We start from the raw sequence: 56,600 nt of genomic DNA, 5'->3' as shown, positions 1-56,600 counted from the left end.
CGCCGTCACCGTAAGAGTCGCGCTCCCACTCGTGACAGAGCTCACGATATTCGTCACCACCACGGAGTAAGTTCCAGCACTGGCCGTAGTCGCATTTGTGATCGTGTAGCTGCTGTTGGTCGCGTTGTTGATCACCGATGAACCTTTCTTCCACTGATAGCTGAGTGGCGACGTGCCGCTTGCTGTGACCGTAAACGTGGCATTGTTCCCCTCGCTGATCGTCAACGATTGCGGATCTTGCGTGATGCTGGGAGCCGTGTTCACGGAAAGAACGGCATTACCGCTCGTCACAGACACAGCTCCCTTTGTGACTACCACTTTGTAAGTGCCCGCATTTGCTGATGTCACACCATTGATCGTATAGCTGCTGCTCGTCGCAGTCGGAATGGAATCGACGCCCTTATACCAGAGGTAAGTGAACGGCCCCGTGCCGCTCACCGTCACCGAGAAGGTCACATTCGCATTCGGGTTCACCGTCTGGGATTGCGGGTCTGCCGAGATGGAGAATGCGCCGATGGTATAGCTCTCCGTATCCGTCTGCGTGCTCGTGAAGGTTCCCGTCGTGGCGCTGTCATAAGAAGCAAGGGCGGTGCGTGTCACCCGTGCATAACCCGTTCCCGTCGTGCCGGTATAGCTGCTCTGCGTCGACGTGCCGCCCGAGGAAACACTCGCGGATTGCGTCGTCCATGTGGATTGATTGGGCGAAGATTCCACCTGGTAAGTACCGCCTTCGACTGAGCTCCAAGTCAACGTCACCAAACTGGTGTCGTCATTGACCGAAGGTGTGTTCAGCACAAGGGCAGTATTCGGGCCACCGACAAACTGCGTGGTCACCGATTCTGAAATGTTTGCCACCGACGCTCCCGTGGCATCACCGTAGAATTCGAACGCGAGCAGATAAGGATACGAGGAATTGCTGCTGGAATCGATCGCGGTGAAGTAAGCATACGTTCCGTTTGGATACTCCGGCGTATAGCACAGACGGCCGTTATATTCATCCAGATCGAAATCCACACCCTTTGTCTTGCCCAAGTCACCCAAGTAAGCCCAGTCCTGGGCAAATGTTCCCACCGGATAAGTGGAAGTGTCCGAGGGCCGTGAAGCACCTGCCGCCGTGGAATAACCGCCACCAAAGTGTGCCTGCCGATAACGCGCATACCACGCGGGGATCACCGAGCGGTTACTGGTCACCGCATCCGAGCCATTACTGCCATCCCGCTTCACATATCCCGGCACCATGCGCCGGATGCCGCCTGCGGAATTCGAAGCGCTGCTGTAACCATAAGGGCCATAGATCGGATACCCATCATGCGCCCAACCGATGATTGGTGAGTGTTTCGTCATCGCCGTGACACTCTCCGTGTAATCCTTCGTGCTGGAGCTATAATCCACGTGATCCCCGAGCTGATAACGCAACGCCAAAGGATTTTGGTGCGTGTGATATACAGCGGAAGGGGGTTGATGGCCCAAGGCCGCATCAAAGTTGAACGCCTCGGCCACCGGCGCATTGCGATGCCAGTAGTAGGTGGATTGCGTGTGCGGCGCCTGGCCTTGAATCTGACTGCCATCCCAAGCCTGGCCATCCAGGGAGTTGAAGATCGCCACACCATTCACGAACAAGCCGGAATAACCGCCGGAGGTGGAATCCTTCGTGCCGGATTGCACCACCGGATTTCGCGGAAAGCGGCGGATGCCATGCTGGTTCGTAGGCCAGAATTGAAACTGGCCGCCTTGCGGATTCAACCACGGGCCCATCATGTGACTGGAGAGACCGCTGTATTGCACATACACCCAGTTGGCGGAGTATTGAACCACCTGGATATCCGAGTAAACGGGAGAGTCCTGCCCCGTCCACGTGGTGCTCTTTGTTCCGTTGCTTTCTGCGGTGGTTGTCTTGTAGACCCGCGCATAAGCACCTGAATTGGTCGTCATCCAATTCGTGAGCATCTGGCTGTCCGCCGCCAGCACGTTCGAGAGCGAAGCACCCAGCAGCGTCGCCACCGACAAAATCATCTTGGTTACCAGTTTCATTACGTCTGCCCTTTCTTGTTGGGCCATAGTCAACAAAACCGGCGTTAAGCAATTGTGAGTCGCTTAAACCATTAGTGTTAAGGAAGTGTAAAACTCAGCAAATCCACTGATATTCAAGGTTTTCGGCCAAATCCGGCAATTCATGAGTTTTATTGTTAAGCGGGAGTAAAAGCCCTGTCCGCACACCCTGAATCCTGCTTTACCGGTATCGTGCTTCCAAATCCGGACAATTATGCCATGCTTGCCGACGAGACACTCATGGCTATGCCTACGACGAATCAAAGCGCGGATAAGGCCAGCGGAACGATCCGCCTGCTCATCATCGACGACGACAAGAAGCTCGCCCGCCTGATCGGCGATTATCTCACCCCGCTCGGCTACGAAGTGGAAGCCGTACACACCGGACCGGAAGGCGTGGAGAAAGCCACCAGCGCCAAGTGGAATGCAGTCCTGCTCGATGTGATGCTCCCCGGAATGGATGGTTTCGAAGTTCTCAAACGCATCCGCGCCAAATCCACTGTGCCCATCCTCATGCTCACGGCCCGTGGTGAGGAAGCCGATCGCATCGTGGGCCTCGAGATCGGTGCGGACGATTATCTGCCCAAGACTTTTTCCACCCGCGAACTGCTCGCCCGCATCCGTGCGGTGATGCGTCGCTCCCAAGTGACGAGTGAATCGCACACCGAGATCGAACCCGAAGCCGTCGTAGGTCCTCTGCGCGTGAACCCGAACAGCCGTCATGCCGCGATGGGGGATCAACCGCTCGTGCTTACTCCTGTGGAGTTCGATCTGCTCTACTGCCTCGCCCGCGCAAAGGGCCGTGTGAAAACCCGCGAGGCATTGCTCGATGAGATCCGCGATCGCAACTACGAAGTCTTCGACCGCTCCATCGATGTGCACATCTCCGCCCTGCGCCGCAAACTCGGTGATGATGCGAAAGAGCCGCGCTACATCCGCACCGTACGCGCGGCAGGTTACATGATGATGAGCCCTGAAGAACAATGACGAATGCCCAAATCCGAATGACGAAGGAACTCCACAATTTCAAAGCCCAAATTCCGGCGAACAATCTAATCACTGGGATTTCGCTCATTCCTTCGTCATTCGTGCTTCGTCATTAGACATTTCCCATGAAGCCCCGCTTCCCACTTTACGCCAAGATCCTCACCTGGTTCTTCCTGAACATCATTGTTCTGGTCGTGATCGGCTCGATTATCTTGCGTGCACAAGTGCGGAGCGGTTTGGACTCTTTCATCTCCGGCTATGTCACCCAGCGCGCCGAACCTTTGGCACGTGAAGTCATCAGCGAATTGACCGAGGCCACCAAAAACGAATGGAGCGAGATCCTCGAAAAACGCAGTGAAAAGCACGGTGTCGTGTTTTGTGTGGTATTGGAGGGATCGCAGGAGCCTTACGGTCCGGTAAACGACCTGCCCGATGAACTGCGCCGTCGCCTGCCGAAAGGGCCAGGCCGCGGCATGCGCGGTCCAGGTGGTGGCGGCGGCCCACCACGCCGTCAGTTCAATGAAGACAGCCAGGACAACTCCGGCGGACAGGATGGCCCGCCACAAGGAGGCCCCATGCGTGATATGCGTCCAGGTCCACCGAGCGGCCCCTACCCCATTCATCAGCGCTTCATGATGCGCACTACCGGACCTGAATTTTACTGGGTGGGATTGCAAACGCGTTTTGTGAGCACCGACAATGACGGCGGTGCACCCGGCGTCATTTTCATGCGCTCAGAAACCTTCAGCGCTGGCGGTATCTTCTTTGATTATAAACCGTGGATCTTTGGCGCGAGCAGCATCGTGTTCGTCTCTGCTCTATTCTGGTTGCCTCTTGTGCGCAGCATGACCGGCTCCGTCTCGCGCGTGACCAAAGCCGCCGAGCAGATCGCCGAAGGTCAGTTCGAAGTGCAGGTGGATACGAAACGCCGCGATGAGATCGGTCGCCTCAGCGATGCCATTAACCGTATGTCCGGCCGCCTTGCTGGATTCGTCCACGGCCAGAAACGCTTTCTCGGTGATACCGCGCACGAACTCTGCGCTCCTATCGCCCGCATGCAGCTCGCCCTGGGCATCCTCGAACAGCGTGCGGATGAGAAACAGAAACCTTATGTGGAGGATGTGCGTGAGGAATTGCAGCACATGTCTGCCCTGGTGAACGAGCTGCTCTCCTTTTCCAAAGCAGGATTGCGCCCAGCCGCACTCAAACTCAAACCGGTATCCGTGCTGGATATAGCACAAAAGGTCGTCGCCCGGGAAGCTAAGGACATGGCCGAAGTAGAGATCAATGTTCCTGAGAACATGCAAGTGATGGGTGAGAAGGACTTGCTCATCCGTGCTATCGGCAACGTCGTACGCAACGCCATCCGCTACGCATCGAAAGGCGGTCCCATCCAGATCGCTGCACGCACTGTGGATTCCGAGGTGGAGATCATCGTCTCTGATCACGGTCCCGGTGTCCCCGCAGAAGATGTGACCAAACTTTTCGACCCCTTCTTCCGTGTAGATGTTTCCCGCAATCGCGAAACTGGGGGTGTAGGCCTAGGCCTCACCATCGTGAAGACCTGCATCGAATCGTGCGGTGGTTCCGTCTCTGCACGCAATCGCAAGAGTGGCGGCCTCCGTGTCATCATGAGACTGAAACGCCCGTTAGATATGGATACGGAGTGAGAATCAAAGACTCGCGCTCCAAGATTGACGCCCTTCCCCTTCTGCCCTGAAATCCGCGCATGAATCGCGTGGATAGATTGCTGGGCATGATCCTCTTCCTCCAAGGACGCCGTGTCGTCCGTGCGGAGGATATGGCCGCGCATTTCGAGATCAGCGTGCGCACCGTTTATCGCGATTTGGCTGCCTTGAGTGAAGTCGGGGTTCCCATCATGGCGGAGGCAGGCGTCGGTTACAGCCTCGTGCGCGGTTATCATCTGCCGCCCGTCATGTTCACCGCACAAGAAGCCGGTGCCATCGCCACCGGCAGCGTGCTCGTGAATCAACTTACTGATGCCTCTCTACGGGCCCCCATGCAATCCGCTCTGATGAAAATCCGCGCGGTCTTGCCATCCGAGCAGCAACGGCATCTGGAGAACGTCGAGCGCAGCATCTCCTTCCCGCGCAGTAAGGCACCAGATGACGCGAACCTCATCGAACTCCAACAGGCACTCGCACAACGCCGCGTGATCCAGATCGCCTACAAAGGCGTCAAGGATGAGCAAGCCAAGAAGCGCGATATCGAACCAGTCTTCCTGCTGTATTATCTCGACCGCTGGCATCTCATCGCCTGGTGCCGCTTGCGTAATGAAGCCCGCGATTTCCGCACGGACCGCATCCAAAGTTTCACCGTTTTGAAAGAGACGTTTCCTCCGCGCGAAGATGTCACTTACGAGAAGCTTCACGAATTATGGCAGAAGGAAACAACGAGCATTACCGTGACTGTTCATTTCCAACCGCTCTCTGCGGAACGCGCGCGTCGCGAATGGTCTTGGGGCGTGAAGAGCGAGAAACCCGTGAAAGATGGTGTCATCCTCGCGCTATCCACCGGCTCACTTGATTGGATGGGTGGCTGGTTGCTTTCCTTCGGTACGAATGCCCGCATCATCGACCCGCCGGAGATGCAGCAGAAGCTGGTTACATTGGCGGAGCAGACTCTGGCGCATCATCGAAAACCATCCTGACATAAGGTTGTCAGTCTCCTCTGCCATAGTGTCTGCATGATAACGGACACTATTCACACCGCCCCCGCTGAGCAACGAGATATACGCTCGCAGCACGATCCTCTGCCGGATACCACGCGCCCATTGAAAGGCCATATCGCCATCGTGACCGGTGCCAGCCGCGGTGCCGGGAAAGGTATCGCGTTAACCCTCGGCTCTGCGGGTGCAACGGTTTACGTTCTCGCCCGCACAAGTCGTCATCATCCACGCCAAGATGATATTCCCGGCACCATCGAAGACACTGCCGAAGCCGTGACCGCGCGTGGTGGTAAAGGCATTGCACTTAAGTGCGATTGCTCCGATCAATGGCAGCTCGAAGCCGCCATCAACCGCATCGGCGCCGAGGGCGGCCACATCGATCTGCTGGTGAATTGCGCTTGGGCAGGCAATGAACTCCCCATTGATCTCAAGCCGTTTTGGGAGCAATCCAAGGAACACTGGAAGAACATGTTCGAACTAGGGGTGAAGACTTACTTGCTCGCGAGCGCCGCTGTCGTGCCTTGGATGTTGCCGCATCAAAATGGATTGATCGTGAACATCTCCTTCTGGGACCGCGATAAATACACCGGACAATTTTTCTACGATCTCGCCAAGAGCGCAATGAACCGCATGGCCTTCTCCATGGCCACGGAACTAAAACCACACAGCATCACAGCCATAGCCTTATCACCGGGATTCATGCGCACGGAACGCGTCCTAAAAGTTTTCGCAGAGGACCCAAGTCATGCAGAACTCGCGGGGTTTCCGACTGAGACAACGGAATACGTGGGACGCGCTGTGACCGCACTCGCCGCCGATCGCAATGTATTACGCCACACTGGCAAAGCGCTCTGCGTCGGCGATCTCGCAAAGGAATACGGCTTCACCGACGTGGATGGCACACAGCCGTTGCCATTCCGCATGCCGGACTGATGCGCCTTATTTCTTCCGCAAAGACTTCCACGGCTCTTCGCCACTCACATCCACTGCAAAGGGTCCTTTCGCCGCTGCTGGCGAAAGGATCGCGAGAAAGGTCACATCCTTCTTCGTCGGATTGAACGAAGCATGCACCACACCCGCCGGGATCACCGCCAACTCACCAGGGTTGAGCACTTTCATCTCTTTCTCCACCCACTGCTCTAACTGTCCTTCCAACACATAGAGCACTTCCTCCAGTTCCGGATGCGTATGAAAATCATGTCCCTCACCCGGTGGCAACGTCGCGCGGCAGATCTGCAGGTCCTTGCAGTTCGCGATCTCAGGGCGGCACAGCCAATGATTCGTGCGCCCCTTGAACTCTTCTGTCATCGCCTGCGCCGCACTGATGAAAACATGCTTTTGCATAATATTAATTAACCACGGAGACACTGAGAACACAGAGTCAAAGCACCCGACGCACTATGCCATCTCTTAATAGCGGGACGTTAAAATTAATCAACAGCCCCACTTTGTATCCACCCAACTTCATGTAAGTCAGCAATTGCGCTTCATGAACTGGCTCCAGTTTTTCGACGGCCTTTATCTCAACCACCACAGATCCGGCAACCACCATATCGAGCCGATAACCACAATCCAGTTTGATGCTTTTGTAAGCAACCGGCAGCGCAACTTGAGTCTGAAAAGCCAGCCGTCTCAAACTCAATTCATGACAAAGACTGGCTTCATAGGCCGACTCTAAAAGCCCCGGCCCTAGCGCCCGATGCACTTCGATTGCGGCACCGATCACTTGCTCCGTAATCTCTTTGGAAACCAGTTCCATGTCTCCAAACTCCGCGCTCTCCGTGCCTCCGTGGTGAAAAGAAGCTACTTCTTCTTCCCAAACTTCTTCGCTGCCGGAGCTTTCAACGCCTTAAATTCCTTCGTCAAATTCGTCAATGAAGCCTCCACGCCCATGCGCTCCAGCGAGCTTGCACCCACGAAACCCACGGCATCCGTGTTCTTCATCACGCGATCCGCATCTTGCGGCGTGTTGATTGGTCCGCCATGGCACAGGAAGAAGATGTCCTTCCGCACACGGCTCGCGGCATCAATGATCTCTTGCGTGCGCTTGATCGTGAAATCCCATGACACCACGGACTTAGTCACACCGATCGAACCACCCACCGTCGTGCCTACATGCGCGATGATCGCATCCGCACCCGCCTTTGCCATCTCGACAGCCTCTTCCGGAGAACCCACGTAAACCACCGAGAACAAATCCATACGGCGAGCCAGCGCGACCATCTCATACTCCTTCTTCACACTCATGCCTGTTTCTTCCAGCACGCCGCGGAAATGACCGTCCACGATCGTGTGCGTCGGGAAATTGTTTACCCCGCTGAAGCCCATTTCCTTGATGCGCCCCAACCAGTGCCACATGCGGCGGCGCGGATCCGTCGCGTGCACACCGCAGATCACCGGCACCTCTTCCACCACCGGCAGCACTTCGTATTCGCCGATCTCCATCGCGATCGCGTTTGCGTCGCCATACGCCATCATGCCGCACGTCGAACCATGGCCCATCATGCGGAAACGGCCGGAGTTATAGATGATCACGAGGTCCGCGCCACCCTTCTCGATGAACTTCGCGCTGATGCCCGTACCCGCACCCGCTGCGATGATGGCGTCACCCTTCTTCACCACGGCCCGCAGGCGTTCCACCACTTCTTTGCGCGTGTAAGGATTTCCTTTTCCAGTCCATGGATTCGGCATAAAGCAAAAGTCAGATGTTGTTTAATCGTGCAATCCGGTTCAGTGACTGTAGTATAGGCACACACTAAGCACCAGCCATGAGTGGGAAGCACGAAAAGCTATCGGAAACGCACATCATCGGCGACGACACACATCAATGCGTCGTCCGCGCTGACACTCACGACCCCCGCCAGTGGCTGCAAGAAGCTCGCGTCTGCAACACCCTCGGCCTGCACCAGATCGCTCACGTCGGCATCGCGAATGCGAAGGTCCCTTACCGCGTCGTGCGTAAGGATCAGAGCGGCACCTATCTCCTCGCCTGCTTCGGTGGACGCGGCAAAGTCCTCATCGATGGCCACTGGCAAGTCTGCGCTCCCGGCACCGCCTGTCTCTTGCCGCCGCACACCATGAACGCCTTCTACGCCACCTCCGAATGTCGTTGGCAATTCTGCTGGGTGCGCTACGCCGAACCGCCGGAAAAGAAACCCATCATCTCCGCCACCTCCCCAGTGATCGCGAAGTTCGACAGCTTGCCACTACGTCACGCCGTCGAAGGTCTCTATCACGAATGCGGTGCGGGCAACTCACCAAGCGCGCTCCATCATTGGGTGGAACTCATCCAATCTTACGTCCTGCAATTCGCGCAACCCTGGCAGGGCGATGACCGCCTCTGGCGCCTCTGGCATCAAGTCATCAACGAACTCGATCAAGAGTGGACCCTCGACCGCCTCGCCTCCATCAGCCACGTCAGCAGCGAACACCTGCGCCGCCTCTGCCGCCGCCAACTCGGCCGCAGCCCCATGCAGCAAGTGACCTTCCTGCGCATGCAACGCGCCGCCGAACTCCTCAGCGTGAACAACGACAAAATCGAAGTCATCGCTGCGTCCGTCGGTTACCAGAACCCCTTCGTCTTCTCCACCACGTTCAAGAAGTGGATCGGCTGGCGCCCCAGCGAATTCCGCGCGAAGCAGAACGCCTCCGCGAAACGCCACTAAGCAACGTAGCCGCCGAAGTGATGAGGCGGAACTGACCTTCTCCTAATCTGTAGCCGTCCCGCATGCGGGATGAGACGGCGCTAACTAAACAAGGTAAGGACCGGTTCCACCCGGTCCCTAACTTTCCCTTGAGGCTCTCGCCCACCAAGAGCAAGAACCTGGAAACACGAACGACTCGTAAATCGTCCTTCCCAAATCGTAAATTAATTCATTCCCCCGAAGTCGCCTTCCCATCTCGTCCGTTCAGTGTATCACTCACACGATTGCATCCTGTTCATGCGGCACTTTAGCAACCAGTCTACACCTCTCGAATCCGACCCTCGCCAGCCACTCCAAAAGAAACGCAGCAACCCAATCATGGTAGGGCATTGCTGCCGCGATGCCCTGACTCTTTTCGCCAAAGCACCGCGATAACTACGACCCACCATCGCCGAAGCACAACGCTCCCATCCCCCTCTCCTCCAACGATAGTTGGAGGAGAGGGCCGGGGAGAGGAGGCACTTAACCTCCCCATTCTTCCTTCCCCTAATAAAGGGAAGCCGACCTTCGGCCTGCATTTCCTTAAAAGGAAACTATGTCAAAGAGCAATGAAACCATCCGACCCCTGTTGATGTATCTCGCCTATGGCTCCTCCTAATAGGGAGGCCAGACTCTAATGCTGTTCCTGACCCGGCTGGTTCCGCAATGGCTACTGAGGATTCCCCGAGCGGACATAAAATCCTACGCCGCCCGACGTCCCGTTCCCCCTCCAGCTTACGCGCCCTGATCCAGCGCCCGATACACCCACAGATCCTGACATGGTAGGGCGAGGCTCCCGACGAGCCCTGACTCTTTTCGCCAAGGCACTCACGTAAACCCAACCCCACCACCGCCGAAGCACTTCTCCCCTATTGGGAAGCCGAACTTCGGCTGATTCCATAAGGCTGTCACCTCCCCACCAACGCAGGACACACCAATGCAATAAAATCACATCGCTATGCTTGATGACTTTGGGATTCTCCAGAAGCTGCCTACCGCTCCGATTCGAGCGCCAACCTCCAGTCTCACCCGCCTTTACCGACAACGAGTTGTCAGCACTGAAAACATTATCAAAAACCCTCAAGAAAACCACCTCTTTTCGCTAAAATTTGCAGCTAAAACGCAACCTTTTCTCTCTCAAGAACATCCAAAAATCCCAATCTGTGTAACTCGCATTCCGTTTCCCCTCGTCAGCCCCCTGCCCCTCTATTATCTTTCTCCCATCACCTGAACTCAATGCGCCTAGGAGCCCATGACCACTGAACGAAAAGTCGCCCTCATCACCATTGCGTTCCTGATCGTCATCGCCGTTGTCTCTCGCTACTGGTCCCCTTTCGACAAATCAGAAGAATTCACCATCGAGCGCGATGTCATCACCGAGGAAACCTCGCGTCCACCGCTATTGGTCGATGATAAACTCAGCGACAAGAAACCCGTCTTCGATCCCGCCCTCGTTGATTCTCGCTCTCTCCAGACCGAGCAAACCTTTTGGGTCATCAACAGCAGCGATGCCATCATCAACCTGGACATCGGCAACACTCTAAAGACTGAGGAACCGCTCAATCGCCTCTACCCTCACTACCGCGCCGCTGCCGAGGCACTCCAAGATCAAAGCCGTATCACGCCTCTCCTGCCCTCCGTCAATCTCCTCTCTGCCAAGGCCAAGCAGTTCGATGACGGCCTCATGGCCGCTCTCATGGTTGCTTTAAATTCCGCCACCGCACCTCCACCTGATTCCCCACTTGCCGTGCTGCTTGTTCTTCACCAGACCTTGCCCCAAGGCTCCGAGGCTCACGCGTGGGTTTCAGCCGCCTTACACCTCGCGGAAACACCCAAAATCACCCTGAACCCTATCGCACAAAAACTCCGCGACAACTTCCTCGCCTCTCCAGAAGCCGAACCGCTGAGCTTCTACGCGTGGTCAAAAGATCTCCAACGCATCTGGCGCGCCACCCGCTTCATCCAGCAACGGCTATCCTCCACGGTCATTACCGACCTTCGCAAAAACCTCGCAGCATCACCTTCCCTCCTCGCCAGCTATCAGCGCATGCTGTCCGCTCAAGCCGGGCTTAATAATCCTGCATGGCTCGACACCTTGGATAAACCTGACGGCCGCTACTTCCTTAGCCCCATGCAAGCCAAGGAAACCGTGCTCTTCACCAAACTCTTCGGAACCTCGGGATTGCCCGCCGGTGTCGATCTAATGGAAGAATTCATCAAAGCCATCCGCAGCGGTCGCGTCGATCTCGCCCCTCGCGCCGATAGCGGTTGGTATGATTATCAAGTATTCGCTCTCGAGACCTTCCTTCTCCCCGAGCGCGGCCCGGAAAATCAAAAACTGCTCCTCACCCGCAAATACAAAGAACGCCTCGTCGAAGCCTTCCGCGCCATCCTCACCAAACAACGTGAAACACATGAAGTAAACATGCCCGTTGCTGCAACCGCATTAGAAGTTTACGAGATCCCCCGCATATCTCCCCGCCTTCGTCTCGAGCCAAATCCCACCAGCTACCTGCGCTTGGCTCGCAGCTACGCCTTCCTCGAAAATCTCCTGCCCACTCTGCTGCCGGAAGCCCAGCTCAAATCTTTAAAAGGCCTCAAGGAAAACGGCCCCCGCGCGCTACCGCTCATGGAAGAACTCGCCACCATGAAAAACCTTTTCTACGGCTTCCACCTCCTCGCCTGCGAAGACATCGGCCTAAAACCCTCGCTCCTTCCCGGTGAAGCTGCAGACCCGCGCACCCTGATGGACCTCGCCAGCAATTATCTGACAAGCTGGCAAAAAGACTCCGACCTCGCCGTGGATACCCGCATCGCCACCCCCGTCTTTGAGGGAGAAAAACACTACCGTCATTGGTGCGTGCTCGGCGTGCGTCCCGTGAAACTGGAAGCCCGCTACGCCACCAATCCAAAAGGCCAACCCTCCAATGAGGCTGGCCCCGACAAACCTTGGATCACACTGGCGTATGGCAGCACCGTCACCTACCTCCTGCTCGTCGATGAATTCAGTGAAGCCAACTCCCCCACTACCCTGACCCGCGCCACCCTCCGCAAAATCTGCGATCAACACAAAGACAAAGCCGCCATTCTAAAAGGCCTCGCCAAAGCAAAATGAAACATCACTCAGCCCGCTCCCGAAGCGCCAACGGCGCGATGTCATACCAGCCCAGGCCAACGGCCTGGGCAAGCATCCGCCAAGAAGATCAAGGGCTGAAAGCCCGCTTCATTTTCATCATTGAATCACCTTAGCTACATCACTAAACAACATCTCCACCGAATTCAAAGAAACTCATATGAGCTTTGATGTCTTCACCCAGGCATTTCGTAATGGAGATAGCGCCCCAGCTAACGCCGAAGCGGCTCGCGCCATCTTGTCTCAGGTCCGCCATATCCATGAGCCTGAGCATGATTTCTACGGAGTGGAATTCCCAGACGGCTCCCACTTGGAGATATATGCTGCTGGACTTGATGGCCGGGAATCATTCACCGGTGTGATGTTCGCTCTCAGAGGCACCAGCGAGCCCATCGGCAACTTCATCTTTGAATTCACCCGCGCAAGCGGCTGCGTCTTATTACCCGCCATGGACCCACCCTGCATCCTGCTTACCGATGAAGCTCAGGAACGGCACTTGCCCCCAAATCTGCTGGAAAACTTCCAAATCATCCCCATCTCCAACGGCTCGGAACTCTTGGCCGCACTGGAAGGCGGCCTCGATACCTGGCGCGCCTACCGTGACCGTGTCATCGGCGGATCAAGCGACACCTCATCAGACATCACCTGATCCATGCAGCCCATTCGCTTGACCCCATTCGGTTGATAACTGCCCCGTTTTCGCGTATTTCGCGTCGTTCGCGGTAAAAACAAAATGGACGAATCCTCTTCCATGTTGGAACTTTGCCTCATGAGCGAAATGTTCGACTCCTCCGGACTTGAATTCGTCCACCTCGAGCATGTCTCTTTCACCCCTGAATTCCTTAATCGAATCCCCGCCCGTATAGCCCACCAATTTCAAATCCTCCCCATCGACATCTACCCTCGCGGACTCAAAATCGTCATCAGCGCCCCCTGCACTCACGACACACTCGACACCCTCTGTTCCGAACTCTGCAACGAGATGCCCCGCGAACTCCAGATCTGCATAGCCGATGCCACCCAACTCCGCCAATTCATCAACAAACTTTACCCCCTCTGAAAACCGATCACAGCCTTATCCCCCGTTCGCGTAGCGAACACCCGATGGTAGCCGTGGGTGAAACCCACGGTATCAACCAAAAGAAAACCCTCGTCACGTAGTGACGACTGAAATCCCCCCTCACGCCCTACCCGCGCGAATGGAATTCGTCCCGATCACCGTGATCGGCTTACCTTGCCTCCCGGAGTCGGGATGAAGCCTGTCGCCTCACCCGTCGGGTGAATATGTATTGCGCTCTCCATACTATTTAAAAGGCAAAGACGTCTGCTGTGGCGTTTCCAAGTTACGTTTGACAACCTCTTCTATGCGTGAATAAAGCCGATCGGCATCGGGAACGACATGTGTTCGGTTGATAATTTCGTCAAACCCATCACGGGTTACCACGAAAATGCCGAGTTTATAGGCTTGATCCAACTCTGCCTTAACCTCTTCGCGTGTCTTGGTTGTAATCAGAATAGGACAAACTTTTAGATGTTGATTCCCGGATGCAGATAAGCTTCGCCTGACTTTCTCCGTTCTCTCTATCAGGTGCGGCAGTTTGTTATTCTCCTTCAGAATTCCAGTCGTACATTCAACGACCAAGAAATTTCCTGCTGGGGTCGCGGCTATCAAATCTGGTCCATCTGATGTCCTAGGTGTCCCCCCTATGTGAGTTGCGCTGAACCCTAGAAGCCACAAAAGCCAAGCAACCGCCAACTCCAAATCTCTTGCATTGGCACCTTTGCTCTCAGCCTTCGCGATTAGTTCCTGTAGAATATCGAGCTTACTATCAAAAGCTTGATGAACCGCTCGAAAAGGATTCTGTGCGTTGTCCAAATCAGCTACCCAGTAATGACTTTGAGCCATCCCATTATAGCAAGACACACAATTCAACACCGCGCCCACTGGAACCTCCAGCTTGCCGATGCCTTGTTGAAACTTTTCCGTGGTGCTCCATTCCATTGAACTGCCAGATATGGTCGCCCGTTTTACGACGTTTTTCCCTAGAAAAAGTCGGTATCCTATCGACGCTTTCGCAGGTTCTAAGCCGTGGGCCAAATTCAAGATGAGATGCGCTTGAGATCCGTTGATTCTGCTTTGCGTATCAATTCCCGCCACGTTGTAAGCTATAATTTCGACGCTGATTATATCCCCATTCAGAGCACCAAGGCCAAACTCACCACACAGTTCCTGCACGGTATCGTAAGGCGTATTCGAAGCTCTCAATTCCCAATCGAATTTTGGAGGCCATACTGTTTCACGACGGCCTCCATAAACATTAAGTTGGATTTGACGGTGCTGAAGCACTGTTCCGCCAGAGAAAAAGGGACTGAAATAGACTGAATGAGGTCGCGACTCCTCCGGTGGAAAGCTCAAATCCCCAGACGGCAGCTTCAGTTCACCAGTTAGCAGGGCATCAATTATTGATGTAGGAGTCTGCCCAATCTCATCAAGTCGGTAAAGGCCTGCTTCAATATTCTCTGATCTGAAGTGTTTTGATGGAACACCCAGAGAAACTCCCTGCAACTGCAATATACCTTTGGCGAGTTCGAAATGTTGCCCTTTTTTAAAGGCCACATAGCTGAAAACTGCGTGATTGTATCCCGATGCAATCGATTTGATTGCCTCAAAGAACTCGCTAATTGGTTTTCGATCAACATCGTTCATATTGTGACACCCTCTTCATTGGCTCCTAAATTGAAAGACGTAAGCACCTATCACATCTTCATTCTTTAAACGTTTTGGCTTCAGCCCTGAATGCTAAAACGTGCAAAAGCCTTTGTATAGCACTTCTGCCCTCATCCCCTCCGGCAACGCCGAAACCCCGCCATCACCCGTCTCGATCACAATCCAGCTTCCATCCATCTGCCGCGCCACATCCAACGTGATGAAGCGATTACTGAACCGCCGCGCCAGTTTCGTCCACCGCGCTAACTCCACTAACGGCCCTTCATCCGTCGCCGCCAACAACTCGCCATCCCAAAAGAACAGCCGCACCTCCTCATGCTTCGGCCGACCGCAGGAGTGCGCGCCTGTCGTGACCAGCGAGTGCGCCCGCCGGAACACGAACCCTTTCTCGAATGCATCCCCGCGCACATACAAGAACGTCAGCAAGATGTCCTTGAACCGTGCGTAAGGCGTCTGTGCCGGAATGAAACACGCATCCTGCCACCGATGCTTCGCGGACTTCACAAAGTCCTTCACGATCACATCGGCCGCCGCCAATTCTTCATACACCGACCACGCCGCCCGCACATCGTTCCCCGCCAGCCACCGGCTCTCCGGCGTATGCCCCGCCAGCAGCGGATACGCATTCGGCAGATAATGCGCCTCCGCATACTCCTGCGGCGACACCACCGGCCGATACCCCAACCCAATTAACTCCCGATGCAGCGAGCCATACGCCCAACACCGCAACATCCACCCGCGATGCAATATCGCCTCACCCGCTGACGTGGCCGGTGCGCAACACTTCAACGCCTCCGGCGCATTCCCTTCCCGCAACCGGTCCACGTCATACAACTCACACGCGAACCCCGCCGCTCTCGCCGCCCGCCACTCCCCCGCATACTCCGGATCCGCCTGCCGCCTATGTAAAGGATGACTCGGAAACAATATTCTCACAGATAAACCTTTCTATGCTTTCGCTCATTTCACTCATGTTCATACGACTTAAAAATTGGTAGGGCGCGGTGTCCTCACCGCGCCGCCGCCGAAACACACAACCGTCCAAATTACCAACCGCGTCCGCACACCGTAAGCGCCCGCCATCACCCTCTCCCCTTATAGGGAGGCCGAACTTCGGCGGAGAGGGCGGGGGTGAGGGGTGAGCGCGCCTAACGCTTCACCCCCCTCTTCACTCACTCATTCAAAAACAGCTTCCACTCCGGGATGCTGTGCGAATTTCGGATCAACGCCGTGACCAACTGCTCCTTCGGCGCCCGCGGCACGCTGAGCAACTTCAACCCCGCTTCGTGCGGCAGACGGTTACCCTTCCGGGTATTCACGTCCTTATCCGCCCACACCAGGTTCTCCCACGTATCCTGCCCGCCGCGCGACCGCGGCAGCACGTGGTCCAGGCTGCCCTCGTCCGGACGCAGCACACGCCCCGTGTATTGGCAGCGATTCCCATCGCGCTCGCGGATCGTCTTGGAGCACAGCTTCGGGCGCTTCTTCGGCACCCTGTCAAAGTTCACCGCCACGATCACCGTCGGCACCCGGATCTCACCGCGCGCCGTGCGGACCGCTTGATCCTGTTCACGCACCGGCAGAGTGATCCACTCCGCCCACGTCACTGGACGGATGTATTCCTCACCCTCGATCTCCAGCGCTGTGGCCGCCCCTGTGGCCATCTGGCAAAAAGCCTCTGCCGGCGTCCGCACATGGATCGCCTGCCAGTTCCGGTTCAGCACCAGGACAACCGCTTTGTTCAGCACATCGCTCATAAGTCGTTTCGTTCGTTAGATCGTAAAACGCGTTGAATGGTTAAAAACGTGAACCCATTCACGATTTAACGATTCAATCCATTTAACACTTCTTCCGTGTTGGTGTTTGCCCTCTGTTGTTATGGAAACTTCCCCTCGTGCTCGTCGTCGCCATCGTCCTCGAACCAAATGGCTGCCTCGCCTGGAATTGCACCAAGTCCTGCGGTTTCAGAGACCGTCGCGCTGCTCTTTACGCCACGAGGCATCTTTGCAAAATGGTCACCCGGGAAGGAATCGCACCCTCAAGTTCTGTTTGTAGGACAGACATGATCCTGTTTCATCACCGGGCGAAACAAATCCAGAATGAAGAATTAAGAACGTAGAAAACTGCACCTTCTACATTCTCACTTCTTCATTCTAAATTTCTTTAAAAACTGGTGGAGCCGGAGGTAGTTGCAACCTCACCTTATCGGATTAAAAGTCCGATGCCGGTCTGCTGTGGCTTCAGCTCCAGTCGCAAAGCGACAAGTTACGAGTTCCTAGTTTCCCGTTTCGCGTCGAGCCTCCGAACGCAGACAACTCGAAACAAGAAACACCAAACCCGAAACCATTAGTGAAAAAGGGCACACCCCTGGCCGGTCTCTTCCACCGGCTTCATCCGTCAACATGGACCGCTCGATCTACTTCGCGATCAGAGGTGGCAAAACTTAGTTGATGGTTGAGAGTGAATCGTTGATAGACGGAAGCACCACTCACACTATCAACCATCCTCTATCCACTATCTACAAAACTGAAATGGCGGAGGGCCGTGGACTTGCACCACATCCCCCGAACGGGGAACCCACTGTTTAGCAAACAGCGCCAGCACGCTCGTCTGGTTGACCCTCCGATTAACGTAAGTTCCGGGTTATGAGTTTTGCGTTACGAGTTGATGCCGCACACAACCCGAAACCAGAAACTTCAAACTCGAAACCCTCAAAAGTTGGTCGGCGTGGGAGGACTTGCACCTCCAAGGCTCACAGTTTCTAAGACTGTCCCCTCTGCTATTCGGGGTTAACCACACACCGGAAGAATTACGATTTTGGATTTACGATTTACGAGACAGAAGAAACCCATCAACCGCTCGTCATTCGTATATCCAAAATCGTAAATCAAATTGGTGCTTCGGCAGGGACTTGCACCCTGACATATCTGTTTAAGAGACAGACACTCTGCTGCTCGAGTTCCCGAAGCATGAATAGAAACCTCTTTGCCACGCGGGGATGGACTTGAACCATCGCACTCAGGCCTGTGAAGTCCTGAGCAAGCACCTGCCGCCCGCATGACAAAGAAAAGGATCTCCCAAGCGCACCGAGCCGAGGATGCCGATCATTAATTCGACCGTGCGAGGTCTAGATCGCTCCTCTGGCTCACTTGGGAAAATGGATGGACGGGCATCAGGGTAACGCTCCCTGTAATCCGGTTTGGAAGACCGGCGTGTATCTATCAACACCTATGCCCGGGAAAATTTGTATGAATGGTAGGGCGAGACTCTGTCGAGCCCTTGCCAGACTTGAGCAGATGAACAAATCGATACGGTTACTCTGGCAATGGTAAGACGCTGAAAACCTCAACTCTTACTGCTCCTTGTCCCTGCAATCTAACTACGGGCACTTCAAGGGAATGTCGGGGCTCGGCAGAGTCTTTCCCCATCTCGCTACCGATTTATTGATTGGAGAACAAATCATCCACTGCCCGTGCCAGCTCCTCCAAATACGCATCCCCCTTTGGATGATTCGTCAGCGCTACGAGGATGTAGTGCCGATCCGCCCCCGTGATAACCGCGCTGTCATGCAGCCATGTCTGCCACGAGCCCCACTTGCGGATGATTCGCACCTCTCGGCCGCTCAGTCCTTTCACGAACTTGATTTGATCATGCGGTATCTCTGGCGATCCAAAAATCTCTCGCATCAGCTTAGATGCTTCTGGCGACACCAACTTCCCTTGCTCCAGCCAGAGGAAATAGCGCAACAACTGCCGCACCGTCGCCCCGTGGGAAACATTGCCGATCGGGTCTGGGATGCGCTCCCCTTCCTTGCTGTAGTGCTTCCCCACCCAGATGCCGCCACCGTGATTCGTGTCATACAGACCGTAACTGTTCAGCACCTGTTGCACCTGTTTCAAACCCATCGCTTGCGAAAATTTCGCTGCCATCTCATTACTCGACGCCTTCGCCATCAAGCCCATCTCATGCTTCGTCTGCGCCGGAAGATTCGTCACCGCTTCCGGATGCAGCTGAAAGTAAGCGAGCAAGATGCCAACCTTCGGCACACTGGCCGCATACTCCATCTTATCCGGCCGCAACATCGCCAGCCGCAACGTCCGCAAATCCAGCACCCCTACCATCGTCTGCTCCGGCTTCATGCCGTGTTTCTCGCGCAAGGCTGTATCAATTCCCTCCAACTGCGCTTGCATAGCCGCATCCTCCGGTGAATCGAAGCCCAAAGTGTAACCGTAATATTTCGGTTTCATGGAGGAAGACTGAGTGGCGCAGCCGATGACACTGAATACCAACACCAAGCTTAGAAACATTCTGCAAATGTCAGATGGCTGGTGCATGGCTGACCCGGTTTCTGCCCGAATCTACCCATTCGCACAAGCGCAGATCAGTCGCGCTGGCAGAAATCACGCTTGTGATTCTACGCGATAATGCTAAGAGAATAATAGCGCGTCGAAAGAGTCTCGGTCCCAATTCCGGCTTTGAGATCATAGCTGCCGGGGCGTCAGGACATGCTCATTAGAGCCTATTAATCCCGCTTGCGGGAGCGCCCATCTCATTTAGACCTTCGACGCGCCTTTTTATGCCTGCGACCCGTGATCTGGCCGACCTTGTCACCCGAGAGAACCTTCAACGCTGCTCAGGTTCACAATCGTTTCAGCGCGGTAATGCCTACGCCCGATCTGGTGCCGTGCATAACTTGGTGGAGTTTAATCACCGGATCACCGCTCAGGTCTCTGGCACGGAAAACTACACCGTCGAACTTTGGGTCGATGCCAATGAACTGGCCTACGATTGCACCTGCCCCATGGGTGAGGATGGAACCTTCTGCAAACATTGCGTCGCAGTCGGCCTCACTTGGATTGCCAATCGCAATAACGGGAAAAAATCATCTTCCACACCTACCGTCACATTGAAAGATGCGCGTGATTGGCTGGCCCGCCAGGACAAGGAATATTTGATCAATCTGCTCCTCGATCAAGCCGCCAAAGATCATATCCTGCGCGAGAAGCTCCTCTTGCAGGCAATCAGCACTTCCGGGAAAAAAATCAATGTTGAATCCTACCGTGATGCCATCAACCGCGCTACTCATATACATGGCTTCGTTGACTACCGTTCAGCCCGCGGATTTGCCAGTGGTGTGCGTAACGTCGTCAATTCTCTCGCCGAACTTCTCAAGAAAGGTCATGCCCTTGAAGTCATAGAACTGGCCGAGCACGGCTTGTCCGCCATTGAAAACGCCCTTAACCATGCGGACGATTCCGATGGAGAAATCAGCAGTTTGCTCCATGATTTTCAAGATCTGCATCACGAAGCCTGCAAAAAAGCCCGCCCCGATCCAGTAGCTTTGGCCGAAAAGCTCTTCAACTGGGAAATGAAGACTTCTTGGGACACCTTCTATCAGGCGGCCGAAGTTTACGCTGAAATCCTCGGTCCTTCAGGACTCAAGACTTACCAGTCTCTGGCCCAAAAAAAGTGGGAGGAAATTCCAGCACGCAAACCAAATGATTCCGACGTCAATAAGTTCACCAAATATTTCCGTATCACTTCCATGATGGAATCTCTCGCCCGAAAAACGGGCGACATTGAAGCGGTGGTGGCGGTCAAATCCAAAGACTTGAGCAGCCCTTACTGTTTTCTGCAGATCGCAGAAATATACCGCACCGCCAAAAACTATCCCCAAGCACTCGCTTGGGCGGAGCGAGGTCTGAATGCTTTCCCTAAACGCCCGGATGGCAGGCTCAGAGAATTTCTGGCTGATGAATACCATCGCGCGCATCGTCATGATGATGCGTTATCACTCATCTGGTCAGAGTTTATCGATTTTCCTAGGCTAGACCGCTATCAACTGCTCAAAAACCACGTCGATAAGGTCAAACAATGGCCTACTTGGCGAACCAAAGCATTGGACCATATCCGCGAGAAAATCGCTGCGGAAAAAGCCCTCCAAGTCCGCAAAGGCGGCTCTTGGAATTTATATCCTCCCAGCCATTCATTACTCGTGGAGATTGCGCTCTGGGAAAATGATCTGGAAACAGCCTGGCAGGAAGCTATCAGCGGCGGTTGTCACAATTCGCTCTGGCTGCAACTCGCCAAGACACGGGAAACCACACATCCAGCCGATGTCATTCCCGTCTATCAAAAACTGGCGGAAGCTCAGATTGAATTGAAAAATAACAGTTCCTACGCCGAGGCTGCGAAGCTGGTTAAACATATCCGTTCACTTATGCACGCTCTGGAACGACAGGAAGAATTCAACAATTACCTCGCTCAACTCCGTGCCCGACATAAACCCAAGCGCAACTTCATTGCTTTGCTGCAAAAATTTTGATTCAGACAATAGCGCTACGGTTTAATCGATTATGCCAGTTGACTCCACCCCGCTCCGTTGCTTGTCTAGCGCCGATGTCTGATAACTCGACTCCGGCTCCAGCCCCCAAACACATCGTCGGTGAAGGCTATGATTTTAACGCCATCCGCAAGGATCTCGGCGGTGATTTTGCTCCGCCTCATTTCGTGATCCATCAGGGTGACGCGATCAAAGGCGTGTGCCTCGGCCTCATGTGGAACCCGCTCGCCGAGAGCAACCCCTGTGAAGTGTGGGTCGGGAAAAAAGGTGATCTGGCCAAGTGGGGCGCCAAGCTCGCTGAGACCACTGGCCCGCTCCCCGTCTATGTCCGCCGCGAGGAAGGCGGCTTATGGTTCTTCATCGGCAATCACGAAGTCACCGGCACCACCACTGAATCCGCCGAACTCTGGCGTCGCATCAAGCCCCCGACCATCACCGCCATCTCCCGCGTCGTCTTCCTGAAACGCTGCTGATCGTCAGCGCATTCCATCACAAGCTTGGAATCCCGTATGGGAATCGCACCCATCTAAACAGTTTTGCAAACTGTTGCCTGAACTGCTCGGCCAACGGGATGAAAAAGCATGAAGCGCGGTCGTCAAAGCACCTTGATGCCTTGAAGACCGCGCTTTCACTGTGGCTTGGTTGACCAAGCCAAAACGTTTTAATTCCCGATGCGAGAGCTGGTGTTTTGAATAGCATGCTCCCGCACGCCCCACGTCATGGGAGAACACCACTCGTCGCTCCAGCAGATCAAAGACCCCATTTCCATCGTGTAATTTCTTGAACCGGAATTCATACCAAACACCTTCGATCTGCTTCAGCATCGTGTCATCCGTCAGCCAACGATGGTCAGCATGTAATTTTTCCGCCTGTTGTTGAGCCTTGCGTTCCTGTTTCCAAGTGGCATGCGATTCCAACAGCAAGCCTGATTCAGGATGAACATAGAAGACTGGCGAGCAAGTGATGCCACCTCTCAACTTATGCTCCATCCAGTCGCCGCGGTCCCAGATCTCTCCATCACGCATGAACGTGTTGCGCCTCACCATCTGCAACAGATGAAAACGGATGTGCGCCCGCACGACATTGTCCGGCTTGAAGATGGGACTGCCCTCGCTATAGACATCGTTCCAGGGACGGCCGACGTTTGACCTGAGCCAGCGCTTCAATGGTCCAAGATGTTCGCCGAACCATTTCCGATGTTTATGCGGCTTTGTGATGCTCTCGTATTTCGGAGCCTCTTCACAGTTTATCTGCGGACGGGGAAACCTCCTCGCCCAATATTGACCTCCGCGTGGTGATTCACAAATCACCTTGTGCATATCAGCTCTCATAGTTTTTGTTTCGCAGGTATTCCCTGCTTTGATGTGGATATTTACTTCACTTAGCACGATGCTGGCTTTAGCACAGAAATCAGTTCTGCACTGAAGCCAGCACCGCACAGGATTGCCATTGGCTCGCTGGATTTTCCCCAGCAAACGCTCGCCAATGACCGTAAGAAAACAATCTGCCGCCGACCTGGAGTTGCTCAGCCCACGCTCGCGCAATTCCTTGCGAGAAAGCTGTCGCTTGCGAATGCAATAGAATGACTCGCCATAAAGCTCCCTCGCATGAGAAGCGATGAGCGGCAACCGCACCAAGACATCATAAGGTGCGACCTCCCACCGTTTCGGATACCGCACCATCCGGCATTCGAACCAATGCCCTTTCAGCTTTAGCAGCAAAAAATCTTTCGGCAGTTTCCGTTTCACCCCGCCAAATTTCTTCTCTTCACTTTCCAGCATCCTTGGCCCGCGAGGCTTATCTGGCACGGGCAATAAAACTCCGCTCTCCGGATGCACATAGAAAACATCCCGGCGGCTCCTCAATTCTTGCACTGGCACTTCCTGCTCCCGGCGCCATGAATTAGGTTTACAGCACCAAACCTCCCCATCTCGCATGAAAGTATTCCGCTCGACCATATCCAGCAGCTTGATCCGCATCTGTCTCCTCACGAAATCATCTAACTTGAACACTTGGGCCGCTTCACTGAACACCTTATCCCAGTGATATCCAGATCGGGAACGCAACCAACGCTTCAGAGGACCGTTACGTCCGTTTAAATATTTACCTCCCACACCATGCAACCGCTTCATCCCCTCACAACGGGGCAACTGGTCCTCTGTCCGATTCGCTTTTCTTTCCTGTTTGATTTTTGACCAGCGGTAGCATCTGTCGTCCGTCAGGACTTTGTGCATATCAGTTCTCATAGATAGATTGGAAAGAGTTCAGTATTTTTCAGGCTTGCTTTGGAAAGCCAAAGGGCAGGTGCCGAGATCATCAGCACCTGCCCTGCTAATTTTATGTCGGTGTCGCTTACGGTCGCGTCACATGCACTCGCAAATATTTCTGCGTGTGGGAATTGATCCCCGAGATGTCACGCACGGTGACGCTCTCATTCGGTGAACCGGTCCGGGAGACTTCCTGCGCCTGTGCCGTGAGCACGATGTTCGTGCCTGCATAGCTGGCGATATCCGTCCAGTTCGCCAGATCGGTCGAGTGCTGGATGTGATAGGTCACGCCCGTCTCCGCAGGACGACGCACAAAGGTGACTTGGAAATATTTTGCAGCCTGATCTATCGCCACATCCTGCTTCGTGGTGACATTGGTCTTCCAGTAGCTCAGGAGCTGAACCAATGCTTGCGGCGTATTTGTCGGCACCAGTTCGTTTGCTTGCGACTTCTGATTGATACCATGGCAGCTCACACAAGTGCGGATCTCACCGGGTTGAAAGGTCAGCCAGTAACGCTCACGCACCACACCCACACCGTTGGTATCCGTCAATTGCCACGTCATCGCTCGACGAGCTGGCACAATCGCCGCCTGTGAACCATCCGGAGCGATCTTCACGCTGCCCACCAATGTCTGTGCCGTGGTCGGATTATCCACCGCGGCGTCATGCATATGCTGCGCGATCACGCGACGGCCATAACCGGTCTCATTCACATTTCCGTGATTCAACCCGCGCAACTGGTCTGCCTGAAAAAGTTGCATCCACGCTACGTCATAGATCTTGCCTGAAGCTCCGACCGTCTGATGTGTCGTGCCGCTGACGCGCAAGTTGAACGGCTGCTGACGATCACCCTTATCACGCGTGGTCACATCGCGGCTGACGATCAGCGCCAGTTCATGCGTGCGGAGATAGTCTTTGAATTTCTCCATATCCACGCCAGCCAGCTCGAACGCAGTGCGTTCTGGCGCTTCCACCTGCTCGCCCACATGCACCGGACGTGTGCGGGCGACGACTTCCACAGGGTCGAGTTCCCACAGCACATTCGTGTTCGTGATGAAATCATCCGGCGTCCAGTAAGTGGCGCGATTGGTCAGGCCCGTGGTCAACACAGAGTTCGGCACATAAAAGTTGCCGATCTTCTGCAGTATCTTCAGGCGGAAATCATACTTCGAGCTCGGGAACTCATAAGAGTCACCGCCATCCTCCTCCAACTGCCACGCCGTGTGCGAAGCGATGAGATAACCATCTGTGGTCATCAAAGGATTGCGATAAAAACCCGAGTGTTCGGAGGGAATATCATCCGCATCCGCAGGAAAACGCGTGGCCAGCGGCGTGAGATAATCGATGCGCATCGCATTCGCATTCACGTTCGTACCGCCTGTGAGGGAGATCAACTGACCTCCACTGTGCGTGCCGAACTCAGGCGCTGCAATGGCGTAGAACAATCCCGGCGTGCGCGGGTCTTCGCGCATCTGGAACATGTGCTCAATCGTGTTCGTATTGAATTTATTACCGAAATAATACAGATCCTGGATGTTCGAATCGTTATCGAACGCCGCACTGCGATAGCTGCCGCCCAATTCATGACGGCCCACGTGGTTCAGCGTTTCTTCACCGGTGCCATCCTCATTGATCTGCCACGGGAAAAATTGATTGAACGAATTGCCCCGCAAATGCGTTCCGGCGAGGAGGTCGGTGCGACCGGCACGCGGCTCCGGAAATACTTCCGTCACGTTCGTGGTAGTCACCGAGTTCGTCGCCTCACTGCTCCAGTTGAAAGCGCCGTAGACGATCTCACCATCGGAATCGGCATCTGCCTGTTGATCGCGCTGCAAGTGATCCCACCGGATGAACACCACGCGACCCGCGCTATCGATCGTGGGCGAGAACGCACCACTCGGTGTGTGATTCAAGATGAACAGATCGCCATTCGCCGGATTCAAGCTCCAGATACCCGTCACCGTCGGCGCTTCTTCATACTCGTCCAGTTGCGGATAGAGATGGCGCTGGCCATTGCGCGGACGATCGCTCGTGAAGATGATGCGATCATCCGTTCCGTAAATCGGCGAGATATTATTATAATTCGCCGGTTGATTCGGCACCTTCGTGATGACCGGAGTCGCTGACGGGTCCGTGAAATTCGTGATCTCGTAAAGCTGCCAGTAGGCCACCGTATTGTAGTCATACTGTTTCTTCGGTGCGCCCACCACCATGCTGAAGACAGCCTTCGTGCCATCCCAATGGACAGCGGGTTGACGCACGGCGATACCATTCGTCCTCTGATCTCCCCACTTACCGAAACCAGCGGCACGCGTCAGGTTTTTCACCTCGCCATTCGGGTAGCGGATGTAGAGATCGCCGCCACGACCGCAGCTTTCCAAGTCTGCACTGTGATTTCCAAAAGTTGAGCCGATGCTCGTGAAATCGCCCGGAATCGGCACCTGCGTGACGAACATGATGGCATTCGTCGGTCCCGCTTGTACCGTTAAAGCCCACAAAAACACCCACAAAACCAAGACTTTCTTCATATAAGAGCAACCGCTACTTAGCAGCTTCCATTCCACCGATGTTTTTGAGAGCTATCGAACCAACGGCAAAAAATGCTTATCCGCCAGATGCCCGGTTCATGAACCGGCACACGATCACAGCCCATGCTCGGCACATCAGGCGGGATAATTTGTTATTTTCCCAGCGCGTGTGTGGTGTGAGTGACGGCGGCACCGGCGCGCAGCGCAGCGGCGACCATGGCAGCTTCCGCGATCTCGACATCCGTTGCACCCGCCTTGCGTGCGTTCGCAGCGTGGATATCGATGCAATACGGGCACTGTGTGGTGAGCGCGACCGCGATGGCGATCAGTTCCTTGTATTTCACGGGAATGGCACCGTCAGCGAGCGCCGCCTTGTCGAAAGCCCAAAAGGCTTTCATCACTTCGGGGGCAAGCGTGTCCATTTTCTTCAATACCGCCAGATTCTCTTTCTTATACATATGCAGCTTTCGGTCTGATGATGGGCAACCCATTCATCGGCCAGCATGATAAGAAAGGAAGAGAAACGCCGCTTTGCTGCGCGGTTCAATCCATTGACTGAGCGGTTCAGCCTCAGCTCACAGAATTCTGACGATAGGCAACCGGAGAATCGCCGAAGCGATCCTTGAATACGCGGCTGAAGTGCGAGACATCTTCGAAGCCGCTTTCAAACGCGATGGCCGTGACGTTCTGCGGCGAATTGCGCAACAGGCCAGCGGCATAATCCAAACGACGGCCCAGCAACCATTTGCCGGGAGACTCATGAAACGCCGTTTGAAATTCGCGCTTAAAAGAAGACAGGCTGCGATGACACAGCTTGGCGTATTCTTCGAGCGAAAGATTGAACCGGAAATTTTCTTCCATGATCTCTGCGACCGAGGGAGCTTCGCATTCGCCCATCTTGCGGAAGTAGGCGGCGAGTTCCGGATTCTTTCCACTGGTAAGAATACTGATGACCAGCTCCTTCAGTTTCAGGCGCAGCAATGGTTCCGAAGGTTTTTCTTTCGCCGTGAAATAACTGCGCATGGACTGCAGGAAGGCGAGCAACGCCACATCATTCTCCACCCAGGCGGCGGAGGTGATCGGCGTCACTTTCCTCGGGATCGGCTGCAGACTAGCGGCCACTTCCTGCACGATGCCTTTCACCACGTGATCCGGAATGAAAAACATGAGCAGACAGAAATCCACTTCGAAATGCTGATCGACGATGGCTGCGCCTTTTTTGAAAAACAAACTCTCGCCCGGCTTGGCCACCCAGGTGGCCTCTGCGGTCCGCCAAGTCTTCTTACCCGTAACGACATTCACGAGATAATCCGTGGGCGACCAAAGACCTAGTTTTTCCGCGCCGATGCCGCAGGTGTATTCCGCAAAAAGAAAATCGCCGATCTCGAGCTTTCTCATGCTCGGATTCACGCGGACGGCTTCTTCTAGGTTTAACATACCAATCAAAGGCGGACAGGCCGTTGAACAGATGGAGCGGACTCTAGGACAACGCCATTGAAGCACAACGAAAAGTTATCGCTCCAATGCACAGCTCTCTCTGTTTTGAAATTGGGGTGATCAACCGGATTTGCACCGGCACAAACGCCTTCACAGGGCGTGATGCTGCTCTTACATCATGATCACCATTCAGAAAGGGGCGAGGTCAGAAGTGAGAAGTCCGAACTGGGCCTGTTTTAATTCGCCCCTCGCACTTCTTCCTCGTCCCTTGAATTGGTGCTCTCACATGGACTTGCACCATGAGCCTTCTCCTTCGCAGGGAGACATGCAGATCTGTTACACCTTGAAAGCAAACGTAGATTTACGATTTTGGATTTACGATTTACGAGCCGATTGGCAGCACCAAACTGCCTGTCGCTTCGTAAATCGTACTTCTTAAATCGTAAATCAAAGTGGCATCCGTGGCCGGACTCGCACCGGCTAGGGCTGGAATGAAAGTCCAGGCGCGCGAGCTGCTTTGCATTCACGGACGATTAACTTGTGGATGGTAGATGGTGAATAGTCGATGGAAGGTGAACGCCTTCAAAACTTCGCTATCTACTATCAACCATCCACTATCTACTAAAATGGCCGCTGGAGTCGGAATTGCGCCGACACCTGCCGGGCTTCAGCCAGCCGTGCAGACTTAGAAGCCACTTGCTGAATAGGAGGAGGCCGCGTTGCGCAGGATTTTTTGAGGAGACGAGGCGTGAGGAAGAAAGATATCCGTAGAGATCTCTGACTGACGAACAACGAAGTCTCCTCAAAAAAGACTCGCACCCCTCCGGGCAGATTGGGCAAGGACCGTCTGGCGTTGTTGCTCCTCAGTCGAAGATCCATATAGGATATTCTCCTTCGTCGCGCCTAGCCATACGGTCCTTGCCCAACCTGCGCGGCCTCCTCCTATTCAGTAAGTGGCTTCCGACACCATCCAGCGTCACTAAATAGAACTGGAACGGCGGCAATCGCGGATCGATCTGATTGCCACCGTTCCATTATCGCTTTTGCCCCCTTGGAAAGATGTCTTTGGGCACTGATCAGCGATTAACCGTAAAATTCATGGGGCTGATGATGTCGCCACCATCAGCCCTTGGGGTTCCCCACCCGGGTCGCCGACTGCGGGTAATCGCAACCGGCGGAAACTTATTCTTTCACGCCCTTGATCGGCGGCAGCTTGACTTCACCTTCACGCACAACCGTCGGCAAGGGTTGCGGACAGAACGTCAATGTCTGGCGGCGTCCGGGCTTGTAGCTCCGGCGATACAGCAAAGGGCTCTGCTTATAGGAGGTCTCGCGATACATACGGTTCCTTTCGTTGAGGGTTGAATGGAGTGAACGAAAAAATGGTCGTCCGACACGGTGACGCTCCGTGGTCTTCCGCTTATCAGGCGGGCGCTCTGCTTTTGAGCTATCGGACGGAACTGATTTACGATTTTAGAATTACGATTTACGAAGCAACTGAGGCAACCGAAGCGCCAAAAGTTTCGTAAATCGTAAATCGTAATTGAGATTGGTCAGGGTGGCAGGAATCGCACCTGCGTCCTCCTCCTTCCGAGGGAGGCCGTCTACTGCTGACAATACACCCTGATAAATTGGTGCTCATGGGAGGATTCTCGCCTCCAACCCTGGCGTTCGAAGCGCCGCGCTCTGATATATTGAGCTACACGAGCCTAACCTGTGAAATGGCTGCCGGGACTGGACTTGCACCAGTTCAAGCGGTTTAACAGACCGCCGTGCTACTTTGACACTACCCGGCAAAAGAAATAACTGGAGCTGCTGGCAGGATTCGCACCTGCATTAGTTCGTTTAGAAGACGAACGCCTGATCTCACTCAGCCACAGCAGCATTCTTAAAATGGTCGGAATGGCAGGATTTTCGCCTGCGACTTCCTAGCCCCAAACCAGGCGCTCTAAAGACTGAGCTACACTCCGAGAGAAATTTACGAATTGGGATTTACGATTTACGAATCGACTGCAGTTTTGAAACGCCCACAGCCCCGTAAATCGTAAATCCAAAATCGTCCTTCAAAAGATGGTGGGAGCCGCTGGTAACGCTCCAGTTCGTCACTTCCAACCTTGTTTGATGACACCCGATTTACAGTCGGGCGGCTGGATCGATTCCCTTGAAATTGGTTGCGGAGGTGGGAATCAAACCCACCTGTAAGAGCTTATGAAACTCCCCTCTGTCTCAGTCGAGTTCCCCGCAGTAAGAAATGAAGAATGAGGAATTCAGAATGTAGAAACATCACCACGGTTTTCTGCATTCATCATTCTGAATTCTCAATTCAAGTGGCAGATTGCCTCCGTGCTGCCCGGAGTGAGCTGGGTTTTGGAGACCCGGCAGCGTGCTGACGCGCAACCTGTTGAAAATCAGTCGATGGTCGATGGTTGAGAGTGGATCGGAAGATGGGAGAACTGCCCTCGCCATGCTACTTGATCAGCTTCAATCCTAAGCAACCCATGCGAACTAATTATATATAGAAATTGAAAGGCCGGGCATGTCTTACACGCCCGGCCTTGTCATATAACAACAAAGAACAAACACCATCACAGGGTCAATCGCCTTGTGGCCACAGGTCTTTCGCGGTGGACGTTTCGGTGTTTAGGGCACACCTCCTCCGAAGCCCTTAGATTGTAAATCTGGGAAAATCTCGTTCGGCACGATTTTTCACTCACTCGGGGCACACCCCGCCGGTGGAGCGATAGGGATCGTCTCTGCCAAAATCTGAATCCTGTCGGGGACATCGTTAAGACGTCGCCTTTCGATAACTCACAGTGCTTTGCCTTTCGTTTCTGCGGCATTTGCCGTGGTTTTAATCTTTTTTAACCAACAAAAAACCCTGCTTACTTGTGGTAAGCAGGGTTGGCCAAAAATCTTGGATAACTCCTAACTGCTTACCTCCGGCTTATCTTCATGACGGTTATTGAGGGATACTCCCTTGGTCAGATAGGACCAACCCGCCTTGGACATACTGCCGGCGCACAACAATCCTTGCGCAAACGGCTTCGATGCCGTTCCGGGCGACTGAATTGTTATGTTTAGAGTATGTTTCATTTACGTGTAAGACGATTAAACGACAACACTGGTTACGTCAAATAATTTTTATAATTATTTTTGTTTGTAAAAGTTTCGGTATTTATAGGTTTTTGTCGAGATAATTCTTTATTAAAACCCCTTTGTTTGTTGATGTTTTTGAATGTCTGGACACACTTGGGCACATGGCATCGCTCTTCCATCGAGGAAAGATTTTCTGGATAAAATATAATGGTGGCGCATCCAAACCTATCCGCAAGAGTCTCCACTTGCGTATCGACCGGCCCAAGCATGTTCAAACCGCAGAACAACTTCTCATTCAATACCAAGCCAAAGAAGCCAAGATCAAAGCTAACACAGGAGCAGATGACGAATGGGAAAGTTGGGTTCCCGGCTTCATCATCAATCGCGAGATAAGTGAAACCACCAAGATCACCTATCGCAGCCTCTGGACCACCATACTTACTTTTTTGCACGAAAGAAAAATCAACTGCCCTGCGGAACTGACCTACAACGACTGCTCGAGCTACCTCGATTGGAGAACCAACCAGGTAGTCAAAGATCGCAAAGTCAATTTGAACACCGCCATGGGAGAGATGACCCTGCTTCATGGGATTATGGAGGAAGCCATTGTTCGAGAATTTGCCCACATGAACCCCGCTCAAAATCTTCTCAAGCGTCGTGGCAAAAGACGACCCAAGCGAATGAAGGCACCTGAGCTTTCCGATGTCGTTATCAACGATCACAGGGAAAGGCTCAAAAAATACCCTCAATGGATGCAGGACCAATTTGAGATTGGACTGCATACTGGCTTTCGACCATCCGAAACCGACTTCCCGCTGGCGACCATAAATTTTGAAAAACACACATTGAGCTTCACCCGGCGTAAACCAGAGCGCGTACAAGTCATTCCTTACAACCCAGCGCTGGATCCAATCTTCAAGAGAATGATTGCCAACAAACAGACGAACACCCTCGATACCACATCCAACCACGGAAAGCTCCGCCCCAACTGGAGCTTGAATTGGTTGTACTACAGCCGGAAAGAAGGCGTTAAATTTCTTTTCAAATCTCTCCGGGTCACCTTCATCACCCGTGGCCGACGAGCTGGTGTAGATCGCGCCACCATGATGCAACTCGTTGGACACAATTCCACAGAGGTGCATGAGATATACAATCGCTACTTGGACGAAGACGTGCGACATGCTCTTGATAAAATTACGCTACCTTCGCAACCGGAACAGATGGCGGAGTTACCTTCGCCTCCTCAGTCCGCACAGATCCCCCAGGACGTTTTCTTTCAAGATACTGGCTCACCCATTTCACACACGTTTTCCCTCTCACTATCGGGAAATCCTTATCAGCAGACCTCACTTCAAGCAGCCATTCATACGGCAACTTCATCAACGGAGCAACCTTGCGAATGCTCATCAATTGCTCATCCTCTGGAATCAGAGTATCAGTTCCATTCATAAATCACTTAGCCCTCTTAATAGCGTTTCTGATTTTCCGCGCCGCCACATCCAGTTCTCTATCCTTCTTTAGCCGTCCCAATTTTTTCCCCTTAACTCGTTCATTCTTAGCCTGTTCCACAACAGCCTCAAGAATGGTTAACATTGTTTTCTTCAGTCTCCTTTGGCAATGCATACGTATCTCCTGAGTTTACGCCCCAACATGTTCGCTACAAAATATAGTCTCCATATTTTATGGTCAAATAATTTTTACGAAGAAATTCCATTTTTTTTGACATTACCATAAAAAACAGAATACTACGCTCGGTGTTAGGGCCGGTAAGTCCCCATGTATGAGCCAACTAGCAAACCTGATCAGAGACATCCGTGGTAAAAAAACCCAAAAAGACTTCTCCTTATTGGTTGGAGTCGCACCCCAAACCATCTCGAAAATTGAAGTAACGAATGGCAAAAGTGATCCGTCAAAAATATCCCTGACCACTATCTACAGAATATCACGCAAACTCCATCTCCCTCGGGAGAAACATCTGGAACTCATTCAAGCATGGATTCGCCTCCAACTCGGTAATGATTTCCATGAGTTTGACATCCACCCCAAGACCACTACTCTGAAAGAGAATAACTCCTCCTTCATGAGTCAGGTACTCCAGATGTCACCTGATCTGAGCGCCGAGGACCAAAAGATAGTACTGGCGGCCCTGAAATCACCAGAGATCCGCAAAGCCATCAAAGCCATGATGTCGTTCGCGAAGAATGAATAAGACGAACCAGAGCCCGACAATCGCCACCTCCACTGAGGTAGGGTGGATTCTGGTTGTCGGGCTCTGTCTCTTCTTTCTGACAGATTGGAAAATCCTCGGGGGTCTTTTGATTTTTATGAGCATTGTGGGCATTGGCAGCATATGCCAACGCAATGAAACCTTAAATCGAAAGATTAAGAACTCACCCACCTGGCTGAAAGTCATCCTCTCAGTCTGCTTTATCCTGCCCGTCCTTTTTCTATTCTACTTCAGCGGCGCTGTGATCATCGGCATCACCATCGCAACCATCATACCCTTCCTCTTTCTAGCCATACCCATCGCCATCTTCGGCATCTTGCTCGCTATTCTCAGCAAACACTAACCCTAGCCCCTGCCCTTTTAGATTCGTTTACTTCTTCCGGTTTCCGTTGTGCGATCGCTGCTAGCAGAATGTTACCAGACAGATTACTTGTTACTCAGACAACGGAACACGCAAGTATCTGAATTAGAGAAGGTTAAGCATAGCTGTTACCAGTGTTACGTCCCCAAACAAAATACCTCTATCCACCACTGCTAGCACAACACTGTTCCGTTGATCATTAAATTGTCTTTGATAGCAGCAGCACGTTGCTTGCATAAATTTAGGTAACAGAGGTAACAGAGGTAACAGTGTTACTTTATTTATTTCATAAGTCATTGATATATAGATATATAGATATAGATTGGACCGTTTTAAACTCGGCTCCAAGATCTGTTACCACCTTACTCCAATGAAGTAACGCCCTGTCCCGCGCCCCATTATCGAGGCTGGGCCTGGCCGGGATCCACACCCCAGCCCGAGCCCGCGCCCAAAGCTCGCCTGCATCCCCCGGCTCAAAATGTGGCTGATCTTGATCTCGCCGCGCTCCCGATCGAGCGAATTTATCTGTGCGTCAGCACCACCTACCCCCCAAACTGCAAACGGGCGATTTTTTCCTCAAAATCTACCCCCCTACTGGCCGTAATACCCCATAAAAACACAATGCCCAACCGGCTTATTATCAGCGGCTTACGGGGCAATCGAAACCGAGAAAAACCCGCGTTCGCAGGTGGTGTAACTCGCAAGTGTCCGCGATTCTGGCACTTGAAAGGACATTGGCAGCTTTTGCTTGCATGGTGCGGGCACTGCCGATGGCAAACAGTATGAAGCTAACAGCAATGGGATGGACGGGCGCAACGAACGAAGCACCGAAGCGCATGGACTGGGGTTTATTACCTCCTGACGTGGCTACACTTGGTCACCGTGTAGGAGGAGACATTACAGGGGGCGCGGGGCAAGGGCGCGGGATAGATGACGGTAGCATCGTTGTTGACGGCGGCGCGGCTTCGTTTCGCTCGCCTACCGGCGAGTGGGAAGAAGTTGCGCCTTCGGCGGGAGTGAAGGCACTACAGGCCAGCAATCGCCTCACGCCTCGCCGTGTTCCAATCAAGCAAGCTCGCCCGGTGGGCGAGGGGCTAGATAAGGAGATGCGCGGCGCTATCGCGCAAGCAGAGCAAGAGGAGCGGTGGCCATGGATTGCCGAAGAGATTCGGAAGGAGCAAGAGGTAGGGCTTCGCCTAATGAAGCTGGCCGGGGGCGAGGGATTCAGCAAGGCGCAGAGCGCGACTTGGGGCGGGGGCGGTTGTGCTGCCCGTGCTGCCCGTTCCCTTACGCGCAAGTACGGCAAAAGCCCGTCCTCTACTTCGATTCAGGACGCGGCCAGCGATGCCGTTAGCGCGATGTGGGCCAAGGTATCTAGCAAGCGGGGCGTTCGCCCCGAACACTGGGAGAGGTCGCGATTCCTCAAGCTGCTCTGGCGTATCGGCTGGCGTGCTGCTCACAAGTCTCTCGTTGAGTTCGCGTCTCCCGTCTCGGGCCGTTCTAGCGAAGTGGACAAGCTCCAATTCGTTCCCCTCTCGGACGTTCAATTAGAGGTAGAGCAAGCGGGCTTGCAAACGTGGGCGAATCAGGCCGCGGTACGTCCTCCGTCTGCCAAGGACAACGCCAGGGAGACGGCTTGCCGTTGGGTCTGGGCCGTTCTGGTTGGCAGCATCAAGGGCAAGGGCGCGGGACCGTCACAAGCTCGGCGCACGGCGGCGCAACGGGCGCGGGTGCTGGTCCGTCTCTTGCACGGTCAATCCCTCTCAGATGCGGCGCGGCTTTCTGGCTTCGCTTCCGGGCGTGCTGCCGTCGAGTCCTTCAGATCGGGCCAAGTGTGGGCCAAGCTGGGCGATGCTTGTACAGATCATTGGGAACGTATGCCGGAGTTGAAGCACCTGCGGGCAAGGGCGCGGGTAACGGCGTTGCGGGCGGGCAAGCTGATAAAGGCGCAACGGGCCTTGGCTTCCGGCATGCTCGCCAAGGGTGTTGCGGGCACGGCGAAGGCTGTACGGCGTGAATCTGGCGGCGTGGTGCTGGCCGTCACGGGCGAGGGCGGCACGGTGCGAGATTACACTTGCACGCGGCGCGCCACTGAGCGCGCCGAAGTTCGCCCTTGCTGGGTTCAATCGCCACTGGCGGGCCAATGGGCGCGGGTCACCGATGAACGCGGGCGGGCTTTTGCCTCGGCCATGCAAGCGCGTCGTTTGCTGCTCCAGCATCGCGGCGGGTTAGAGGATTCATGGCGTAAGGCGTCGCAAGGCTGGCGGGCGGGCTGGCTTCGCTAAAGGCCAGCCAGCGCGGCGGGCGCGGTATTGGGCGGGGGCTTCGGCTCCCGCCCTTTTTGTTTGCCCTCATTGGTGAAGGCCAGCGGGCGAGGGTCTGCGCACGCGGCGCAGTTCATTATGTAGAGCTGGGCGGCCTTGCGGCGCGTCCTGCGCTCCGAGTCGGAGCGCGGGCGGTGTGCGTAGGGTCTGCGCGGCGGGAGTAGTTAATAGTAGAGCGGTGCGGCCATGCGGGCGCGTTGCGCGTCCGGGGAGGATGCCAAGCGCGGCGCAAGGCCGCACCAATCTGCCGGCGTCTCTTTCTTTTAGACGCCACGATCCTGCTAGCCTCCACCTCCGGGCAATCACCCAATCCTTCTGAAAAGGGTTTCCAGTATTGCCCGGACGTGGACGTTTGTATGACGTCCGTTTTGCCGAGTCCCGCACCAACCCCGAACGGGGCGGTCGCCAGCAGCGCACGCCAGAAATGGCGCAAGTGCGAAGCTGATGGCCGCTCCGAGTCGGAGTGGTGCGAGAAAAGCAAAATGCGAATTTGCCGGGATGATTCCTCCCGGCGGCAAGTTTGCGGCATTAAGCTGCAAATCCAAGGGCGCGGGTTAAAGCCCACCCGAAAATACAGTGAAAACAACGGAATCCAAAGTAATCCTTACTGCCGCACACCTGCGGAGCCTCACGATCGACCTCTTGACTGCGGAAGCAGGCAAGGCCGCCGACATCGAGAAAGACTCGAAGACTGCCACTGAACGGCACAAATCGGCTTTCCCGGAAACTGGCAAGTTGCTCGCCGTCATCGGCGAGAAACTGGAAGAAATGAAGCTCAAGCAGGCCGTGGCACGTAACACGTCCCTGTCGGCATACTGGGAATTCCTCACGAAATCCAAGCCGAACCCGCACGCGCTTTCTTGCAGTGTGGCTTTCGATTGCTTCGTGAAGGGCGGTCTTATCACGGAAGCGGACTATGACCTTTGCTCCGCTCAGTGCTTAGAAATCGCCGCCAGTATCACGAACAAGGTCGGTGGCGATCTCACGCACAAGGCCATTGCCGAAGCGGCGAACCACCTGCACCTGCGCGGTCATACGGCCGCGAAAAAGCTCAAGGAAATCTTGGAAGGCTTGAAAGGCCCCAAGAAAATGGACGAGGCAAAGGCCATCGAACTGATACAGGAAGTTCTCGCGCACGGCCACCACACGGCACTGCTCGCTGTGGTGACGGCGGAGATGACCTACATCAAAGATGAGGACAAGGCCAAGGAGTTCCACATCGGCCTGAAAGACGCCGCCGATGCCATCGAAAATAATATGACGGAAGGCGACAAGCCCGAACGTCGTTTCGATGATGACAAAATCACTTCGTGGTATCACGCCTTGCACACGCCGCAAGTGCAAGTCCTCACGGCTAAAACCTAGTCGTAAAACCATTCAAGAAAACCCCGGTCGTCCTTGTGACGACCGGGGTTTTTCCATTTGTGCGGACATCTGCGTTGGCAGCATCCGTTGAACCCTCAACTGGAGGTGACGATACGACCGCGACCGTAAACAAATAACCGCTAAAAAGCCCCGGCCACTTCACTGTGGTCGGGGCTTTTTTTGTTTTCTTTTTCCCCCTTACGGCCCGCACCTCGGGAATTTTTCAGAAAGGCGCATAGCCGAGATCCGCAGAAACGCTTTCTCGGATTTCCCCGGAAATGATCACTATGAAAACGCCCAGCACCCATGAGCCGGACACTTGGATTGAAACCCTCGCTATGTGTCTGGCCGTCGCAATTTTGTTTTGGCTGGCCCTCAGCTAAACACACCACTTTTCCGCTGGCATGGTGTCAGCGGAGGAAACGAAAAAAGGAAAAACATGCAGGCAAAAGTCGAAGGCAAAAACTTGGTCATCACCATTCCGTTACAAACCCCCACCCTCAGCGCATCCAAAAAGACGCTCGTGGTGGCCAGCACGCACGGCAACATCGTCAGTCAGGCTGTTGTGGACGGCAAGCCCGTCACCATCGGCCTGAATGCTTACATCAAGCCGTAATCGCTTCTACGCGAGAAAACCGGAGGCGGCAGACATCGCCGCCTCCTCCCTTCAGTGTCGGCACTTCCGCCGGCATTGAATGGAGGAGATTCCTCCACCTAAACCATTATGCGCTTCAACCCTCTTAGCCAGACTGGCACGGCTTCTACGCCATCGTCAGCATCTGCACCGGCGGAACCGGTCAAACCGGCTTCCAAGAAAAAGGCGAAGCAGGAACACGTCCAGCCGGCATTGTCGTTGAACATGTTTCTGTTCCTCGCCAATCGCGAAGGCGTCACTTTCTCCGATCCCGAGAAGGCCCTGCGCGATTTCACCCTGCACTATCACAGCCAAGGTGGCGATGTGCAGCAGCTTCTCGGCACCTGGTTGCCTCAGTTCAAGACGAACAGCACGGCCACCACCACCGCCGAAACACCCACGGTTTCCACTCCGGTACCGATCGCTGAAAAACTGGGCACGGGCAAACTGCCGCACATCGAGCGCACGTTGCCGGATGAGGTCAAATACGCGGCCATCTGCACCTGCCTCACATCGGTGCAAAATCATCATCTACATTTTTCTCTCCTCGAGGCCGCTGCCGAGGGCAAGGATGCCGTTCGGACCGCTTACTCCATCATCGGCATCGGCGGTGGATCTTCTCCCGTGGCATGGGCCAGCGAAAACAAAGGCATCGTCGTCACGTTGTCACAAGATGAGTTTGGCGTCGTGCCTTGGTCCGAGGTGGTGGCTTTCGCCAATGAAAATCCATTCATCCCGTCCACCCACGGTTTCCCTCTCTTCACGGACGAGATGACCGTCGCAGGTGTCAATCAATGCTGGGACCACTTCATGCAAGACGTGGAGAATGCCAAAGCAGCCATGGCTCCCAAGATCAAGGAGGTGAGTGAAAAGCTTATCGCCATCACCGGCAAGGATGCCGATTCCAAACGGCTCAAGCAGGGTTGGCAGCGACTTCTGAACGCACTGACCGCTTTCCCTGAAGGTTTGCACGCTGAGGCCGAGGAAAAATTCATGCTCGCCCAGCAGCATCTGGATGAACGTCTTTTGAAGGCGGCCACCGATGCAGGCGTGCCCGATCCGCAAGACGTGACGATGGCCATCATGGAGATCCTCACCGAACGCTGCCACCGCGAGGAATATCACGCTCACACCATCGGCCAATTGCTCACCGAGGAGATTGCGGCCGCTCTCATGTCACCGGAAGGCACCACCGATCCATCGGTAGAAACGATGGACGGCACGATCGAGGCCATTACCGACGAGGTTTCATCTCCTGCAGCGCCACTCGAAATCGTTCCACCGCCAGCTCCACCCGAATCGGAGCCGATTCGACAAGTAGTGGTGGAAACACACATCGAAACTGTCCCGGCCTGGAAGCGCATGCTTCGTCAGGTCGGTTATCATTCAGGTGTGCTGGTCGCAGGGTCTGCGCAGCCGGCACACATTTAATTGGGTTCCGTTGCCGCCGCCGGTGCGTTAGCTGTTCTAGCGCATCTGCGGCGGCATTTCCTCTTTGCGTATCGAAAGCAGCCCAGCCTCTCCCTCTGGGTTGCCTTCGTTACACAAAAATTTATGAACCCGAACCCTCCCAATATCACCGGCGGACAATGGTACGCCTTGCGTGGCACCGACCAGTTGGTCAGTGAAGACACCACGCTGGCCAGCCTGCGCAATGCCTATGTCTTCACCAATGCTGAGAAGCATGGCGACACCTTCGCAGATGCCTCCATGATGGCGGCCGCGCCGCTGATGTATCAGCGTTTGAAGGAAGCGATCTTGCGGGTGGAACTGGCCAATCAGGAAGGCGATCAAATCCTCTCTGCCTGGCTGAAAGACGCCCGCATCGCTCTCGCCGAGGCCGAAGGCGGACGCTACGCCCGCAAGTGCGACATCACCGGCATGGGTATGAATGAAGGCTGGATGTTTGGCAGCGGCGAGCAATACGCCGCTACCAAGGAAGCCGCTGAACAGATCGCCCGCGAGCGTGGCAACAAGGATCTCGATGAAGCCTTTGAAGATAATGACGGCTTCTGGACTCAATGGGAACTGGAGGAAGAGATCAAACACCAAGAAGGCTATTACACTTACACCGGCGATTGGATCGCCGTTCCGAATAGTGTGGGCCAATCGACACCAACCCTCTAACTTCTGACCAGGCTATGCTGACCATCAAAGCCCATTTCCGTTCTGGAAATACCATCACTACCGGCTTCAACGGACTGCCGAGTGATGCCGTACGCTATTACCTCTGGAAAGAGTTTAACCTCGGCACGGGTGGCGAGGACTTCATGGATCTGTGCATCGCTGTGGACGTGAACGGCGAGCGTCAGCCAGATCCCGTTGACGACCTCCTCCGTGCCCTGCTCATCGGCAAGTCAGGCGATGCCATCCTCATCGCCCAATGCAATTTGACAGGTGCGGACTTTCACGCGGCCATGGATCTCATAATACAGGTCCAGCGCACACGGCGTTAACTCCACCCTTTTTTCTTGGGCGGATAATACTCCTCCCATCCATCCTTGGTGGCGATGTAGATCGGTGGCACCTTGTCTGGACGCCGCCCTACCAGCGTCATCACGCCATTGATCAACTCCGAACTGGACTGGTATCCATCCGGTAATTTCTTCATCGCCGTCTGCTTTTTCTGAGGCATAGTTACAACCTAACACTTTTGCCCGGTCGGGAAACGTTTCTTCAGTGGCCATCCTCTGGCCCACCTCCTTGGCGTTCCCGGCCGGGCATTCCGCTTTTCTTCCCATGACACAACACACCCTCTCTTTCTGGGACAGCGTTCCAACCATCCCCAAAGAAGTCATCATTCCTCAGCGGCCAGCTTCTTTTTACAGCGTGGTCGAATACGGCCTCATCCCGATCCGGCAGCAACTGGCCAAGGTTTCATCTGTCTCTTTGGATAATCCGGAAGCAGCGGCGGAATATTGCCGCGATTTCATCAACACCAGTCCTTTCTATCGCCCCACGGTGGAAAACCTCATGGCGATCTTTCTGAACACACGGCGCCGCGCCATCGGCCATTGCATCATCGGCCAGGGCACGCTGGACACCTTGCTCGTCCATCCGCGTGAAGTTTTTCAAAACGCCCTCACGATTTGCGCCTCCGCGATCGTACTCATGCACAATCACCCCAGCGGCGATCCCACCCCGTCCGATGCCGATATCCGAGTCACGCGGGATCTGATCCGCGGCGGACAGTTTTTGAAGATCGATGTGCTGGACCACGTCGTGCTCGGCCAGACCGGTGTGTGCCAGAGCAACCCAAGGTATTACCAGTCTCTTCGTGAACTGGGCCATTTCTATTGCTGAGTCATCCAACCCCCAATAACTATGAAAAATACTCCTCTCTATCTCGAGGCCGCGGCCATCATTGACCGCCTGTGGGAAAAAGGCATCAGCCTCGGCTTCCATCCCGACAGTGACCTCACGAATTTCACGGATGGCGATGGCCGCCTCATCTTCAGCTTGAGCGAAGGCGTGGCCATGAACGATCGCGTGGAACGCGTGATGCACACCGCTGAAGACGGCTACGCCTTGTTCTTCGAAGTGCAATCCGAGCATTACGCCGCAGCCATCCGCAAATACCGTCCTTTGTCGGCAGAAGAGGAGCAATGGTTGCAGGACCGCAATCTCCTGCTCCTGCACCGTGCCTACGAATACATCTTGGTTGAACCCGTCACCTTCTAACCCTTTGCCACTATGAAAGATTACGCTGCTCTCTATCGCCGTGTCTCCACCGGCCATCAGGAAGGCTCGCTGGACGTGCAGGAAGCCAAGCTAGCCAATTACCTGATGCTGAAAGGGCTGGTGTCCCACACCTCATTGGAATTCTTCGATGAAGAAACCTCTGGCGGCATCGCTTTCGCCGATCGCGATGGCGGACGCTCCATTCTCTCCGCCTTGGAACACGGCTTCTCGCCCCAGCTCGGCCTGACGCCAGAACCGGTGAAGCATCTCGTGGTCGCCAAGCTCGATCGCTTGGGCCGCAAAGCCACGGATATGCTCCAGTTGCTTCAATGGCTGGACGAACGGAAGATCACCTTGCACATCGTGGATCTCGGTGGCGATGCCGTTTCCACTGGCGGCCCAGTCGGTCGTCTCATGTTCGCCCTGCTCGCTCACTTCGCCGAGTTCGAGCGCGATATGATCCGCACGCGCATCACCGACCGTCTCAGCAAGAAATTCAAGGATAACGAAGTCATCGGCACCATCCCCTACGGTTTCCGTCCCGTCGATGCCGAAGGCCGCTCGGTCACCAAGATCCAGACCGGCACGAATGGCGAAGGCAAACCCATCATGGCATGGCCGAAGGGCACCAAGCTCACCGACGATCCTACCGAACAATATTGGATCCGTGAGATGGCCCAGCGCATGACCGAAGCCAATGCCAATTACAACCGCGTAGCCACCTGGCTCAACCAACGCCAAGTCCCCACCAAGACGGGCGTAGTCGGCGGCTGGCAGACCGCCAATGTGAAGAAGGTGCTGGAGTCCAAGCACACCGCCGAAGTCCTGAAGAAGAAGCCTCTGAACGATGAACAGAATATCGACTGAATTTTAGACGTATATGAACCCACCCTCTGATATCAATGACTGGATTGGCCTCACTCGCCGCATCGCCCACATCATGGGCCATAAGGTGAAAGAGTATCAGTCTGATCCCGCCGCTACGGACAAACTGCTTCCTTTTGAGAAATGCCACCTCTTCGTCGGTCCTCCCGGCATCGGAAAATCTGGACTGGCCAAACAAGTTGCCTATCTCATCGCCCCTTATCCCGGCGGCGTGGAAAACCTCAACGGTTCCAGCCTGACCGTGGATGTCGCGCGACGCTGGACGAACGATCGCTACCACCTGCCCATGTTCGGGGACTTCTCTGTGAAGCTCATCGATGAACTGGATGGCACTCCGGACGTCGCCTGCAATCAGATGCGCACTTTTCTGGACTACCTGCCTCGCCGCACGATCATCCTCGGCACGACCAACAAACCCGTTGAAGAACTGCAATCGCAGTATCAATCACGCTTCAAAGTCTGGCATTTCGAAGCACCCGCCTTGGATGAAGTGACCCAATTGCTCATGCGACGGAATATCCCTGCTGATACCGCTTCCAAGATCGCCGACGCCACCAAGGGCAACGTGCGGGCAGCGTTGGCCGATGCCTCCAGTTTCCTTGATATGCAACGCTATGACATCGCCGCCTGACCTATGAACAACAAGAAACTCATTCACATACCGGAATTCGCCTTCACCACCGCCTCTTTCAATCTCGGGATTGGCACCACGGCGGATGGCGAACGTATCTCCCGCGAACTGGAGATGCAAAAGGCGGACAAGGCCGCTGCCGATCAGGCGCAGGCCCGTCTGCCCCTCCCACCAACCAACCTAACCTCCAACTGACCATGCTCATCCGCTTGCCCCTTGGTGTGCTTGCCGTTATCTTCACCGGAGTGCCCTCTAACACAGAGAACATCCGGCTCACCGAAGAACGCATCGCCGCCCTCACCGCCGCCCGCCAGTCTCTGGTGGACCGCCTCGAGGAAGGCCACACCAAGGCGCTGCTGGATGAACTCGCCCAGGTCAAACAGGAATTGAAACAGGCCGGTGATGACCTGCGCACCTTCAAACAACTGCACACCTCCCGGAACTGATTCGGATATGTTCGGTTACTTCTCCATAAAATTTAGTTTTACTATTTTTTATGGAATAATGTAGTCTGAGGCATGGATTGCACCATCCCAGAACTCTCGCGTCTTCATTTCCCGCTTTGTTCATTCTCCTCTCGGGCAGTTTCGCTTGCCTGTTTTTTCCATATTTTATGGTCAACCATTTAAAACTGATACCATGAAACCAACCGCTTCTTATAAATCCGATGAGCTGCCCTGCGTTGCGACCCTCTACCTGACCGCCTGTCGGCATAGCAGGGACCGCTTATGCATGGTCAAAGATGCGGATGCAGCCATTCCCGATCCCGGACTCGCCATCATGCTGATCGGTGACGCCCCGCTTCGGGACATGGGCAAGCAGTTCAGCATCATTTTCGCTGAGTTCCCCAACCCAGTCGGCCATCAGGTCGTATTGGATAACGGGTCCAGCTTCTCCCATCTCTTCCGCCGGTTTCACGAGTGCAAGATCTTCTGGATGTATGCCGACCAGACGATCCAAGGGCGGAAAGTCACCATGATTTACTGCTTCGGCCAGGCCATCTGCGAACGCATGGCCGAAGTCCTCAACCGTCACCACTGCATCTGCAACCTCAAGTAACTCACCCCTACTATGACCACACCTGCCCTCACCGAACCGGAGCCCATCCCGCAATGCTCCTACTGCCTCGCGGAACATCCCAAGGACGAACACTGCCGCTGCTACATCTGCCATGTGGACATGCACCCGCAGTTCCTCTGCTGCGTCACGATCGACGGTTTCAAGACCGTCCTCTGCCCGAACTGCGACAAGACCACGCACCGCTTCGATTTGGTGAAACGCGTCGTGGATCTCGGCGCACGCCTCCTGCCCAAGCCGCACGAAGGCTACGACGACGATTGCAAGACCGCCCGCGACCAGACGATGCAACTCATCTTGGAAGACTTCGTCCCGCTGATCCAAGACCTCACCTCCACCGATAAAAATCCCACCGTGTATGTCATCCATTACGACATCCACAATGGCACACCAGATTCGGATTTCTTTTGGAGCAAAGAGGCGCGGGACACGCAGCTACGGAAAATCATGGAGGAAGTCATTGAAGAATTGAAAGAGGAAATCAACTGGAACGAATTATCACCGACACATCGCCAAGCGTGCCTTGATGTGGAGCAACTGATCTCCCATGACAAAATCGAAGAAGCATTCAGTTCCCCAGCTTGGTACATCATCAAACGGGCAGACGATTTTTATCACCTCTTCGATGCACTGATCCCCACCTACGTCCTCCAGCAGCACCAGCGCATCGCCCAGCTCGAAACCGCCCTCAAGGCCATGGGCACCTTGGCCGCTCCCTTCATGAAGGCGGAATGGGGTGGCGGCGGATTGCCCTACCAGTCGGAATACATGTCCAAGAAGGAAACAGCCAAACGAGAAATCGCTTGGAAGCTTCTCCGTGAAGCTCTCCATCTCTCCGAACCACCTCCTCTCAACGGCTAACAAATCGCCAAGGCCATCCTCAAACCTGAGTAAGCACACCACTATGAAAAAAAGCCCATTTTTCTGGACTCATCACCATAATTTCAAACACAGCGACACAGTTTGCAGACGATTAAAAAAGGACCAGTTTCCCGCCACTATTACCTTCATCACCGGGAGGATGGGCTGCGGCAAGTCCACACTGGCGAAGAAATTATATGACGCTCTGACATACGGAGATTCCCGTACTCGCGCAGTAGTCATTGATGACGCCAACCATTCATTTCGTGCGGTAGAGACACGCAAATATCTCAAACGTATCCAGCGCAATTTCCATCACCTCATATTGGTGATTGAACCCATGGGCGGTGAGTTCATGGAGCTAATCCGCCGGCGTTGCCATAAGAACACGCAGATCAACGTCATCAATCTCACCTAAACCCCGTTCGTGTATTCCGCGTATTTAGCGGTTTAACCCTCTCTCCCCATGAACAAACCCCTCACCCGCAAGAAGCGTCTCAAACTCCGCCGCCTCCGCATGAAGCAGTGGTTCCGTCCTCCGGTCCGCGATCTGTTCATCGGTGCCATCCCCTGCGGCATGGACGAACTGGCGGATGGCTCGCGCATCCGCCACTCCAACCATGCGTATGTCGCGTATGAGTTCACACCTTCCGCGATCCCCACGAAGAACGTCCCACAACTTCAACCCTTCATCGCCACACCATGAAAACCACCTCACCCCTCTCCCTCCTACGCGCCCACAATCTCAACGCTACAGACGCGAAACTCACCATCACGCGCTCGATGCGGAAAGATCAGGCCACCATCACCATCATCTCCGGTGAAATAGGTTCAGGCAAAAGCACACTGGCGGCGAATTTATACGGGAGCTTAACCAAACTCCCTAAAAAATTGAATGTAGGCTTGGTAGATTTAAGCGCCTCAAACACTCCTCTTTCACCTCACCAAGGTCGGCGCGTTCCATTTCAAAAAGTCCTCCGCAAGCTCCAGCTAAATTTCCACCACATCATCATTGTCTCCGAAAGATACCACGCTGATGACTTGGTTCGATTAGTCCGCGTCTGCGGCTACGCGTCCACCCAGCTCAACATCATCCACCTCGGCTGATCCCTCATCTGCGTTTATCTGCGTCCATCTGCGGTTAACCCCCTCTCCCCATGCAAACCCTAGACCTTCCCGCTCCATCTGCCCGCGCTCTTTGCACCAGGCACACACCCAAGCGCAAGACGCTCCGCTTCGTGGATCTCTTCTGCGGCGGAGGCGGCACCTCCAATGGCGCGAAGGAAGCCATGCGCGCTGCCCAGTACGATCCCGAGAGCACGCACATCAATCACTGGAAGGTCGCCATCCGCACCATCCGCAAGAACCATCCCAAGGACCGTCACTACTGCACCGGCGTGGACGACATCAATCCCCGCTCCCTCTACAAGCTCGGTGAACTGGACGTCCTCTGGGCCTCGCCTGAATGCACGCATCACTCGCGGGCACGGGGCGGCAAGCCCATGAACGAACAGTCCCGCGCCACCGCCCATTGCGTCACCCGCTGGGCCGAGGCATTGCAGCCCCGCATCATCCTCGTGGAGAACGTGCCCGAGTTCCTCGAATGGGGACCGCTCATGAAAGTCCGCCGCATGGAGAAAGTGAAGTGGCCGTCGTTGTCTCTCACCGAATGGTCTGAGAAGACCAACGAGCAGACGATCAATTCCTATCGCGCCAAATGGAAGAAGGCTAATCGCAAGAAAACCAAACGCGCACCTTCACTCCGTCAGCTTTGGATGAAGCACTGCCCGAAGACGAAGCAGGAGAAGATGTGCAACGTCTGGATTCCCGATCCCCGTTACAAGGGCAAGACCTTCCTCGCTTGGAAAGGAATGCTCGAATCCCTCGGCTACAAGGTCGCGTGGAAACTCATCTGCTGTGCCGATTACAACGATCCCACCACCCGTCAGCGCCTCTTCGTGCAAGCTGTCCGTGGCAATCTCAAGATCGTCTGGCCCAACCGCACGAATGCACCGATGGAGGAAATCCTCGCCCGTCAAAGTGCGGACTCACCCGACCTCTTCGCCAGCACCGCACCGAAGCTGCGTCCATGGCGCTCTGCCGCCGAGTGCATTGATTGGTCGCTCGAAGGCCGTTACCTCGATGAGATGCCCGGCAAGAAGCAATACAACGGCTTACCCCTCTCACCGAAGACCATCGCCCGCATCTACAACGGACTGCTGAAGTTCGGCATCCGCCCTTACATCCTGCCGAAAGAATCCGGCTTAAACCGCGTTCACTCGGTTGATCAGCCGCTCAAAACCCTTACCTGCGAATCACGCGGTGAAGCGATCGTCCGCCCCATCATCGTCACGATCGACCAGCAATCGAACGGCAATGGCACCGCACCTGATACCGATCCCCTCACCACCGGCACCACCAAGCAACGTCATTGCGTGGCGGAACCTACTTTGGTCGAGCTTCGCGGCACGTCACCCGACCAGGTGAAAGCCTCCGCCAAGTCGATCAACGGACCTCTGACGGCCGTCAACACCAGCGGCGCACATCATGGCTTGTATGATGGCGTCATCGTCCCCACCGCCTTCGGCGAACGTGAAGGCCAGAGCCCGCGATGCCAGACCACCCGCCAGCCGATGCACTCCATCGTCGGCTCACCCACTCACGGTTTTGCCAAGCCAGAACTCGAACCTCTCTTGATCGAGACAGCGCATGGCAATAGCGGTGGCATTCGCGCTCATCGTCCGGATGAACCGATGAAAGCCGTCTGCGGTGAACGCGGCTCCATGTCCATCGCGCAACCGGAGATGACCACCTTCGTGCTCGGCCAGCAAAGCGGCAGCGTCTTGCGTCCATCTACCGAGCCAGTGCCCGCCGTGGCTTGCGCCGGTGCCATCTCCATCATTGAGACGGAACTGGGCGAGCAGATCCACATCACCGTTCCTGAAGGCACCGAACTGAAACCCTTCGTCGTCAAGTTCTACAACACCGCCACCGGCCAGCCTGTCGCTGACCCGCTCGATACCATCACCTGCAAGGAACGCTTCGCACTGGTTGTCCCTTGCGTGGAGATCGCCGGGCGCATCTTCCGCATCCGTCTCCGCTGGCGGATGCTCCAGCCGCATGAACTGCAACTCGCGCAGGGTTTCCCGCGCAACTACAAGTTCAGCGGCACCAAGACCGAAGTAGTGAAGCAGATCGGCAACGCCGTCCCTCGCAACACCGCTCGCGCCCTCGTCTACGCCGTCCTCACCCAAAACCCCGACGTCTCCGCCCTCTGCGAGATGTCTTTCGCTGAGTAGCTACCATGAAAAAATCTCTGCTCATTAACTGGTCGCCGCGCCTTAACCTCGGCTATGCCGAACCCCACTGCACCGGCAACTGCACCCACTTTGAAATCGACATCCACCTCAGTATTCCCGGGGTGGATGACATGGGCTGCACCTTTGAACTCCTGAGCGGCAGCACGTTCATTGACGCACGCACGATGGAAGGTGTGGACTACCCCGTCCGCATCCAGTCCAGTCGCAAACGTCTCATCCTCGGCAAATCCAAGCGCAAGATCCGCTACACCAGTTACGGCGCTGGCGGGAACTACTACTGGGAAAGCTGGACCATCCTGAAGAAGGATTTCCCACACCTCCTCAACCTCCTGCGCCACACCAAAGGCTTTGATATCGAAGCACGCGACGACGACTTCTACCGCGACATCTGGAAGCGCGTGCAAACCCTCGATCGCCAGAAGGTCGCCGCCTTCGTTTCACACCTGGGACTGAACCACCTGAAAGACCTCGCCACCAGTCACCACTGCACCCCACGCGAACTCCTCACGGCATGAGATTCACGAAGTGCCCCTACTCCAAGGCGGAAGGTTACAAGCTGGAGCGTTCTCCCCAACGCATGGCGGCCGCCCGCAGGGCAGTTGCCAAAGAGAAGGACAAGTATGCTCTCTTCCCTGAACTGGTCACCCATACCTCCGCTGAAGAGCGAGTGGACTCACTTGAGAAGCACTGCGCCCAATTCAATCAGGATTGGCGCGAACGCTGGGCAGTCAATTGGCGCAGGGCAAGGGCAAAGGTAAATGAACTGCCGCCCATCACCCGCCAAGGTCTGCTCCGCTATTGGAACCATCCAGAGATCCAAATCCCGCGCGATCCTGTATTTCTCCTTGGAGCGATCCACACCATCACCGTTTATCACCAGTCCCCTTGGCATCAGCTTCGCATCCGCCGGCAACTTCAGTTGATTGGCGATAAGCGTTTGCCCCGCGACACCTTCAAATCTATCCGCGCTTGGGAAGATCCACGCGCCGGCAAAAAACGCTGGATACATCCCAAATACAAATTCCGCAAATGAATACTATCACCGAAACCAACTCCCTCCCCGCAGTCTGCCCCAAGTGCTGCGTCATTCTGATCCGAAAATCTTTAGCGGTGGCGGGCGAAGTCTGCCAAGCCTGCATACCGTTTTGGAATGGCGATCCAGTTCCTGTGCCCATCCTCGCCGATGTCATCCCCGAAGTAGTGAAACATTGGTTCAAGAAGGAAGGTGCAGGGCGCAGCAAGATTTGGCTTTTCTCCTACGGACGCGGCTCCGATGGCTACAAAGAGATAGGCGCAAACTCCCCAGAGATCCAGACCAAGCTGGAAAAGAGTGCTCATTACAAAGCGCCCGTCGTGCCACTTGATGTCGGCATCCTCTGCTACACCGATGGCACTCACTTCATGGATTTTGCCGCCAGCGAGATCCATGCATCACTCGCCACTTTGTCCACTCAACCGTCAACCGAAACCAAATAACCAATCATGTCCACCATCACCATCCAACCTCACATCCTCGAAATCCTGAAACGATGCCGTTGCGAAGGCACCAGCCTCTTCCTCCCGGAAGGCGGTCTCGATCGCAACATCTACGAGCAGGTGAACAAAATCCTCACCAACCTCGGCGGCAAGTGGAACACCAAGAAGAAGGCCCACATCTTCGATGAAGACCCCGCCGATGCCATCCAAGACGCCATCATGTTCGGCCTGGTGGAGCGCGCCGTGGACGAAAAGAAACTCACCCAGTTCTTCGCCACTCCGGCGGATCTCGCCGAGCGCATGGTGATGCAAGCGGGAATCATGCCGGAACACACCGTCTTGGAACCCAGCGCCGGTGAAGGCTCCATCATCGCGGCCATCATGGAACAGTGCCCCACCCGCTTGAGCATTGGCGTGTGTGAACTGGATGCCAAGCGGCAGCAGATCCTGCTCAAAAAGTTTGGCCCCGTCATCAACTGGCTCGGCACCGACTTCATGAAGCTGGACCGAAACCTCCGTTTCGATCGCATCATCATGAACCCGCCTTTCCGCAACGGTCAGGACATTGAGCATGTCTATCGCGCATTCAATCTTCTCGCCCCACATGGCCGCTTGGTGGCCATCACCGCTCCCGGCTGGACATGGCGCACTGACGAACGTCACCACGGCTTTCGCAAGCTCGTAGAGCAACACGGCCACGCCGAAGAGATTCCCGCCAAGACCTTCCGCGAATCCGGCACCGACATCCGCACCATGCTCGTCGAACTCCACCGCTAACCCGAAACCAAAAACAAGAAACTCGAAACAAAACTTTATGCCCATCTCACCCGAACGCACCGAAGCCGCCAGCAAATTCCTGAAAGCCAACGGCGCAAAAGAAATTTCACCGACCGGCCTTCGCGTGGCCGTCCTGCTCGATGATCTCTTCAATGGCCTTCACCACTTCCCCGGCGATATCCGCAAGGTGGAGTGGTCGCACGAATACTACGTGGCCGTGAACGTGCAACGTCAGAACTTCTCCACGTTCGACTTCAACAACCTGACGAACCTCGTCTTTCTCGCGCACGATCATTGCATCCGCGTGCAGATCTCCGAGGAACGCGGCCCTTGCATCCGCTTCCTCTTTCACCCGCGCAAGACTCGTGAAGGCGGCTTCTCCCAACGTCATCCCACCTTAGAGCAAGCCGTCAAAGAGTATCGCGAACGCTTCACCGAACAGCACGAACCCCAAACTGAAACCCAAAACCATCAACCCTAAACCCCATCCCAAAAACATCCTATGTGCACCACCATCCAAGCAGAAAACCCCACCAAGAAAGCCGCTGAAGACCAAGCCGTCCTGCAAGAGTTCTTCAAAGGCGTCCGCGAATGCCAGACCGAATCGAAAGCGGCCGCACTCGCTGGCATTGAGGCATTGAACCGCCTCATCGAAGCCTGTCGTCATCAGAGCGGCCAGAGCTACAAGATCCGCTCCATGCTCTACTCCCTCTTCAACGGCCAGCCCGCCGACATGAGCGACATCCAAACCTTGGACTGGGCGCTCCGCAAGGATCTCACCGCCGTCGCCCTCGGCATGGGTTGCCCCGGATTCCCCGATTACCTCATCAAGGAAATGTTCAAAGCCGCCAAGCTCGGCAAGTGGTTCCTCGAAGCCCAGCACACCAAGTAAACCACTATCCACGGTAGGGCGGAGGTGCTCCTCCGCCCTTGCTAATTCCCCATGAAAACAATCCACAAATTCCTGCCCGGCACCACGTTCATTCCGCTGAGCCGCAAAGACCGATGCAACCACACCGTCACCGACGTCCTCACCACCACCGATCTCTCCGGGAAGATCCACCACATCCGCTACGTCGCTACTCACCCGTTCCTTGGCCAGACCGTGACGGAAAGCAACGTGATCGAAACCACCATCGAACGTGGACTCGTCCAACCCGTGTTCAATCCCGAACACCCCTCCCAATCCGCCACCCGCTTCGCCGACATCTTCACCAAGATGGACGCCATCGGCATGCCCGCAGAACTGAAACCATTCGTGGAATCCGGTGTGCTGGACCCTCACATCCAGCACGAAAATGGCTCCTTGGTTTTTTACCTGACCAAACACTCGGAAGATAACGAGATTATCACCCTCACCTGGTTCCCCGCAGATGCCAGACCCGGCGGCGAGATCCCGTTCGATCTCTATCGCCAGCTTTACCGCGACAAGAACTGCACAAACCCAGTTGGCACCGAATCTCTCGAACCCACCACCCTCGAAGAACTCATCGACTACCTCGAAACCCTCCCGGAATAAAGCGTATGTCTGCCACCACCACTAAGCCCCAATCATTCAGGCAACTGCGACAGGCCCGCTACCTGCAAGCGATTATGGCCGAGCCACGCGAAGCAGTCAGGGCCATCCGAATATCTGTCCGTTATTTCGATCAGACATTCTACGGTGGGTGGCACTGCTACGTTGATAGCCCTGTTCATTCCGAATGGGTGCGGGGCGACCACCGCACCACCGCGCAAACCCTGATGCGCGTGTTTCCCTTGGCGGCTACATGGGAAAGTTGGAAACAACAATTCGCGATCACCTATTCACGAGGCACCCAAGATAACAAACCCCACGGCGCTGTCTTCTGCCTCGCCCGGCTCCGCCTCGAACGCGTGGAAGATATCATCACCTCATCCATCATCAAAGCACCTCACCTGTGAAAATCTGTGTCTGCCCCTAGTGCAACTAGTCTGTGGTTAAAAATATGAACTCCATCTCCTTCAGCAGATCCATGGCGCTGGCCGTCTTGGATGACCTCAAAACAAACACTCGTCGGCTCGGGAAGATTCAATCATCCGACTACACAGAACTTGGCGTCATGCATATAGGTCATGCCACCAAAGGACTGGAAGTGCAGGCAACTTACCGGGCGTTTCCAGGGCAAGGAAGCGCACGCTGGGCGATCGAGGCGTGCCCCTACGGCAAACCCGGAGACAAACTTTGGGTGCGCGAAGAGCACTACCGCTACGGCCACTGGCAGCAGGTCCACGGTGTCAAGACCAAGACCGGCAAGACCAAATGGCAATTCGTCGCCGACTCGGACGAAGTCCTTTTTGATCCGCCCAAGTCATTCAAGAAATCCATCCACGAAAACGGCGCATCCACCGTCACCTGGCACAAGCGGCTCGCCCGCTTCATGCCCCGTAATCTCTCCCGGATCACGCTGGAGATCGTGAACATCCGTGCTGAACGGTTGCAGGACATCTCCGAGGCGGACGCCAAAGCCGAAGGCGTCACGTTGGATCTGGCCAAAAGCCTCTGCCTCCCCCTCGTAAAGAAGTTTGTCGGCAAACCGATCTACTACATCGAGAGCGACACGAACGGCACAACCTGCTCCGAGGAATACTGCAAGGCATGCGCCCTCGAAGAGATTAAGAAAAAACCTCCTGAGGAGAAATGGGATTGGCACCGCGATGACGGCGAAAAAGATAGCGCCTACCTCTATTGCTCTGCGTGCCAGAAACCACTGGAGGCAGACGGCCTCACCGCTTACGCCTGCGAGACGGAGTTTAATGAAGGCATTCTCGCCAATGGTTTCCCGCGCAATCCTTGGGATGCCCACGTGACCTATCAGGCATTGGAGTATGCCCAATACTATCTTGAAGAGGAACGCATAAAAGACTGCGTCCATCGTGCCTGCTACGCCCTCCTCTGGGAACACATCAACGGCCTCGACTCATGGAAAGCAAACCCATGGGTTTGGGTGATCGATTTCAAAAAAGTCTGATCCTATGCTCCCCAACGAAATCAATTCCACCCTGCTGGGCGAACAGCCCACAGTGCAGAACTCCAAGGGAGAAAAAGCCCGCGTCACCGGCTTCACCGCCTCGGAATTGTGCGTGAAGATCGGCCTTAACTCTCCCGAGTGGCAGCCCTGCTCCCACTGGGAGCGCATCCCTTCCCTGCCCAAAAAATCCTGACCGTTAACCTTTCCCTCATCTCGAACTGACCGGCGCCGGTACCACCCGGCGCTTTTTATTTCCGGTAAGGACCGGTTCCACCCGGTCCCTTGCATCTCCCCAGACCTGAAACCTTAGACTCGAAACCCGAAACTCTTTTCCCACTATGGAACAACGCACCTCCATCAATCCCGCCTGCCTACAGGAAGTTCTGGACTCCGCTCGCAATGCCGCCGAGAAAGGGCAGGCCCAGTTCCACACTCCCGCCGCCTTCGGCCAGTTGCTCGCCTCTGCGCTGCCGGTCAACCGCACCGCCGTGGTGGATCTGAATTGTGGCAACGGCAGCCTGCTCTACGCCGCTGCTCATCCGAAACACACGCGCTATCTGCTCGGTCTGGACATCGACCCTCGCGCCCTACGCCGCCCACCCGAGATCACCAAGTTTGAAGGCACCAACACCACGCACAAGATCACCGGCGATCTGACCCGCACCTGGCATCACTTCAATCATCTGTCCGCTTCCTTCGATTGCTTCGCGCTGAATCCCCCTTGGGATTTGTGGTGGTATCGCGAACCTCTCATGGCGCTGGCAGACTCGGACGTGCGGGCGGTCGCTGAAGCCTTTCAACAGCACGACGGACGCGTGCCGGCGGAATGCATTGATTCCACCGTCGCCACCATGATGATCGCCCTGCACCTCATGCAGTCTCGGGGCGAGGGATTCATCATCGCGAATGCCGCCACCATTGCCCGGCTCATCTACTCCAGCAATGCCCCCCACTCCGCGTTGAAGCAGCATATCTATGCCATGCTCACCTTCCCCGGAAACCCGATGACCGGCACGGATGATTTCCAGTTCGCCAAGGAGGATGAAACTTTCTCCACGGTGGTTCTCTACTTCGCCCGCTCACACAAGAGCGGCCTTCAATTCGACGTTCATTTCGATGCCGTTCCCGCCACGCTGCCGGTCCATCAGATCCGCGCCGCCCATCTCGGCGCAGAGATAGGCAGTTCCTTTGACTCCAAAGGCCAGCAGCAAAAGCTCTGGTGGGAAGCCGTGGCAGAAGAGTCTCGCCGCCTGAAAGGACAATCACCCTCTCCGTTCAATCTTTGGATGGAACCCAGCGGCCGCATCTGCACCGCTCTGTCTCTCTACGAACAGTTTGATGGCCGCGTGGACAAAGAACTCGCCTCCACGCTTCACGAGTTGCAGGGCAAACTCCCCATGCAGTTGGTGCTGAAGCGTTCCGACCGTCAGGCATTGGAACACGCCGCCTTCGGCGGTGTCTGGCGCGTGCAGCCCCAGTTGCAGGCGGCAGTGAAGGCGGCCGTCACGCAATACCACGCCAATCGCGCCCCGCTCCGTCCTCTGCCCGAGATCCAGCGCCTCGGCTATCTGGATGAACAGGACTCCATCGAATGCAAGGAGGACATGCGTGTGCCCGGCACCACCATCTTCCTGCGTGGCGCACACTACCGCATCTCCACTCGGACCTACGTGGTGAAGCGTACCGGCAACCGCTACAACAACTCCGGCATCCACGAATTGATTGAATACAGCGGCTCCGAACTCTTCTTCTTCATCACGGATGAACATGGGACAGAGCGCGTGTTTGTTGATGACCGCCTGCGTCAACCTGGCAGCGACCTCACCGCCGCCGAGATCAACGATCCGATCGAGGAAACATTTTCCATCCAGTTGCTCGTTCAACACTTCATCATTCCTTCCGTTCCCGATGTAGCCGAAGTGCAGCCGGAAAAATTCGCCGCAATGCTCGATCGCTTCGGCAGCTTGGTCGCCGACATCAACGGACTGCTTGCCCGTGTCGGTCGCAGCATCAAACCCAAGAATTTCCAGACACAAGATCTTTGTCGCGCCACCATGCACCACGGCATCCTGAAAGCATGGGATACCGGCTTGGGGAAAACATGGGCCACATTCCTGTGGGCCTTGTTGAAAGTGGGCTGGCACTCCACCAGCGAAGAGATTGTCCCTGATGCTGCCGTTCTAATCACCGCTCCCGGTGACCTGCACGATGCGATCAGCGGGGATGAAGGCTGGGAAAACTTCCGCATCCGCGTCACCTTCCTCGAGACTCAGGACGATTTCTATCGCCTCTCCCAAGTGGATCCACACACCGGCAAGCGCACGCTGCCGAACGGTTTCTACATCACCAGCTATCACCAGCTTGGTATGAACGGGGTGAAAGAGATTCCCGATCACGATGGCAAAGGACCGGATGAATGGATGGCCGCGCTCAATCTCTCCCTCGCCGATGTTATCACCGAATGGAACACTGGCATTGAACGCGGCGATATCGACCCCAAATCCTCTGATTGCAAACGCTGGCATCTCCTCAGCAGCCAGCAGCAGTGGCACATTAAATTTCGCTTCTGCAGCAGCATTCGGAACGAATGGCTGGCCACGCTCGGCAGCGAACGCCAAGGCATCACCTGCACCTATTCCCCGAAACTCTCCGACCTGGTGCGGGATTGCTTTGCCTGTGTCGTGGTGGATGAAGGCACCCGTTTGCAAGGCGGCTTTGAAACCGAGCTGGCCACGGGCGTTCTTAATCTGCGACCGGCCTATCGCATCGTCCTCAGTGCCACCCCTATCAAAGGCCGGTTGTCGCAGATCTTCTGGTTGCTCTGGTGGGTGTGCGGCGGCGAGAAGGAAGCGCATGCCCGCTGGCCGTATGCCGGCACCGAGGATGACAAGATGGACTTCTCCAAGACCTATCTCATCGCCGAACGTAACCTCACCGCCGAGGAGGAAGGCCGCAATGCCTACAACCGCCTGTCCCCACAGGTCTGCAATGTTCACGGACTCTGGAAATTGTTTGGCCCGATCATCCTCCGCCGCCTGAAGGCAGACAT

The 56,600-nt window shown here is 55.1% G+C and carries 56 protein-coding genes and 12 tRNA genes (2 of these 68 only partly in view); 42 read left to right on the top strand and 26 right to left on the bottom strand.

What is annotated here, in order from left to right; translation table 11 throughout:
* On the bottom strand, positions 1-2,031 hold the 5' portion of the coding sequence (locus VGH19_07110; GenBank protein HEY1171115.1) for a YHYH protein. The gene continues 2,289 nt to the left of window position 1, outside the view; only the first 2,031 of its 4,320 coding nucleotides appear in the window; the start codon lies at positions 2,029-2,031; its stop codon lies beyond the left edge, outside the window.
* A 258-nt stretch (positions 2,032-2,289) separates the two neighbouring features.
* Here VGH19_07110 and VGH19_07105 point away from each other — a divergent pair, with 258 nt between their 5' ends.
* The 4 genes from VGH19_07105 (at position 2,290) to VGH19_07090 (ending at position 6,658) form a co-directional block, all read left to right on the top strand.
* Positions 2,290-3,036: a response regulator transcription factor gene (locus VGH19_07105; GenBank protein ID HEY1171114.1), complete on the top strand. Its 747-nt coding sequence runs from the start codon at positions 2,290-2,292 to the stop codon at positions 3,034-3,036.
* Positions 3,037-3,161: 125 nt separating this feature from the next.
* Complete coding sequence (locus VGH19_07100) at positions 3,162-4,706, top strand: HAMP domain-containing sensor histidine kinase (GenBank protein ID HEY1171113.1); 1,545 nt, start codon at positions 3,162-3,164, stop codon at positions 4,704-4,706.
* Between the two features lie 59 nt (positions 4,707-4,765).
* Positions 4,766-5,707, top strand: coding sequence for a YafY family protein (locus VGH19_07095; protein HEY1171112.1), 942 nt, complete (start codon positions 4,766-4,768; stop codon positions 5,705-5,707).
* Positions 5,708-5,743: 36 nt separating this feature from the next.
* A complete protein-coding gene (locus VGH19_07090) occupies positions 5,744-6,658 on the top strand; it encodes an SDR family NAD(P)-dependent oxidoreductase (GenBank protein HEY1171111.1) in 915 nt (304 codons plus the stop codon).
* 6 nt (positions 6,659-6,664) lie between these two features.
* Here the strand turns inward: VGH19_07090 and VGH19_07085 are convergent, their stop codons facing one another.
* The 3 genes from VGH19_07085 to VGH19_07075 are packed head-to-tail and all read right to left on the bottom strand — an operon-like array spanning position 6,665 to position 8,416.
* Complete coding sequence (locus VGH19_07085) at positions 6,665-7,069, bottom strand: cupin domain-containing protein (protein ID HEY1171110.1); 405 nt, start codon at positions 7,067-7,069, stop codon at positions 6,665-6,667.
* 37 nt (positions 7,070-7,106) lie between these two features.
* On the bottom strand, positions 7,107-7,484 hold the full coding sequence (locus tag VGH19_07080; protein ID HEY1171109.1) for a GxxExxY protein: 378 nt from the start codon (positions 7,482-7,484) through the stop codon (positions 7,107-7,109).
* Positions 7,485-7,528: 44 nt separating this feature from the next.
* Complete coding sequence (locus VGH19_07075) at positions 7,529-8,416, bottom strand: phosphoenolpyruvate hydrolase family protein (GenBank protein ID HEY1171108.1); 888 nt, start codon at positions 8,414-8,416, stop codon at positions 7,529-7,531.
* Between the two features lie 77 nt (positions 8,417-8,493).
* Between VGH19_07075 and VGH19_07070 the strand changes: the two genes are divergently transcribed.
* From VGH19_07070 to VGH19_07055, 4 genes are all read left to right on the top strand, one after another.
* Positions 8,494-9,390, top strand: coding sequence for an AraC family transcriptional regulator (locus VGH19_07070; GenBank protein ID HEY1171107.1), 897 nt, complete (start codon positions 8,494-8,496; stop codon positions 9,388-9,390).
* A gap of 976 nt (positions 9,391-10,366) precedes the next feature.
* Entirely contained in the window at positions 10,367-10,639 is a 273-nt protein-coding gene (locus tag VGH19_07065) for a hypothetical protein (protein ID HEY1171106.1), read from the top strand.
* Between the two features lie 21 nt (positions 10,640-10,660).
* Entirely contained in the window at positions 10,661-12,523 is a 1,863-nt protein-coding gene (locus VGH19_07060; protein HEY1171105.1) for a hypothetical protein, read from the top strand.
* 178 nt (positions 12,524-12,701) lie between these two features.
* A complete protein-coding gene (locus VGH19_07055) occupies positions 12,702-13,190 on the top strand; it encodes a hypothetical protein (GenBank protein ID HEY1171104.1) in 489 nt (162 codons plus the stop codon).
* On the opposite strand, the gene VGH19_07050 is transcribed toward VGH19_07055, so the two are convergent.
* The 10 genes from VGH19_07050 to VGH19_07005 form a co-directional block, all read right to left on the bottom strand.
* Positions 13,176-13,574 carry a hypothetical protein gene (locus VGH19_07050; protein ID HEY1171103.1) on the bottom strand — a complete coding sequence of 133 codons (399 nt, stop codon included), beginning with the start codon at positions 13,572-13,574 and terminating at the stop codon, positions 13,176-13,178. The two genes, VGH19_07055 and VGH19_07050, sit on opposite strands and share 15 nt — an antisense overlap.
* Before the next feature lie 270 nt (positions 13,575-13,844).
* The gene (locus VGH19_07045) at positions 13,845-15,248 is read right to left on the bottom strand and encodes a hypothetical protein (GenBank protein ID HEY1171102.1); all 1,404 of its coding nucleotides are present in this window, start codon (positions 15,246-15,248) and stop codon (positions 13,845-13,847) included.
* Positions 15,249-15,341: 93 nt separating this feature from the next.
* Positions 15,342-16,205, bottom strand: a complete 864-nt coding sequence (locus VGH19_07040; protein ID HEY1171101.1) for an ATP-grasp domain-containing protein — start codon at positions 16,203-16,205, stop codon at positions 15,342-15,344.
* 236 nt (positions 16,206-16,441) lie between these two features.
* A complete protein-coding gene (locus VGH19_07035; protein ID HEY1171100.1) occupies positions 16,442-17,026 on the bottom strand; it encodes an HNH endonuclease in 585 nt (194 codons plus the stop codon).
* Positions 17,027-17,195: 169 nt separating this feature from the next.
* A tRNA-Gln gene (locus tag VGH19_07030) sits at positions 17,196-17,270 on the bottom strand.
* 11 nt (positions 17,271-17,281) lie between these two features.
* Positions 17,282-17,355: transfer RNA gene (locus VGH19_07025), tRNA-Val, on the bottom strand.
* An 85-nt stretch (positions 17,356-17,440) separates the two neighbouring features.
* Positions 17,441-17,517: transfer RNA gene (locus tag VGH19_07020), tRNA-Lys, on the bottom strand.
* Between the two features lie 471 nt (positions 17,518-17,988).
* Positions 17,989-18,072, bottom strand: a tRNA-Leu gene (locus tag VGH19_07015).
* Positions 18,073-18,162: 90 nt separating this feature from the next.
* Positions 18,163-18,238: transfer RNA gene (locus VGH19_07010), tRNA-Lys, on the bottom strand.
* Between the two features lie 471 nt (positions 18,239-18,709).
* Positions 18,710-19,516 carry a serine hydrolase gene (locus VGH19_07005; GenBank protein HEY1171099.1) on the bottom strand — a complete coding sequence of 269 codons (807 nt, stop codon included), beginning with the start codon at positions 19,514-19,516 and terminating at the stop codon, positions 18,710-18,712.
* A 329-nt stretch (positions 19,517-19,845) separates the two neighbouring features.
* Here VGH19_07005 and VGH19_07000 point away from each other — a divergent pair, with 329 nt between their 5' ends.
* Together VGH19_07000 and VGH19_06995 are read left to right on the top strand one after the other, a co-directional pair.
* Entirely contained in the window at positions 19,846-21,594 is a 1,749-nt protein-coding gene (locus VGH19_07000; protein HEY1171098.1) for an SWIM zinc finger family protein, read from the top strand.
* A 74-nt stretch (positions 21,595-21,668) separates the two neighbouring features.
* Positions 21,669-22,085 carry a hypothetical protein gene (locus VGH19_06995; protein HEY1171097.1) on the top strand — a complete coding sequence of 139 codons (417 nt, stop codon included), beginning with the start codon at positions 21,669-21,671 and terminating at the stop codon, positions 22,083-22,085.
* A 25-nt stretch (positions 22,086-22,110) separates the two neighbouring features.
* On the opposite strand, the gene VGH19_06990 is transcribed toward VGH19_06995, so the two are convergent.
* The 11 genes from VGH19_06990 to VGH19_06940 form a co-directional block, all read right to left on the bottom strand.
* Positions 22,111-22,185: transfer RNA gene (locus tag VGH19_06990), tRNA-Cys, on the bottom strand.
* Between the two features lie 1,779 nt (positions 22,186-23,964).
* A complete protein-coding gene (locus tag VGH19_06985; protein ID HEY1171096.1) occupies positions 23,965-26,409 on the bottom strand; it encodes a hypothetical protein in 2,445 nt (814 codons plus the stop codon).
* 152 nt (positions 26,410-26,561) lie between these two features.
* Positions 26,562-26,867: a carboxymuconolactone decarboxylase family protein gene (locus VGH19_06980; protein ID HEY1171095.1), complete on the bottom strand. Its 306-nt coding sequence runs from the start codon at positions 26,865-26,867 to the stop codon at positions 26,562-26,564.
* Positions 26,868-26,979: 112 nt separating this feature from the next.
* Complete coding sequence (locus VGH19_06975; GenBank protein HEY1171094.1) at positions 26,980-27,846, bottom strand: AraC family transcriptional regulator; 867 nt, start codon at positions 27,844-27,846, stop codon at positions 26,980-26,982.
* A gap of 1,182 nt (positions 27,847-29,028) precedes the next feature.
* Positions 29,029-29,187: a hypothetical protein gene (locus tag VGH19_06970; protein ID HEY1171093.1), complete on the bottom strand. Its 159-nt coding sequence runs from the start codon at positions 29,185-29,187 to the stop codon at positions 29,029-29,031.
* Between the two features lie 209 nt (positions 29,188-29,396).
* A tRNA-Pro gene (locus VGH19_06965) sits at positions 29,397-29,472 on the bottom strand.
* A 6-nt stretch (positions 29,473-29,478) separates the two neighbouring features.
* A tRNA-Arg gene (locus VGH19_06960) sits at positions 29,479-29,555 on the bottom strand.
* Positions 29,556-29,568: 13 nt separating this feature from the next.
* Positions 29,569-29,642 (bottom strand) — tRNA-Asn (locus VGH19_06955).
* Positions 29,643-29,653: 11 nt separating this feature from the next.
* Positions 29,654-29,730: transfer RNA gene (locus VGH19_06950), tRNA-Arg, on the bottom strand.
* A 10-nt stretch (positions 29,731-29,740) separates the two neighbouring features.
* Positions 29,741-29,816, bottom strand: a tRNA-Pro gene (locus tag VGH19_06945).
* Positions 29,817-30,014: 198 nt separating this feature from the next.
* Positions 30,015-30,090: transfer RNA gene (locus VGH19_06940), tRNA-Met, on the bottom strand.
* Between the two features lie 1,013 nt (positions 30,091-31,103).
* Here VGH19_06940 and VGH19_06935 point away from each other — a divergent pair.
* From VGH19_06935 to VGH19_06895, 9 genes are all read left to right on the top strand, one after another.
* Positions 31,104-32,393, top strand: a complete 1,290-nt coding sequence (locus tag VGH19_06935) for a site-specific integrase (protein HEY1171092.1) — start codon at positions 31,104-31,106, stop codon at positions 32,391-32,393.
* 329 nt (positions 32,394-32,722) lie between these two features.
* Complete coding sequence (locus VGH19_06930; protein ID HEY1171091.1) at positions 32,723-33,151, top strand: helix-turn-helix transcriptional regulator; 429 nt, start codon at positions 32,723-32,725, stop codon at positions 33,149-33,151.
* A complete protein-coding gene (locus VGH19_06925) occupies positions 33,144-33,512 on the top strand; it encodes a hypothetical protein (protein ID HEY1171090.1) in 369 nt (122 codons plus the stop codon). The genes VGH19_06930 and VGH19_06925 overlap by 8 nt, the downstream gene beginning before the upstream one ends.
* An 800-nt stretch (positions 33,513-34,312) precedes the next feature.
* Positions 34,313-35,815 (top strand): hypothetical protein, encoded by a 1,503-nt coding sequence (locus VGH19_06920; GenBank protein ID HEY1171089.1) that lies wholly within the window; start codon positions 34,313-34,315, stop codon positions 35,813-35,815.
* Between the two features lie 615 nt (positions 35,816-36,430).
* Complete coding sequence (locus VGH19_06915) at positions 36,431-37,219, top strand: hypothetical protein (protein ID HEY1171088.1); 789 nt, start codon at positions 36,431-36,433, stop codon at positions 37,217-37,219.
* A 439-nt stretch (positions 37,220-37,658) separates the two neighbouring features.
* On the top strand, positions 37,659-37,835 hold the full coding sequence (locus VGH19_06910; protein ID HEY1171087.1) for a hypothetical protein: 177 nt from the start codon (positions 37,659-37,661) through the stop codon (positions 37,833-37,835).
* A 108-nt stretch (positions 37,836-37,943) separates the two neighbouring features.
* Positions 37,944-39,284, top strand: coding sequence for a hypothetical protein (locus VGH19_06905; protein ID HEY1171086.1), 1,341 nt, complete (start codon positions 37,944-37,946; stop codon positions 39,282-39,284).
* Between the two features lie 123 nt (positions 39,285-39,407).
* On the top strand, positions 39,408-39,980 hold the full coding sequence (locus VGH19_06900) for a hypothetical protein (GenBank protein ID HEY1171085.1): 573 nt from the start codon (positions 39,408-39,410) through the stop codon (positions 39,978-39,980).
* A gap of 14 nt (positions 39,981-39,994) precedes the next feature.
* Positions 39,995-40,309, top strand: a complete 315-nt coding sequence (locus VGH19_06895; GenBank protein HEY1171084.1) for a hypothetical protein — start codon at positions 39,995-39,997, stop codon at positions 40,307-40,309.
* Here VGH19_06895 and VGH19_06890 read toward each other — a convergent pair.
* Positions 40,306-40,488, bottom strand: a complete 183-nt coding sequence (locus VGH19_06890; GenBank protein HEY1171083.1) for a hypothetical protein — start codon at positions 40,486-40,488, stop codon at positions 40,306-40,308. The two genes, VGH19_06895 and VGH19_06890, sit on opposite strands and share 4 nt — an antisense overlap.
* 104 nt (positions 40,489-40,592) lie before the next feature.
* On the opposite strand from VGH19_06890, the gene VGH19_06885 reads away from it, so the two are divergent.
* The 23 genes from VGH19_06885 to VGH19_06775 all read left to right on the top strand — a co-directional run.
* Positions 40,593-41,156 (top strand): JAB domain-containing protein, encoded by a 564-nt coding sequence (locus tag VGH19_06885; GenBank protein ID HEY1171082.1) that lies wholly within the window; start codon positions 40,593-40,595, stop codon positions 41,154-41,156.
* Between the two features lie 21 nt (positions 41,157-41,177).
* Positions 41,178-41,534: a hypothetical protein gene (locus tag VGH19_06880; protein ID HEY1171081.1), complete on the top strand. Its 357-nt coding sequence runs from the start codon at positions 41,178-41,180 to the stop codon at positions 41,532-41,534.
* A 12-nt stretch (positions 41,535-41,546) separates the two neighbouring features.
* Complete coding sequence (locus VGH19_06875; GenBank protein ID HEY1171080.1) at positions 41,547-42,401, top strand: recombinase family protein; 855 nt, start codon at positions 41,547-41,549, stop codon at positions 42,399-42,401.
* Between the two features lie 13 nt (positions 42,402-42,414).
* A complete protein-coding gene (locus tag VGH19_06870; GenBank protein ID HEY1171079.1) occupies positions 42,415-43,050 on the top strand; it encodes an AAA family ATPase in 636 nt (211 codons plus the stop codon).
* A gap of 3 nt (positions 43,051-43,053) precedes the next feature.
* Entirely contained in the window at positions 43,054-43,245 is a 192-nt protein-coding gene (locus VGH19_06865) for a hypothetical protein (GenBank protein HEY1171078.1), read from the top strand.
* Positions 43,246-43,247: 2 nt separating this feature from the next.
* Positions 43,248-43,496: a hypothetical protein gene (locus VGH19_06860; protein ID HEY1171077.1), complete on the top strand. Its 249-nt coding sequence runs from the start codon at positions 43,248-43,250 to the stop codon at positions 43,494-43,496.
* A 193-nt stretch (positions 43,497-43,689) separates the two neighbouring features.
* Entirely contained in the window at positions 43,690-44,109 is a 420-nt protein-coding gene (locus VGH19_06855; protein HEY1171076.1) for a hypothetical protein, read from the top strand.
* 12 nt (positions 44,110-44,121) lie between these two features.
* Entirely contained in the window at positions 44,122-44,988 is an 867-nt protein-coding gene (locus VGH19_06850; GenBank protein ID HEY1171075.1) for a hypothetical protein, read from the top strand.
* A gap of 43 nt (positions 44,989-45,031) precedes the next feature.
* Entirely contained in the window at positions 45,032-45,406 is a 375-nt protein-coding gene (locus VGH19_06845) for a hypothetical protein (GenBank protein ID HEY1171074.1), read from the top strand.
* Between the two features lie 48 nt (positions 45,407-45,454).
* Positions 45,455-45,694, top strand: coding sequence for a hypothetical protein (locus VGH19_06840; GenBank protein HEY1171073.1), 240 nt, complete (start codon positions 45,455-45,457; stop codon positions 45,692-45,694).
* The gene (locus VGH19_06835) at positions 45,691-46,095 is read left to right on the top strand and encodes a hypothetical protein (GenBank protein HEY1171072.1); all 405 of its coding nucleotides are present in this window, start codon (positions 45,691-45,693) and stop codon (positions 46,093-46,095) included. The genes VGH19_06840 and VGH19_06835 overlap by 4 nt, the downstream gene beginning before the upstream one ends.
* A 50-nt stretch (positions 46,096-46,145) precedes the next feature.
* The gene (locus VGH19_06830; GenBank protein HEY1171071.1) at positions 46,146-48,287 is read left to right on the top strand and encodes a DNA cytosine methyltransferase; all 2,142 of its coding nucleotides are present in this window, start codon (positions 46,146-46,148) and stop codon (positions 48,285-48,287) included.
* Positions 48,288-48,292: 5 nt separating this feature from the next.
* On the top strand, positions 48,293-48,823 hold the full coding sequence (locus tag VGH19_06825; protein HEY1171070.1) for a hypothetical protein: 531 nt from the start codon (positions 48,293-48,295) through the stop codon (positions 48,821-48,823).
* Complete coding sequence (locus tag VGH19_06820; GenBank protein ID HEY1171069.1) at positions 48,820-49,341, top strand: hypothetical protein; 522 nt, start codon at positions 48,820-48,822, stop codon at positions 49,339-49,341. The genes VGH19_06825 and VGH19_06820 overlap by 4 nt, the downstream gene beginning before the upstream one ends.
* Positions 49,338-49,784: a hypothetical protein gene (locus VGH19_06815; protein HEY1171068.1), complete on the top strand. Its 447-nt coding sequence runs from the start codon at positions 49,338-49,340 to the stop codon at positions 49,782-49,784. Before VGH19_06820 ends, VGH19_06815 begins: the two co-directional genes overlap by 4 nt.
* A 6-nt stretch (positions 49,785-49,790) precedes the next feature.
* A complete protein-coding gene (locus VGH19_06810; GenBank protein HEY1171067.1) occupies positions 49,791-50,561 on the top strand; it encodes a hypothetical protein in 771 nt (256 codons plus the stop codon).
* A gap of 37 nt (positions 50,562-50,598) precedes the next feature.
* Positions 50,599-51,042 (top strand): hypothetical protein, encoded by a 444-nt coding sequence (locus VGH19_06805; protein ID HEY1171066.1) that lies wholly within the window; start codon positions 50,599-50,601, stop codon positions 51,040-51,042.
* Positions 51,043-51,063: 21 nt separating this feature from the next.
* A complete protein-coding gene (locus VGH19_06800) occupies positions 51,064-51,453 on the top strand; it encodes a hypothetical protein (protein ID HEY1171065.1) in 390 nt (129 codons plus the stop codon).
* 51 nt (positions 51,454-51,504) lie between these two features.
* Positions 51,505-52,080 carry a hypothetical protein gene (locus tag VGH19_06795; protein ID HEY1171064.1) on the top strand — a complete coding sequence of 192 codons (576 nt, stop codon included), beginning with the start codon at positions 51,505-51,507 and terminating at the stop codon, positions 52,078-52,080.
* A 74-nt stretch (positions 52,081-52,154) separates the two neighbouring features.
* A complete protein-coding gene (locus tag VGH19_06790; protein HEY1171063.1) occupies positions 52,155-52,484 on the top strand; it encodes a hypothetical protein in 330 nt (109 codons plus the stop codon).
* Between the two features lie 44 nt (positions 52,485-52,528).
* Positions 52,529-53,551, top strand: coding sequence for a hypothetical protein (locus VGH19_06785; GenBank protein ID HEY1171062.1), 1,023 nt, complete (start codon positions 52,529-52,531; stop codon positions 53,549-53,551).
* A gap of 4 nt (positions 53,552-53,555) precedes the next feature.
* Positions 53,556-53,744, top strand: a complete 189-nt coding sequence (locus tag VGH19_06780) for a hypothetical protein (GenBank protein ID HEY1171061.1) — start codon at positions 53,556-53,558, stop codon at positions 53,742-53,744.
* Positions 53,745-53,889: 145 nt separating this feature from the next.
* A protein-coding gene (locus tag VGH19_06775; protein ID HEY1171060.1) for an SNF2-related protein crosses the window boundary here: on the top strand, positions 53,890-56,600 show its 5' portion. Its footprint extends 1,009 nt past the window's final position; 2,711 of the gene's 3,720 nt are visible here — the first part of the coding sequence; its start codon is at positions 53,890-53,892; its stop codon lies beyond the right edge, outside the window.

It is taken from the genome of Verrucomicrobiia bacterium (assembly GCA_036405135.1).
GTDB lineage: Bacteria > Verrucomicrobiota > Verrucomicrobiia > Limisphaerales > JAEYXS01 > JAEYXS01.
This window is presented reverse-complemented; position numbering and strand designations above follow the sequence as displayed.

What these genes read in the sequence shown, in the direction of transcription:
- VGH19_07105 (HEY1171114.1), top strand. Translation starts at nt 2,290, where the DNA reads ATGGCTATGCCTACGACGAATCAAAGCGCGGATAAGGCCAGCGGAACG.
- VGH19_07100 (HEY1171113.1), top strand. Translation starts at nt 3,162, where the DNA reads ATGAAGCCCCGCTTCCCACTTTACGCCAAGATCCTCACCTGGTTCTTC.
- VGH19_07095 (HEY1171112.1), top strand. Translation starts at nt 4,766, where the DNA reads ATGAATCGCGTGGATAGATTGCTGGGCATGATCCTCTTCCTCCAAGGA.
- VGH19_07090 (HEY1171111.1), top strand. Translation starts at nt 5,744, where the DNA reads ATGATAACGGACACTATTCACACCGCCCCCGCTGAGCAACGAGATATA.
- VGH19_07085 (HEY1171110.1), bottom strand. Translation starts at nt 7,069, where the DNA reads ATGCAAAAGCATGTTTTCATCAGTGCGGCGCAGGCGATGACAGAAGAG.
- VGH19_07080 (HEY1171109.1), bottom strand. Translation starts at nt 7,484, where the DNA reads ATGGAACTGGTTTCCAAAGAGATTACGGAGCAAGTGATCGGTGCCGCA.
- VGH19_07075 (HEY1171108.1), bottom strand. Translation starts at nt 8,416, where the DNA reads ATGCCGAATCCATGGACTGGAAAAGGAAATCCTTACACGCGCAAAGAA.
- VGH19_07070 (HEY1171107.1), top strand. Translation starts at nt 8,494, where the DNA reads ATGAGTGGGAAGCACGAAAAGCTATCGGAAACGCACATCATCGGCGAC.
- VGH19_07065 (HEY1171106.1), top strand. Translation starts at nt 10,367, where the DNA reads ATGCTTGATGACTTTGGGATTCTCCAGAAGCTGCCTACCGCTCCGATT.
- VGH19_07060 (HEY1171105.1), top strand. Translation starts at nt 10,661, where the DNA reads ATGACCACTGAACGAAAAGTCGCCCTCATCACCATTGCGTTCCTGATC.
- VGH19_07055 (HEY1171104.1), top strand. Translation starts at nt 12,702, where the DNA reads ATGAGCTTTGATGTCTTCACCCAGGCATTTCGTAATGGAGATAGCGCC.
- VGH19_07045 (HEY1171102.1), bottom strand. Translation starts at nt 15,248, where the DNA reads ATGAACGATGTTGATCGAAAACCAATTAGCGAGTTCTTTGAGGCAATC.
- VGH19_07035 (HEY1171100.1), bottom strand. Translation starts at nt 17,026, where the DNA reads ATGAGCGATGTGCTGAACAAAGCGGTTGTCCTGGTGCTGAACCGGAAC.
- VGH19_07005 (HEY1171099.1), bottom strand. Translation starts at nt 19,516, where the DNA reads ATGAAACCGAAATATTACGGTTACACTTTGGGCTTCGATTCACCGGAG.
- VGH19_07000 (HEY1171098.1), top strand. Translation starts at nt 19,846, where the DNA reads ATGCCTGCGACCCGTGATCTGGCCGACCTTGTCACCCGAGAGAACCTT.
- VGH19_06995 (HEY1171097.1), top strand. Translation starts at nt 21,669, where the DNA reads ATGTCTGATAACTCGACTCCGGCTCCAGCCCCCAAACACATCGTCGGT.
- VGH19_06985 (HEY1171096.1), bottom strand. Translation starts at nt 26,409, where the DNA reads ATGAAGAAAGTCTTGGTTTTGTGGGTGTTTTTGTGGGCTTTAACGGTA.
- VGH19_06980 (HEY1171095.1), bottom strand. Translation starts at nt 26,867, where the DNA reads ATGTATAAGAAAGAGAATCTGGCGGTATTGAAGAAAATGGACACGCTT.
- VGH19_06975 (HEY1171094.1), bottom strand. Translation starts at nt 27,846, where the DNA reads ATGTTAAACCTAGAAGAAGCCGTCCGCGTGAATCCGAGCATGAGAAAG.
- VGH19_06970 (HEY1171093.1), bottom strand. Translation starts at nt 29,187, where the DNA reads ATGTATCGCGAGACCTCCTATAAGCAGAGCCCTTTGCTGTATCGCCGG.
- VGH19_06935 (HEY1171092.1), top strand. Translation starts at nt 31,104, where the DNA reads ATGGCATCGCTCTTCCATCGAGGAAAGATTTTCTGGATAAAATATAAT.
- VGH19_06930 (HEY1171091.1), top strand. Translation starts at nt 32,723, where the DNA reads ATGAGCCAACTAGCAAACCTGATCAGAGACATCCGTGGTAAAAAAACC.
- VGH19_06925 (HEY1171090.1), top strand. Translation starts at nt 33,144, where the DNA reads ATGAATAAGACGAACCAGAGCCCGACAATCGCCACCTCCACTGAGGTA.
- VGH19_06920 (HEY1171089.1), top strand. Translation starts at nt 34,313, where the DNA reads ATGAAGCTAACAGCAATGGGATGGACGGGCGCAACGAACGAAGCACCG.
- VGH19_06910 (HEY1171087.1), top strand. Translation starts at nt 37,659, where the DNA reads ATGCAGGCAAAAGTCGAAGGCAAAAACTTGGTCATCACCATTCCGTTA.
- VGH19_06905 (HEY1171086.1), top strand. Translation starts at nt 37,944, where the DNA reads ATGCGCTTCAACCCTCTTAGCCAGACTGGCACGGCTTCTACGCCATCG.
- VGH19_06900 (HEY1171085.1), top strand. Translation starts at nt 39,408, where the DNA reads ATGAACCCGAACCCTCCCAATATCACCGGCGGACAATGGTACGCCTTG.
- VGH19_06895 (HEY1171084.1), top strand. Translation starts at nt 39,995, where the DNA reads ATGCTGACCATCAAAGCCCATTTCCGTTCTGGAAATACCATCACTACC.
- VGH19_06890 (HEY1171083.1), bottom strand. Translation starts at nt 40,488, where the DNA reads ATGCCTCAGAAAAAGCAGACGGCGATGAAGAAATTACCGGATGGATAC.
- VGH19_06885 (HEY1171082.1), top strand. Translation starts at nt 40,593, where the DNA reads ATGACACAACACACCCTCTCTTTCTGGGACAGCGTTCCAACCATCCCC.
- VGH19_06880 (HEY1171081.1), top strand. Translation starts at nt 41,178, where the DNA reads ATGAAAAATACTCCTCTCTATCTCGAGGCCGCGGCCATCATTGACCGC.
- VGH19_06875 (HEY1171080.1), top strand. Translation starts at nt 41,547, where the DNA reads ATGAAAGATTACGCTGCTCTCTATCGCCGTGTCTCCACCGGCCATCAG.
- VGH19_06870 (HEY1171079.1), top strand. Translation starts at nt 42,415, where the DNA reads ATGAACCCACCCTCTGATATCAATGACTGGATTGGCCTCACTCGCCGC.
- VGH19_06865 (HEY1171078.1), top strand. Translation starts at nt 43,054, where the DNA reads ATGAACAACAAGAAACTCATTCACATACCGGAATTCGCCTTCACCACC.
- VGH19_06860 (HEY1171077.1), top strand. Translation starts at nt 43,248, where the DNA reads ATGCTCATCCGCTTGCCCCTTGGTGTGCTTGCCGTTATCTTCACCGGA.
- VGH19_06855 (HEY1171076.1), top strand. Translation starts at nt 43,690, where the DNA reads ATGAAACCAACCGCTTCTTATAAATCCGATGAGCTGCCCTGCGTTGCG.
- VGH19_06850 (HEY1171075.1), top strand. Translation starts at nt 44,122, where the DNA reads ATGACCACACCTGCCCTCACCGAACCGGAGCCCATCCCGCAATGCTCC.
- VGH19_06845 (HEY1171074.1), top strand. Translation starts at nt 45,032, where the DNA reads ATGAAAAAAAGCCCATTTTTCTGGACTCATCACCATAATTTCAAACAC.
- VGH19_06840 (HEY1171073.1), top strand. Translation starts at nt 45,455, where the DNA reads ATGAACAAACCCCTCACCCGCAAGAAGCGTCTCAAACTCCGCCGCCTC.
- VGH19_06835 (HEY1171072.1), top strand. Translation starts at nt 45,691, where the DNA reads ATGAAAACCACCTCACCCCTCTCCCTCCTACGCGCCCACAATCTCAAC.
- VGH19_06830 (HEY1171071.1), top strand. Translation starts at nt 46,146, where the DNA reads ATGCAAACCCTAGACCTTCCCGCTCCATCTGCCCGCGCTCTTTGCACC.
- VGH19_06825 (HEY1171070.1), top strand. Translation starts at nt 48,293, where the DNA reads ATGAAAAAATCTCTGCTCATTAACTGGTCGCCGCGCCTTAACCTCGGC.
- VGH19_06820 (HEY1171069.1), top strand. Translation starts at nt 48,820, where the DNA reads ATGAGATTCACGAAGTGCCCCTACTCCAAGGCGGAAGGTTACAAGCTG.
- VGH19_06815 (HEY1171068.1), top strand. Translation starts at nt 49,338, where the DNA reads ATGAATACTATCACCGAAACCAACTCCCTCCCCGCAGTCTGCCCCAAG.
- VGH19_06810 (HEY1171067.1), top strand. Translation starts at nt 49,791, where the DNA reads ATGTCCACCATCACCATCCAACCTCACATCCTCGAAATCCTGAAACGA.
- VGH19_06805 (HEY1171066.1), top strand. Translation starts at nt 50,599, where the DNA reads ATGCCCATCTCACCCGAACGCACCGAAGCCGCCAGCAAATTCCTGAAA.
- VGH19_06800 (HEY1171065.1), top strand. Translation starts at nt 51,064, where the DNA reads ATGTGCACCACCATCCAAGCAGAAAACCCCACCAAGAAAGCCGCTGAA.
- VGH19_06795 (HEY1171064.1), top strand. Translation starts at nt 51,505, where the DNA reads ATGAAAACAATCCACAAATTCCTGCCCGGCACCACGTTCATTCCGCTG.
- VGH19_06790 (HEY1171063.1), top strand. Translation starts at nt 52,155, where the DNA reads ATGGCCGAGCCACGCGAAGCAGTCAGGGCCATCCGAATATCTGTCCGT.
- VGH19_06785 (HEY1171062.1), top strand. Translation starts at nt 52,529, where the DNA reads ATGAACTCCATCTCCTTCAGCAGATCCATGGCGCTGGCCGTCTTGGAT.
- VGH19_06780 (HEY1171061.1), top strand. Translation starts at nt 53,556, where the DNA reads ATGCTCCCCAACGAAATCAATTCCACCCTGCTGGGCGAACAGCCCACA.